Origin of the sequence: Streptomyces lomondensis, assembly GCF_014651035.1 — a bacterium.
Classification (GTDB): domain Bacteria; phylum Actinomycetota; class Actinomycetes; order Streptomycetales; family Streptomycetaceae; genus Streptomyces; species Streptomyces lomondensis.
Genome location: NZ_BMWC01000017.1, coordinates 55,291 through 110,777, shown reverse-complemented (window position 1 = coordinate 110,777; position 55,487 = coordinate 55,291). Strand labels below are relative to the sequence as shown.

The following is a 55,487-nucleotide window of genomic DNA, read 5'->3' as shown; positions in this document are numbered from 1 at the left end:
GCCACCTCGTCCTGGGCAGCCTCCAGGAGCCGGGCGTGGCGGTCTGCGAGCCACCGGCCCCCGAGTGACCCGGGCCCGCCCCGGGGGTTAACCTGAAGCCCGGCCGCGATACCGCTCGCGGCGCGGCGGTGGGGCCCGCCGTACCCGAACCGCGGCAACGACGCCGCCAACGGTCCCTACTTGCGACGGCACGCGCCCGCACGATCCCGGGCGCCGGCGAGTAGGAGACGTACCACCATGACCACCCCTGACAGCCTCCGCGTGCAGGACTCCCCTCCGCGTCCGGCCTTCTGGCACGGCCAGGGGCCCGTCGTCACGGCCGTGGCGCTCGGCGGGGGAGTGGGGGCCACGGCCCGCTACGCGGCGTCCCTGTGGTGGCCCGCGCACCCGGGCGGCTTCCCCTGGACGACCTTCTGGGTCAACGTCGCCGGCTGTGCCGTGATCGGCGTCCTCATGGTGGTCATCACCGAGGTCAGGGCCGCCCACCGCCTGGTACGCCCCTTCTTCGGCACCGGCGTCCTCGGAGGGTTCACGACCTTCTCGACCTACGCCGTCGACATCCAGAAGCTGGCCGACGGCGGCCATCTCCGCACCGGCCTGGCCTACCTCGCCGCGACCCCGCTCGCGGCGCTCACAGCGGTGTGGCTCGCGGCCTGGTCGACCCGCCGCGCCCTGAAGTGGAGGCAGCCATGACGCGGCTGACCGGCAGTGCCCTGCGCCTGACCGTCTTCGTCGGCGAGAGCGACACCTGGCACCACAAGCCCCTCTCCTCGGAGATCGTCCACCGCGCCCACGCGGCCGGCCTCGCGGGTGCCAGCGTCTTCCGGGGCGTCGAGGGCTTCGGCGCCTCCTCGCTGATCCACACCTCGCGGCTGCTGTCCCTGAGCGAGGACCTGCCGGTCGCCGTCGTGATCGTGGACACCGAGCCGCGCGTCCGGGCGTTCCTGCCGCAGCTCGACGAGCTGGTCGGGGAGGGGCTGGTGACCCTCGACGCGTGCGAGGTCATCCGGTACACCGGCTGGGAGGACGATCCCGGCAGAACGGGCAGGAAGGGTAAGAAGTCGTTGTGAACTGGCTGCTGGTCATCGGCGGCGCGATGGTCGGCGCCCCGCTCCGCTACCTCACCGACCGGGCGGTCCAGTCCCGGCACGACTCGGTCTTCCCCTGGGGCACCTTCACGGTGAACATCACCGGCTGCCTGGTCCTCGGCCTGCTCACCGGCGCCGCCACCCAGGTCCAGCTGCTGCTCGGCACCGGCCTGTGCGGGGCCCTGACGACGTACTCGACGTTCTCCTACGAGACGCTGCGGCTGGCGGAGACGGGGGCCCGCCTCCATGCCGCCGTCAACGTGGCGGCGAGTGTGGCGGCCGGACTCGCGGCGGCCTGCGCGGGGGTCGCGCTCGCGCGTCTGTGAGAGGCCGGCGCGGGGTGTGAACGTGAGAGCCGTCCTCGCCCTCGTGTAGTAAGACTGTCCCCTCCGCGCCCGCCCCCCGTGAGCAGAACTGGATCCCATGAGTGTCATCAGCGTCGCTCAGGCCGTCGTCCTCGGAGCCGTCGAGGGGGTGACCGAGTTCCTGCCCGTCTCCTCCACCGGCCATCTGAAGATCGTCGAAGGGCTCATGGGCATCCCCGTCGACGACAACGCCGTCGTCGGGTTCTCGGCCGTCATCCAGGTCGGCGCGATCGCCGCGGTGCTCGTGTACTTCTTCAAGGACATCGTGCGGATCGTCTCGGCCTGGGGGCGCGGCCTGCGCCACCGCGAGGAGCGGTACCACCACGACTACAAGTTCGCCTGGTGGGTCATCTGCGCCACCATCCCGATCGTCGCGGTCGGACTCGCCGCCAAACCGCTCATCGAGGGCCCGCTCGCCTCGCTGTGGGTGGTGGCCGGCTCGCTGATCGCCGGCAGCGGCGTGATGTGGGCGGCGGACCAGATGGGACGGCACAAGCGCGGCGAGGACGACACCTCGTTCAAGGACGCGATGCTCGTCGGCAGCTCCCAGATCCTCGCCCTGCTCTTCCCCGGCTTCTCCCGCTCCGGCGCCACCATGTCCACGGCGCTCATGCTCGACCTGGACCGGGTCGCCGCCACCCGGCTCTCCTTCTTCCTCGGCATCCCCGCGCTCACCGGTGCCGGCCTCTACGAGCTCAAGGACGCCCTGGGCACCGGGGTGGGCGCGGCGCCCCTCGCCGTCGGCACGGTCGTCTCGTTCGTCGTGGCGTACGCCTCCATCGCCTGGCTGCTGAAGTTCGTTGCCAAGCACTCCTTCAACGCCTTCGTGATCTACCGCGTCGTCGTGGGTGTGCTGCTGTTCGGGCTGCTTGGAGCGGGGGTGCTCCACAGCTGAGGGCTCGGCCGGGAGGCGCCGTCGTCCGTCCGCGGCGCCTTTGTGGCCGGTCGCGCAGTTCCCCGCGCCCCTCGGGGCGCTTCCGCCCTTGACAGCGCGAGGCCGTCGCCCGGAGGATCTCTCCCGTGAACCTGTCAGACAGCCGGACAGCCGGACAGCCCGTGCGCCGCGTCAGTGCCATGGAAGCGGTGCTGGCGTATCTCCGCGGGGCCATCGAGCGCGGCGAGTACGCCATCGGCGACAAGCTCCCCTCCGAGGCGGAGCTGTGCCGCACCCTGGAGGTGTCCCGGCCCGTGCTGCGCGAGGCGCTGCGGGCGCTGCAGACCATGGGCCTGACCGTGTCCCGGACCGGCAAGGGCACCTTCGTCGTCGCCAGCACCGTCGAGGACCCCACCTTCGGCGACTACGCGGCCAGCGACCTGCTGGAGGTCCGCCGCCACGTCGAGATCCCGGTCGCCGGGTACGCGGCCCGGCGCCGCACCCCGGAGAACCTCGACCACCTGGCCCACCTCCTGGACCGGATGGAACGGGAGACGGACACCACCGCCTGGGTCGCCATGGACACGCTGTTCCACCTGGCCGTGGCCGAAGCCGCCCAGAACCCGGTCTTCCGCCGGGTCATCGAGGAGATCCGGGACGCGCTGGCCCGCCAGTCCGCCTTCCTCAACGAACTGGGCGGCCGCCGCGAGCAGTCCAACCGCGAGCACCGGGCGATCGTCGAGGCCCTGATCGACGGGTCCGAGAACGACGCGGTGGAGGCCATGGCCCACCACCTCGACCGCGTCGAGACGACCCTCACCGACATCGTGCGTTCCCCGCGCACGGACACCCCCACGGAAGGCGGAACCGAGGCGTGAGCGAGCAGTCCCTGCACGAAGGCGTGCAGAAACGTTCCACCCATGTCGACGCCGGAGACGCGGGCTACAGCAAGTCCCTGAAGTCCCGGCACGTCAACATGATCGCCATCGGCGGCGCCATCGGTACCGGCCTCTTCCTCGGCGCCGGCGGCCGCCTCGCCGACGCCGGCCCCTCCCTCTTCCTCGCCTACGCGGTCTGCGGCCTCTTCGCCTTCCTCGTCGTCCGCGCCCTCGGCGAACTCGTGCTGTACCGGCCCTCCTCCGGCGCCTTCGTGTCGTACGCCCGTGAGTTCATGGGGGAGAAGGGCGCCTACACCGCCGGCTGGATGTACTTCCTCAACTGGGCGACCACCGGCATCGCCGACATCACCGCCGTCGCCACGTACACCCACTACTGGGGCATGTTCTCCGACATCCCGCAGTGGGTCATCGCGCTGATCGCGCTGGCCGTGGTGCTCACCGTGAACCTCATCTCGGTGAAGATCTTCGGCGAGCTGGAGTTCTGGTTCGCGATCATCAAGGTCGGCGCGCTGGTGCTCTTCATGTGCATCGGCATCTTCCTGCTGGTCACCCAGCACCCGGTCGACGGCCACAGCCCGGGCCCGTCCCTGATCAGCGACAACGGCGGCGTCTTCCCGCACGGCCTGCTGCCCATGCTGCTGATCATCCAGGGCGTCGTCTTCGCCTACGCCTCCGTCGAACTGGTCGGCGTCGCGGCCGGCGAGACCGAGAACCCCGAGAAGATCATGCCCAAGGCGATCAACTCGATCATGTGGCGCGTGGCCCTGTTCTACGTCGGCTCGGTCGTCCTGCTGTCGATGCTGCTGCCCTGGAACAAGTACACCTCCGGCGAGAGCCCCTTCGTGACGGTGCTGTCCAACATCGGCGTCCCGGCGGCCGGCGGCGTGATGAACCTCGTCGTCCTCACCGCCGCGATGTCCTCCCTCAACTCCGGCCTGTACTCCACCGGCCGCATCCTGCGCTCCATGGCCATGGCCGGATCCGCGCCCAGATTCACCTCCGTGATGAGCCGCAGCCAGGTCCCCTACGGCGGCATCCTGCTCACCAGCGGCATCTGCGTCCTGGGTGTCGGCCTCAACTTCGTCGTGCCCGCCGAGGCGTTCGAGATCGTGCTGAACTTCGCCGCGATCGGCATCCTCGCCACCTGGGGCATGATCATGATCTGTCACCTCCTCTTCTGGCAGAAGACCCAGAGGGGCGAGCTGACCCGCCCGGGTTACCGACTGCCGGGCTCCCCCTGGACCGAGATCGTGACGCTGGCGTTCCTCGCCTCCGTCCTGGTCCTCATGTACGCCGACGGCGGCGCGGGACGCACCACCGTGCTGTGCCTGCCGCTGATCGTCGGGGCCCTGGTCGCCGGCTGGTTCGCCATCCGCGGCCGAATCGCACGCAAGTCCACCACCGGAACCGACGCGTGACCCACGCGCGCTCCACGAGAAGCAGGCAGTGATGTACAGCAGTTCCCTCGCGGACGCACCCCATGTCCGTGAACCCGTCCACGCCCCCGTCGCCCACCTCGTACGCGGCGGAATCGTCGAAGGCATCCACTACGGCTCCGTCGTCGTCCTCGACGCCGGCGGAGAGGTCCGGCTCCAGATCGGGGACATCGAGGCCGCCTTCTACCCGCGTTCCGCGCTCAAGCCCGTCCAGGCCGTCGCCATGGCCCGGGCCGGACTCCCGCTCGACGGGGAGCTGCTGTCGCTGACCGCGGCCAGCCACTCCGGCGAGGAACGCCACCTCGCCGGCGCCCGGCGCATCCTCGACCTCGCCGGGCTCACCGAGGACCATCTGCGCAATGTCCCGGACATGCCGTTCGACCCGGTCGTCCGGGACGCCTGGGTGCGCGAGGGCCGGCTGCCCTCACGGCTCGCCCAGAACTGCTCCGGCAAGCACGCGGCCATGCTCTACACCTGCATGCTCAACGGCTGGCCCCTGGAGAACTACCTCGACCCCGGCCACCCGCTCCAGCAGGCCATCGCCGAGATCGTCGAGGACCTCACCGGGCAGCGGATCGCCCGGGTCACCGTGGACGGCTGCGGGGCGCCCCTGTTCTCCGTGTCCCTGCACGGCCTCGCCCGGGCCGCCGCCCGGATCACCACCGCCGCGCCGGGCACGCCCGAGGCCCGGGTCGCCGACGCGATGCGCGAGCACGCCGAGATGGCCTCCGGCTCCGGCCGGGACGTCGCCGCGCTGATGCGGGCGGTGCCCGGGCTGCTCACCAAGGACGGGTTCGAGGGCGTGCAGGTCGCTGCGCTGCCGGACGGTCGGGCCGTGGCGGTGAAGATCGCCGACGGGGCGAATCGGGCGCGGGTGCCGGTCGCTGCGGCGGCGCTTGCGTGGGCGGGTGTCGACCCGGAGCTGCTCACCGAGTTCGCGGGCGAGGCGCTGCTCGGGGGTGGCCGGGAGGTCGGGCGGGTGCGGCCCGTTCGCTCGCTGGAGCCCCTTGCCGGTGTCGCCTGCGCCTGAGCATGTGCCGGATTCTCCCGTCCGGCGGCTGCGGGTTTTCCGTGGCTGATCGCGCAGTTCCCCGCGCCCCTGACGGGGCGCTCATCCACCCTCGCTCCTCAGAAAAGGGATCCCTCACCCTCATGACCGTCGCCACCCGCTCCGAACACGATCTGCTCGGTGACCGTGATGTTCCCGCCGATGCCTACTGGGGTGTGCACACCCTGCGGGCCACGGAGAACTTCCCGATCACGGGCATGCCCATCTCCGCCTACCCGCATCTGATCGACGCCCTGGCCGCCGTCAAGGAGGCCGCCGCCCTCGCCAACGAGGAACTCGGGCTGCTGGAGCCGAAGAAGGCCGCCGCCATCGTCGCGGCCTGCCGGGAGATCCGCGACGGCAAGCTGCACGACCAGTTCGTCGTCGACGTCGTCCAGGGCGGGGCGGGTACCTCCACCAACATGAACGCCAACGAGGTCGTGGCGAACCGGGCGCTGGAGCTGCTGGGCCACGCCAAGGGCGAGTACCGGTACCTGCACCCGAACGAGGACGTCAACCTCGGCCAGTCCACCAACGACGTCTACCCGACCGCCGTCAAGATCGCGACGGTGTTCGCGGTCCGCGGGCTGCTCACCGCGATGTCCGTACTCCAGGACGCGTTCGCCCGGAAGGCCGTCGAGTTCCGCGACGTGCTCAAGATGGGCCGTACACAGTTGCAGGACGCGGTGCCGATGACACTCGGTCAGGAGTTCTCGGCGTACGCCGTCATGATTGACGAGGACCGGTCCCGTCTTGCCGAGGCCGTCGAGTTGATCCATGAGATCAACCTGGGCGCCACGGCCATCGGCACCGGCCTCAACGCCCCCGCCGGATACGCCGAGTCGGCCCGCCGCCACCTCGCGGCCATCACCGGCCTGCCCCTGGTGACGGCGGCCAACCTGGTCGAGGCGACCCAGGACTGCGGCGCCTTCGTCCAGATGTCCGGCGTGCTCAAGCGCATCGCGGTCAAGCTGTCCAAGAGCTGCAACGACCTGCGCCTGCTGTCCTCCGGTCCGCGCGCGGGCCTGGGCGAGATCAACCTGCCGCCCGTACAGGCGGGTTCGTCCATCATGCCCGGCAAGGTCAACCCGGTCATTCCCGAGGTCGTCAACCAGGTCGCCTTCGAGGTCATCGGCAACGACGTCACCATCACCATGGCCGCCGAGGCCGGACAGCTCCAGCTCAACGCCTTCGAGCCGATCATCCTGCACTCCCTGTCGGAGTCGATCACGCACCTGCGCGCCGCCTGCCTCACGCTCGCCGAGCGCTGCGTGTCCGGCATCACCGCCAACACCGAGGCGCTGCGCGCGACGGTCGAGAACTCCATCGGCCTGGTCACCGCTCTCAACCCGCACATCGGCTACACGGCCGCCACCGACATCGCCAAGGAGGCCCTCGCCACCGGCCGGGGCGTTGCCGAACTGGTCCTGGAGAAGGGCCTGCTCCCCGCCGAGACCCTGGCCGGCCTGCTGCGCCCCGAGGTCCTGGCGGGCAGCGGCCCGGCCCCGGCCTGACGTACGCGAGCGCACCGGGACCGGCACGGAGGGACAATAGTGATCATGACCTCGTCGACGACCTTCCAGCCGGTCCTGGAGCGCATCGCGGAGGAGATCGGGCGGACACCCGGCCGCGGCCGGCCCGCCGACTACATCCCGGCGCTCGCCGCCTGCGACCCGCGCAGCTTCGGCATGGCCGTCGCCGAACTCGACGGCACCGTGTACGGGGTGGGGGACTGGCGGCAGCCGTTCTCCGCCCAGTCCATCACCAAGGTCTTCACCCTCGCCCTGGACCTCGCCCGCGAGGGCGACGCCCTGTGGGAGCACGTGGGCCGCGAGCCCTCCGGCAACCCCTTCAACTCCCTGGTCCAGCTGGAGTACGAGAACGGCATCCCGCGCAACCCGTTCATCAACGCCGGCGCCCTCGTCGTCACCGACCGCCTGCACACCCGTACCGGCGACGCATCCGGGGAACTGCTGGACTTCCTGCGCGCGGAGAGCGGCAATCCGGAGCTGACCTTCGACAAGGAGGTCGCCGCCTCGGAGACCGCCCACGGCGACAGGAACGCCGCGCTCGGCCACTTCATGGCGTCGTACGACAACATCGACAACCCGGTGCCGGTCCTGCTCGACCAGTACTTCCGTCAGTGCTCCGTCGCCGCGTCCTGCGCAGACCTCGCCCTCGCCGCGGCCTTCCTCGCCCGGCACGGCATCCGCGCCGACGGCACCCGGCTCCTCACCCGCAGCCAGGCCAAACAGATCAACGCGATCATGCTGACCTGCGGCACCTACGACGCGGCGGGCGACTTCGCGTACCGCGTGGGCCTGCCCGGCAAGAGCGGCGTGGGCGGCGGCATCATCGCGGTCGTCCCGGGCCGCTGCACCCTGTGCGTGTGGAGCCCGGGCCTGGACGAACGGGGCAATTCGGTGGCGGGTGTGGCGGCGCTCGATAGATTCACGACGCTGACGGGCCTGTCGGTGTTCTGACAGAACTCATCGGCGGAGGGGGCGGGCATGCCTTTCTTGGGGGCGCGGGGAACTGCGCGACAAGCCCCCACCGGCCCGCACTCCGCGAACCACCGCACCCGGCAGACGCTCCCCGGCCCGGACCAGACACCCCGCACCTGATCACCGGCCGGTCACACCCCGGTCTCCCCCCGGAGGGCACCGCGTCAACTTCCCGCCACCCCACGTTGACACGCTGCCCGAGTGTTGGCCATGGCTTTCCCCGTCGATCTCCGCCGCTGCCAGATACTCGGTCTGGCCGGCACCGCCTGCCTGGCCCTGGGCGGTGAGACAGCCGGAGCCCTGCCCGTACGGGACCTCCTCCACCCGGCCTCCGCCCGCGCCGCCCTCGGCCTGGTCGGCGTGTACTTCGGCGTCGTCCTGCTGATCGCCGCCTGGGCGCTGCTGGGCCGGCTGGTGCGCGGCCCGAGGCCGCCCGCTCCCCGCGCCCTGCTGCTCGTCCTCGCCGTCTGGGCGGCGCCCCTGCTGCTCGCCCCGCCGCTGTTCAGCCGGGACGTCTACAGCTACCTCGCCCAGGGGGCGATGGTCGAGGCGCACATGGACGTGTACGCGCACGGGCCGTCCCGGCTCGGCGGCCCGCTCGCCGACGAGGTCGCCCCGCTCTGGCGGCACACCGGAGCCCCGTACGGCCCGGTGTTCCTCGCCGTCGCGGCGGCCCTGTCCGCACTGACGCGCGGTGAACTGCCCGCGGGACTCCTCGGGATGCGGCTCGTCGCGCTCGCCGGCGTCGGCCTGATGGCGGCGGCGCTGCCCCGCCTCGCCCGGCACAGCGGCGCCGACCCGTCCGCCGCGCTGTGGCTGGGCGCCCTCAACCCGCTCGTCCTGCTGCACCTGGTCGCGGGCGCCCACAACGACGCCGTCATGCTCGGCCTGCTCGGCGTCGGCCTGGTGGCGGCACTCGGCCGGTGGCCGGTCCTCGGCGCCGTCCTCGTCACGCTGGCCGCCCTGGTCAAGGCGCCCGCCGTACTCGGGCTGGCCGCCGTCGTCGTCCTCCAGGTCCGCGCGGGCCGCAGCCCGGCGAAGGCCCTCGCGACCACCACCGTCGCGGCCGCCGGGACGACCGTCGCCGCCACGGCCGCGGCCGGCACCGGATACGGCTGGATCGGCGCCCTCAACACCCCCGTGTCACCCCAGAACTGGGCCCTGACCACCCTGCTCGGCCGCGCCACCCGCGCCCTGCTGGAACACCTCGGCAGCGACCTCGCACCGCTGGCGGTCCCCGCCTGGCACGCGCTGGGCATCGTGGCCGCCGTGGTCGCGATCGCGCTGATCTGGCTGCGGCTGCGTCCGCGGCCGGTGTACGCGCTGGGCCTGAGCCTCGCGGCGGTGGCCGCCCTCGGCCCGGCGATTCGCCCCTGGTACGCCCTGTGGGGCCTGTTCCTCATCGCCGCCGCCGCGCCCAGCACCTCGGTACGCCACCGCATGGCGGCCGTGACCGGCGTGCTCGCGCTGTCCGTCCTGCCCAGCGGCGGCCCGGCGGACACCGGCCAACTCGTGCTGGCCGTCTCCGGCGGCGCACTCGCGGTCGTCGTGCTGTGGCAGGCCCACCAGGCCGAGCTGGCCCCGGCGCTGGGACGCGCCGCATGAGCCGGGGCCTGCCGCGCACCGACCGGGGTCGGCTGCTGCTGGTGTTCGCCCTCGCCGCGGTGGTGACCGTCTTCACCGCGACCGTGCCCCTGCTGCGCGACTGGTTCGACCTGCGCGTCTACTACGGCAGCATCGACACCTGGGTCCACCACGGCGGCCGGATCTACGACTACCGGGTGCCCGGCACCACGTACGGCTTCACCTACCCGCCGTTCGCCGCGGTCGCCATGCTGCCGATGGCCCTGCTGGACCTGCGCACCGCGATCGCCGCCGCCCTGCTGCTCAACCTGGCGGCCCTGGCCGTGATCCTGCGCCTGCTCGCCGGACCGGCCCGGCGGCGCCCCGGCTGGTACGGCTGGGCCCTGATCGCCTGCCTGCTGGCCCTGTTCGAGCCGCTCCGCGACACCTTCAGCTTCGGCCAGGTGAACCTGCTCCTGCTGGCCCTCGTCCTCACCGACGCCACGCTGCTCGCCACCGGACGCGGCCGCCTGGCCGGGGTCGGCATCGGGCTCGCGGCCGCCATCAAGCTCACTCCGGCGCTGTTCATCGGACTGCTGCTGGTGGCGGGACGCCGCCGCGCGGCGGCGGTCGCCACGGCCGTCGCCCTCGGGGCCACGGCCCTCGCCGCCTGGGTGGACCCGGACGCCTCGCGCTTCTACTGGACCGAGGCGCTGTGGGACACCGACCGCGTGGGACGCCTCGGCTATGTCTCGAACCAGTCGGTGCAGGGCATCCTGGCCCGGCTGGGCGAACCGGACCGGGCCGTGTGGGCCGCGGCGGTCCTGCTGATCCTCGGCGTGTGGGCGGTGCGGACGCGCCGGGCGGTCGTGGCCGGGGACTGGACGGCCGCGTTCGCCCTGACCGGCCTCGCCGCCTGCCTCGTCAGCCCGATCACCTGGGTGCACCATCTGGTGTGGCTGCTGCCGTCCTTCGCCGTGCTGGTCCGCACGGGGCACCTCCGGATCGCGGGGGCCCTGTACGCCGTGCTGTGCACCAGCGTGGTGTGGCTGTGGTTCGACGACGCGTCCGGCGTCGACGGGTTCCTGGGCAGCAACACCTACGCGTGGATCACCCTGGGCCTGCTGCTGTGGCTGCCGGCCGGTCAGCTCCGCCCGGGCCTGCGGACCGGAAGCCGCAGCACCAGCACCACGACCACCGCGCCGAGGCCGGCGGCGCCCGCGATCAGCCCCGCCTCGGTCCAGGCGGAACCGGGCTCCTCCGGCACGGCCGCCGCGACCGCGGGCGGCGTCGTCGTGTCCGGCCGCGCGGCGGGCCGTGACGCGGCGAGCGAGCCCACCGCTTCGACCCGCCCGGCCGACCTGAACCCCCAGTCGAGCAGCGAACGGGCCTCCTCGTACACGGCCGAGCCGCCGCCCTCCTGAGGGTTCATCACCGTCACGACGAGGGTGCGCCCGTCCCGGCGCGCCGCCGCGACGAGCGTGCTGCCCGCCTCGCTGGTGTAGCCGTTCTTGATGCCGATCAGCCCCGGATACGGCTTCACGCCCCGGGTGCCGCTCAGCAGCCGGTTGGTGTTGCGGATCGGGTACGACCAGCCGCCCCCGCCGGGGAACCTCGCCTCGACCGTGGCGCAGTACCGGGCGAAGTCGGGGTTGCGCAGCCCCACGGCGCCGAAGAGGGCCAGGTCGAACGCCGAGGACACCTGGCCCGGGGCGTCGTAGCCGTCCGGTGACACCACCCGCGTGTCGAGGGCGCCCAGTGAGCGGGCCTTGGCCTGCATGCGTTCGGCCGTGGCCCGCCAGCCGCCGTTGAGCTCGGCCAGGACGCGCACGGCGTCGTTGCCCGAGTTGAGGAAGACCCCGCGCCACAGGTCGGCGACCCGGTACGTACGGCCCTCGGTGACCCCGACCAGGCTGCTGCCCGCACCGATGCCGCGGAGTTCCTCCGCGCGGACCGTGTGCCGGATGCCCCCGGGCAGTGTGGGCAGCACCGTGAGGGCGAACAGGGTCTTCAGGGTGCTGGCCGGAGGCAGTCTGCGGTGCGCGTTGCGGGCGGCGAGCACCTCGCCGGTGCGGGCGTCGGCGACCAGCCAGGACAGGGCGGAGACCTCCGGGATGCGGGGCGCTCCGGCACGCGGACGGACCTGGGTACCGGGGCGGTGCAGCAGCGAGGGGTGCGGGGCCGCCGCCCGCGGCCCGGCCGGTGCACTGGGTTCCGGTCCGCCGGGGTCGGCCGCCGCGGCGGGCATCAGGACCAGGAGGCCCGCCGCACAGAGCGCACCGGCGGACACGACAGCCGGGGAAGAGAATCCGATGATCATATGATCAACGTAGAAACGGACGTGCTCCGTACGGCGATGACCGGGCCGGAGACGAGGCGCGAGCACCCGGATGCCGCACGGGTGACGCGTCAGCCGGCCGTCTGTGCGAGCAGCTCTTCCGCCGCCTTGCGGGTCTCCTCGTCGCCGTCGTGCTCCGCACGGTCCGTCAGGGCGGCGATCGTCTCCGCGCGGGACGGCCAGGCCAGGGCGAGCATGTGGAGGATCTTCCGGCGGACGACCGCGTCGGGGTCCGCGATCGCCCGGGCGGCCGCCACCGGACACGCCTCGTCACCGGCGGCGGGCGCCCATCGGCGCAGTGCGTGGAGTCTGACGTCGGCGTCCGGGTCGTCCGCGGTCAGCCGCAGGAACAGGGCCTGGACGTCCGGGTGGTGGGCCCAGCGCAGACCGAGCGTCCTGACCGCGTTGACCCGGACGTCGGGGTGCCCGTGCCGCCGGGCGGCCCCGACGAGGAGTTCCCTCACGTCGTCGCGGTGCGCCCAGTGCCTGCGCAGCTCGCCGATCACGGACTGGGAGATGTGCGGGTCGGAGGGGTCCGTGGCGGCGCGGACCACGACGTCATGGACGTCGCTCCGGTCGAACCACCGCTTGGCCAGCGTCCTGAGGGCGTAGACGCGTCCCGAGTCGCGGTCCTCGAGGTGCGTCGCACGACGTACGAGGGCGGCACGCATGTCGTCCCAGTCCGGCCAGTGATCCATGAGGAGGTTCAGCAGCAGCCCCCGTTTCAGCCCTTCGGTGAGATCGGGGGCACGCACCAGGAGGCTGTGGACGTCGTCCCGGTCGGACCAGTGCTCGATGAGCCCCCGAAGGACAACGGACAGGGTGAGTCCCGACACGTCACCGACGGCGGTTCCCAGCAGCAGGTCCCGGACCTCGGGGTGGTCGGGCCACTCCTGTGCCAGTTGGTGGATCGCCTCGTCCCGGATCTGCCGGTCGGAGTCCCGGGACGCGGTCATCAGCACCTCGCGGCCGCCGTCGTGGTCGAAACGGTCCCGGCCGATCAATTTGATGGCAGCCCAGCGGACCCTGTTCTCGGAGTCCTCGGCAGCGAGACGCAGCACGATCTCCTGGACGTTCTCCTGCCAGGGCCGGTGCCCGCCGAACACGTCGAGACAGGCGATCCGGATGTCCGCGTCGGGGTCCGCGGCGGCTCGGACCACCGCTCGACGCACGTGCTCGTCACCGGGCCACCGGTCGCCGAGCACCCGCAGGGCGTCGACGCGGTCTCCCGGCCGGCGGGTGTCGGCGGACCGCTCCAGGAGAAGGTCGCGGACGCGCTCGTCGTCGGCGCGGTGCGCGCCGAGCACCCACATGGCCGTCTCGCGCTCCTCGCCGTCGGTGGCGTCGACCGCACGGGCGCTGAGCAGGGCGAGGACGTCCTCGTGACGGGAGCCGTACTCGCCCAGGGTGTGCAGCGCGTCGCGGCGGACGTGCGCGTCGGGGTCCTCGACCGCCCGTGCCATGACGAAACGACGGATGCCGTCGTGCTCGTCCGACCATCTCCCCAGGGCGCGCAGCAGGCGGGAACGAGACGATTCGTCCGGGTTGCCGGCCGCCTCCCTCTCGGCGGACGCGAGCGTGGTGTCGTCGGGGCTCGACGCCATCAGGACGGCGAGCGCTTCGACGCGCGTGCGGCCGTCGGGGTCGTCGACGGCACGGGCCGCCACGAAGGAGCGAACCTCCTCGCTGTCGGACCACACGTCCGCCAGCACCGCCAGCGCGGTGGAGCGCAGGTAATTCCGGGCCGCGTGCTCCGCAGTGTGCCGCAGGAGGTCGCGCGCGGTGGTGTCGTCCGGGCTCCGCTCGGCCCAGGCGTAGAGGAAGCGGAGCCGGTCGGAGCCGTAGTAGCTGCGGCGGGCCAGCGCGGCGAGTTCGTCGTCGTCGAGCCGGAGCGAGCGGACGATGTGGGTGGGTTCCGCGCTGGGCGAGAACTGGCCGCTGATCCGGAACCAGTTCAGGAAGCGCCGGTGCCCGGTCCAGTGCGGACTGAACGCTCCCAGTGCGGGCATCGCCTCCTCCAGCAGCGACGGCCCCTTCCGCCCGCGCATGTCCAGTGCCCGGGTCGCGGCGTCGACGACCGCCGTGCTCTGCGCGGACAGCTCGCGCAGTTTCCCGGTCTCGGCCAGCATCCGCAGGGCGAGCGCCACGTGCGACGCGTCGTCGTCCGCGGCGGCGGCGTGCAGTGTGAGCAGCCGGTCGACGGCCGCGCCCACCGTCGCCGTGCCCATCTGGCCGGCGAGCAGGAGCAGCACCTCGTGCCACGCGGGGTCCTGCGCGCGCCGCGCGACGACCTGCTCGACCAGTTCCTCGGGCGTCCACTCCCGGTCCTCCTTGTAGCGGTGCGCGATGTCGGCCGCCGCCAGGTACTCCAGGAAGGCGCGGTGCACGAATCCGTACACCTCGCCGCCGTAGCGGGACAGGATGAAGTTGCGTTCGTGCAGTTGCTCGACCATGGCACGGGCCGCCGCGGCGGCGTGCACCGGAGGCAGCTCGTACTGCTGGAGGTAGACGCGGAAGACGCGCTCGAGGTCCGGGCGGTGGATGTGGTTGCCCGCGATGCCGCTGTGGCCTTCCTGCATGGCGCGGGCCAGCAGGCGCAGCAGTTCCAGGCGTTCGTCGGGCCCGAGGACGTCGAGAGCCTCGGCGACCGGCGGGTCCAGCGGGGCCTTGAGCAGTTTCGCCGCCTGGTCCCAGTGCGACACCAGCACCGTGACCGCGTGCTCGTAGACACTGCGCCGGTTGTGCGGCAGTGTCTGGCGGCGGCCGATGAGGGCCAGGACCGTCAGCAGGAGCGGATTGCCCGCCATCTCCCGCAGGGGGCGCGAGTCCTGCACGGCCGAGGTGAGCCGCTCGACGAGCCGGCCGGCCTGGGCCGGGTCGTTCGGGCAGGAGACGCGGTACCAGCTGCGGACGAACGTCCCGATCCGCTCCTCGTCGAGGTCCTGGAGCATGTAGTGGGCGAAGCCCGCCCCGTCGAGGACGGTGCGCTGGTAGCCGATGATCCGTGAGGTCACCACGATCCGCGCGGACGGCCGGCGGACGGCGAACGCGGCGATGCGCTGGGCGGTCCGGGCGCGCACCTTCCGGTCGAAGAGTTCGTCGAGCCCGTCGAAGACCACCAGGGCCCGGCCGTTCGCGAGCAGCTCCTCCAGGACCGGCGGCGGCACGGACTGGGCGAAGTCGTCGTACAGGTGGGTCAGGAAGTCCTCGAAGCTGCTGTGCCGCCACTGCTCCTCGGCGTAGTGGCGCAGCTCCACCACCAGCGGCACCCGGCCCGCGAGCGCGGCCGGCGGCCCCTGCGCGGTGCCGAGGGCCAGCGCCAGGCTCAGGTAGCGGACCAGGGTGGACTTGCCCGCCCCGGGGTCTCCGAGGATCACCAGCAGCCGGTTCGACGGCGCGGCCAGTACGTCCAGGACGTCCTGCGCGGGGCGGCGCAGGTAGGACTCCCGCAGTGCCTCGAAGGACGTGCCGTCCACGCCCGGCGGCAGCGCGCCCTGGTCCGGCAGCTCCCCGGACTCCACAAGTCGTCTGAGCAGCTCCCGGGGCAGTTCGACGGGCGGCGGGTCGGCGCGCACGGTCGGCGTGACGAAGACCTCGCGCAGTTCCACGGCCGGGTGCTCCTCCGGCAGCGGCGTGAGGACTTCCAGGTCCAGCCGCCCGTAGACCTGGGCGATCCGCTGTGCGTACCGGGCCACCGCCGCGGCGACCTCCTCCTCGGAGGGCGCGGCGGTGAGGGGCGGGCCCGGCTGGACGTACTGCTGCTCGACGATGGTGTTGCCGTCCCCGGAGACGACGGTCCGCGCGTTCCCGCCGACCGCGACCGCCCGTTCCGCGCCGGCCCGCACGGATGCCGCCGGGGATGTCCGGCCGTCTTCCCGGCCGCCGTCCCGTGCCGTTCCCCTGCCGACCACTGCGCCCCCCCGAGTGCCAAGCCTCCAGGGCCACAACCTAGCGGCCGTCCGCCGACTGCGCGCCGTACTCGGACCGTTCGGGTACGTCCGTCAGGCCGAGGGCAGCGTCGGCTGGATGCGCCGCAGGAACGTCGCGTTGTCCGGTGTCTCGCGCATCCGTTCCAGAAGAGTCTCCAGACCGCCCTGGCCGTCCCGGCTCCGCAGCACCCGCCGCAGACCGTGTACGGCGGCCAACTCGGGGGGCGACAGCAGGAGTTCCTCGCGACGGGTGCCGGACGGGTCGATGTCGACGGCCGGGAACAGGCGGCGGGAGGCCGGTTCGCGGCTCAGCCGGAGCTCCATGTTGCCGGTGCTCTTCAGTTCCTCGAAGTAGAAGTCGTCGGCCCGGGAGCCGGTCTCGACCAGGGCGGTCGCGAGGATCGTGAGGGAACCGCCCTCCTCGGCCGACCGGGCGGCGCCGAAGAACCGCTTGGGGCCGGTCAGCGCGGACGCGTCGACGCCGCCGGTGAGGATGCGGCCACCGGAAGCGGCCGCGTTGTTGTGCGCCCGGCACAGCCGGGTCAGCGAGTCGAGGAGCAGGACGACGTCCTCGCCGGCCTCGACGCGCCGCTTGGCCCGCTCGATCACGAGGTCGGCGAGCGCGATGTGCTGCCTGGCGCTGCGGTCGAAGGTCGAGGCGTACACCTCGCCCCGCACGCAGCGCAGCATGTCGGTGACCTCCTCGGGCCGCTCGTCGAGCAGCAGCATCATCAGCCGGCAGTCGGGATGGTTGCCGGCGACGGCCGCCGCGAGCTGCTGGAGGAGGACGGTCTTGCCGGTCTTGGGCGGGGCCACGAGGAGTCCGCGCTGGCCCTTGCCGACCGGCGCGAGCAGGTCGACGACCCGTCCGGCCAGTCCGGCGGCCGGGTGCTCCAGGCGCAGCCGCTGGTGCGGATGCAGCGGCGTCAGGTCCCGGAAGTGCCGCCGGCCGCGCAGTTCCGCGGGGGTGCGGCCGTCGACCCGTGCGACGTCGGTGAGGCCGCGCCGGTCGCCCAGTGCGCCCTCGACGAGATCGCCCTTGCGCAGGCCGTGGCGGCGGATCAGGGCGGGGGAGACCGCGGGGTCGTCGGGCGTGGGCAGCCCGTTTGCGGCGCGCAGGTGCCCCTTTCCGCTCGCGTCGACGTCGAGGACGCCGAGGGCGGTCCGGGGCTCGGACCGCTGCTGGACGGGTGGGGTGTCGAGTGTGGTGGTCATGGTGGTGTGTCCTTTCACGGACGGCAGGCATGGGACATGCGAAGGGAAGGGGAGAGAGCCGCGAGGGGAGGGGCCTGGGGCACGCCTCCGGGCGGTGGGGAACAGCACCACGGGTACGACAGAGCACATCAGGGTGCTGGAAATGAGAGAGAGAAGGAGAATCGCACCGGCGCCCGCAGAGAGGGGCGTGCACGAGTGCTGCTTGCAGGCTACCACCCGACGGGGCGCCGGGGGAGGGGGAGGTGGGTCAGCGGGCGGCCAGCAGTCCGTACAGCAGGGGGATCCGCGGCTCGGGCAGCCGCCACCAGCCGGACTCCGTACGGACCATCCGGGGCCAGCGCGGCCAGGGAAGTTCGTCGGTCTCGCGCAGTCGCCGCACGGCCAGTCCCACCCACGTCAACGCGTTGACGACCTCGCCTATTCCGTGCATCCACTCGTAACTGTCGGTGGCGCCCTCGACGGCCGGGCCGTCGGTGTACGTGTGGGTCGCGTCCCGGTGCACGGGACCGCCGCCGCCCAGGTAGTCGTGGCGCAGGAGCAGCTCGGGGCCCTCGCCCGGCGCGGGCTTCGGGCCGAGCGAGTTGAGCAGGGGATGGAACTCGACGACGTACAACCGGCCGCCCGGCCGCAGGAGCCGCCCGACGGTCTCCGCCCACCGGTCCAGGTCCGGCAGGTAGCACAGCGCGCCCTTGCCGGTGTACACGACGTCGAACATCCGCCCGTCCAGGGCCTCGACGGCGTCGTACACGTTCGCCCGGACGTACGTCACGTCCGCGCCGGCCCGTGCCGCGATGCCGCTCGCGGCCGCCACGGACGCCTCGGAGAAGTCGAGGCCGACGGCCCGGGCACCGCGGCGGGCGAAGGCGATCGTCTCCGTGCCGAGGTGGCACTGGAGGTGCAGCACGTCACGGCCGGCCAGCTCGCCGAGGTCCTCCCACTCGAAGGGGGCGAACCAGCGCTCGGGATCGGGGTCCTGGTCGAGCCCGTAGAACCGGCTGGCGAGGTGAACAGGCGTGCGGGCGTCCCAGTTGGCCTGGTTGGCGCGCATCAGCCGGTCGTGCTCGGCGGACGTCATGGGGACATCCAAACACAGCGGGCTGGCCTAGGCTGAGCCGATGTTCAGCCCCGAAGGCCCCAGTCTGCGTGAGCTCGCCGTCCAGGCGCTGTCGTCCGTCGAACGCGGCTACGACCTCCTCGCGCCGAAGTTCGACCACACTCCCTTCCGGACACCCGACGCGGTGCTCGACGCCGTCGGGTCGGCGCTGCGGCGGATGGGGCCCTTCGACGCCGGGCTCGACCTGTGCTGCGGCACCGGTGCGGGCGTCGGCGTGCTGGCCGGGGTGTGCCGGGAGCGGGTCACCGGCGTCGACTTCAGCGCGGGCATGCTCGACGTCGCCCGGCAGCGGGTCCGGCCGGCGGGGCCGCCGGTCTCCTGGGTCCGTGCCGACGCCCGCGCCCTGCCCTTCGCGCCCGCCTTCGACCTGGTGGTGAGCTTCGGCGCCTTCGGGCACTTCCTGCCCCGTGAGGTGCCCGGGCTGTTCGCGCAGGTCCGCTCCGTGCTGCGGCCGGGCGGCTGCTTCGCGTTCCCGCTGGTCGCCCCGCCCCGCCCTGGCTCGCTCGTCTCCTGGATGCTGCTCGGCTTCGACACGGTGATGCGGGTGCGCAACGCCCTGTGGCGGCCGCCGTTCGTCATGTACTACCGCGCGGTCCGCTTCGGGGACGTGCTGGGCGCGCTCGCCGAGGCCGGCTTCCGGGTGGAGCTGTACGCGCTGCCGGAGTTCGGGCGGCGACGGGACGGCAGCCCGCGGGTGCGTCTCGTCGCCGCCCGGCTCCCGGGGTAGTCAGCCGCGCAGGAAGTTCAGCAGATCGTCGTTGAACGCCTTCTCGAAGTCGCCCACCAGACCGTGCGGGGCGCCCGGGTACACCTTCAGCGTCGCGTCCTTGACGAGCTGGGCGGTCCGCTGGGCCGAGGCGGCGATCGGCACGATCTGGTCGTCGTCGCCGTGCGCGACGAGCGTCGGCACGTCGATCCGCCCCAGGTCCTCGGTGAAGTCGGTCTCCGAGAACTGGGCGACGCAGTCGTAGGCGCCCTTCAGCCCGGCCTGCATGCTCCACCTCCAGAACGCCCGCCGCACGCCCTCCGAGACGGCGGCCCCGGGCCGGTTGAAGCCGTAGAAGCTCTCGCTCAGTTCCCAGTAGAACTGCGAGCGGTCCGCCGCCACGGCCGCGCGGATCCCGTCGAAGGCCTCCTTCGGCGTGCCCTCCGGGTTGGCCTCCGTCCGCAGCATCAGCGGCGGCACCGCGCCCAGCAGCACGGCCTTGGCGACCCGCGCGGTCCCGTGCCGCCCGATGTAGCGGGCCACCTCGCCGCCGCCGGTCGAATGGCCCACCAGGACCGCGTCGTCGAGGTTCAGCGACTCGATCAGCTCGGCCAGGTCGTCGGCGTATCGGTCCATGTGGTTGCCCTGCCACGGCTGGCCCGAGCGGCCGTGCCCGCGGCGGTCGTGCGCGATCGCGCGGAAGCCGTGCTCGGCGACCAGACGGGCCTGCCCGTCCCACGCGTCCGCGTTGAGCGGCCAGCCGTGGCTGAACACCACGGGCTGCCCCTCGCCCCAGTCCTTGTAGTAGATCTCGGTCCCGTCGGACGTGGTGAACGTACTCATGAGCATCCTCTCGGTGGGGGTGTCGGCACGCGATCAGACGAATCGGCGGACGAATGTCAGCGCGGTGTCCGCGACCTCCTGCCAGCCCTGGTCGATGGTCAGGGCGTGGCCCCTGTCCTTCATCTCGATGATCTCCGTGATTCCGGGATTGCGCCGCTGGCGCTTGTACGAGGCGTTCGACAGCGCCCACGGCACGGTGTGGTCCTTCTCGCCCGAGATGATCAGCAGCGGACCGCGCTCGGGGTTCTCGGTGTCGACCTTCGCCTCGGTCCACGGGTTGAGGTTCGCCGTGGCCGCCTGGAACAGCGGCGCGCCCGGCGCGGGCACGGCGAACGTCTCGTACAGCTGCCGGGCCTCCTCGTCGCTCACGGCGTTGGCGAAGGAGTACCGGAACTGGTCGAACGTCAGCGGCACCGCACGGTTGCGGTTCGCCGGGTTCGTGAGCACCGGCGCCGCCGCGCGCAGCGACGACACGGGCAGCGGCAGCACGCCCCGGAACGGCGCCGGGTCGATCGCGACCGACGCGGCGGACAGTCCCCGCCCGGCGAGAATCTGCGTCAGCAGTCCGCCGAACGAGTGACCGATGATCGCCGGCCGGCGCTTCAGACCGCCGATCAGCGCCGCCAGATGGTCGGCGACCTGCCCGACCGTCTTGCCGGCGAGGACCTCGGGGTGCCGGTTGGCCTCCTCGACGGTGTCCGGGTCGTCGGGCCAGGACAGCGAGACCGGGGCGTACCCGGCCTGCTCGAAGTGGTCCGCCCAGCGGTCCCAGCTGCTCGGCAGCAGCCACAGGCCGTGGACGAAGACGACGGGCGTGCGGTCGGCGGCGTTGGCCCGCTCGATCAGCTCCTCGTCATGCGTGGTCATACGGACGATCCCCCCTGGATGTCGGTGTCGGTCACGCAGGCCCCTGTAAACGTGCACAGGGCGTTCACCTCTGGCCGATACTGACAGCGGACGCGGTCGGCGGATCGGCTCTCGGTGCCCGGTCCTGGACTCACCGTGCCGAGGGCGGAGAGGGCTGGGGATGATCCTTCTGGACACGAGCGAGTTACCGGTGGACGAGCGGGTGGAGGCCTTCCGGGCCGCTCTGCTGACCGCGTCCGTGCCGTCGCTGGTCAGGATGGAGGAGGCCGGGGAGCGGGCGTTCGCGCGCATGGAGCGGTGGCACTTCGGCGAGCTGACGCTCTTCACCAGCAGCTCCTCCGGCTGGGCCGTCACCCGAAGCCCCCGCTACCTGCGCCTCGAAGGCGTGCCGATGGTCTCCCTGTCCCTCCAGGTCCGCGGCACGGGCCGGTTCGGCCAGTCGGGCCGGCAGGAACGGGTCGGCCCCGGCGAACTCATGCTCAACGACCTGACGATCCCCTACGACTTCGCCTGGTCGGGCAGCGGCGGCGCACAGGCCCTCCAGGTGCCGTACGACGCCCTCGCCCTGCCGCCGCACATCGTCCGCCGGGGCGCCGAACGACTGCGGGCCAGTCCGCTGTACGACCTGGTCCGCACGCACATCAACCGCCTCCAGGCCGACGCCGACACCCTCGACGGCGACCCGGGCGCCGCCGCCCTCGGCTCGGCCACCGTGGAACTGGTGCGCGCGCTGCTCACCTCGGCCGCCGGAGTGGACGCCTACGCCCGTCCCGCCCTGGCCGAGTCGCTGCTCCCGCGGGTCCTCGCCTACGCCCGCACCCATCTGACGGAACCGGACCTCACGCCCGCCCGTATCGCGCACGCCCACAACCTCTCCGTGCGCGCCCTGTACCGCCTGTGCGCGCGGGCCGGGCTGAGCCTGGAGCAGTGGATCATCGAGCAGCGGCTGGAGGGGGCCCGCTCCGCCCTGGTCTCCCCGGTGGGCCGCACCCGGACCGTCGCGTCGGTCGCCCGCTCCTGGGGGTTCACCGACCCGAGCCACTTCACGCGCCGCTTCAAGGCGGCGTACGGCGTGACGCCCCGGCGGTGGCGGGCCTCGGAGTCCGGCCCGGCAGAGTGAACTCGTAGACGAGCGCGTCCTGTCGGGCGTCCACGACGAGGTCGGTGATCTCCAGCGGACGCGCGTACTGGTCGTGCACCCGGCGGGTGACCCGCACCGACGGCGTGCTCGTGAGCCGGGTGATGGTGTCGCGGTGGTGCAGGGTCAGCCCGGCCCGGCGCATCCAGTCGTAGGCCCGCCGCAGGTGCGCGGCGGCCGTGCCGTCGGCGCGGTCGCGATAGCGGGCCAGCTCCTCCACCTCCGCGAGCGCCACGGCGGAGAAAGAGGTGACGGCCGTCCGCAGCCCGCGTCCGTCGGCGGTCGCGTACCGGTAGCGGTGGATCAGCGTCGGACGGCCCGGGGCCAGCCCCAGCGCCTCGGCGTGCTCCGGCGGGGGCGCCTCCCAGGCGACGGTGGCGCGGGCGACGGTGCCCGGTGTCGCGGCCCGGGCGCCGACCGGGAACGTGAGCGAGTCAGCGCTCTCGACGGGCGGGCCGGGCAGGGTGGCGTGGCTGCCGCGCCGGTCGGTGGCGACGAGGCCCTCACGGCGCAGCAACTCCAGGGCCTGCCGTACGGTCTCCCGGCTGACCCCGAAGTGCCCGGCCAACCGCCGTTCCCCCGGCAGGCGTTCACCCGGCGGGACAGTGCCGTCGCGCAGCTCGCCGAGCAGCTCCGACGCGATCCGTCGGTACAGGGGCTCCCCTCCGGTCGGCGGATGGTCGTGCGGGGTGGTGCGGGCCATGCCGCGCCTCCTGTTGGTGACGTGCGGTAGCCGTGCGGGCTCGGTGCGCCACCAGATCTAGCATTGGTCTAAACCAGCAGGGAAGGGCGGCCGGGCGGTTCGGCCGAAACCGCACCGCCGCGCCCGCCGTCACAGCGCGCTGTACAGCGCCTCGACCAGCGCCATCTTCCGCGGGTCGTCCGCGATATGCGGCCCCATACGGTTCATCACATACCCCAGGGACACCTCGGCCTCCGGGTCGGCGAGCCCGCAGGAGCCGCCGAAGCCGTCGTGACCGAAAGCGCGCGGGTTGGGCCCGTAGGAGCCGTGGGGCCCGCTGAGCCACAGTCCGAGCCCCGCCTCCGTGTCGACCGCGAGCCCGGCGCCGACCACCAGGTCCCGGCAGCTGCCCTGCCCCTCGCGCACCCGCTCGGCCGCCTCGGGGGAGAGGATGCGGTGGCCGCCGTACGTGCCGCGCCCCGCGAAGACGGCGTACAGCGCCGCGACCGCGCGCGCGGTGCCGTGCCCGTTCGCCGCCGGGATCTCCGCGGCCCGCCAGCCCGGTGTGAGGGCGCCGGCGGCGGACACCGGTGGATTGGTCACCGCGGCGATGGCCGCCGGCGTCAACTGGGCGAAGACGGCTGCCTGTTCACTGGTCGTCGCGACCGGCGGCTGGACCAGCTCGGCCACCCGGCCGTAGTCCTTCTCCGGCAGCCCGATGGAGAAGTCGATGCCGAGCGGCCCGGTCACCTCCCGCTGCAGGAAGGCCCCCGGCCGCAGTCCCGAAACCCGGCGTACGACCTCGCCGACCAGATGGCCGTAGGTCAGCGCGTGGTAGCCGGACCGGGTGCCCGGCTCCCACCAGGGCTCGGTCGCCGCGAGCCGCTGCGTGGTCAGCTCCCAGTCGCAGAGCTGCTCCAGCGAGTGCGGCTCCCGCAGCCCGGCCAGGCCCGCGCGGTGGGACAGCAGGTGCCGTACGAGGACCTTCTCCTTGCCCGCCGCGGCGAACTCGGGCCAGTACACGGCCACCGGCGCGTCGAGGTCGAGCAGCCCCAGGTCGGCGAGGATGTGCGCGCACAGCGCCACCGGCCCCTTGGTCGTCGACCACACGTTGACCAGCGTGTCCCGCTCCCACGGCCGGGTGCGCGCCGCGTCGGCCCAGCCGCCCCACAGGTCCACCACGGTCGTGCCGCCCACGGTGACGGTCACCGCCGCGCCCAGCTCCTGCCGCTCCCGGAAGTTCTCCTCGAACGCCCTGCGCACCGCCGTGAAGCGCGCGTCGCAGTGACCGTGCACCTGTGCCTCGATCTCGGGCATGGGCCCCACCCCTTTGCCGGCCGACTCCAGGCCCGGCCCGCCGTGTCGCGGTCCGGGCGCGAAGAACGTACCGACTGGTCGGACCAAGGGGGAAGCCCGTCGGCGGTGAACGGCCGGATCAGATGTACGAGCGCATCCAGCGCAGCTTGGCCGCCTCCTGGAAGGGGCCGCCGCCCTCGTGGTCGTTGAACTCGTACACCTCGATCGTCTTGTCCTCGTGGCTCCAGGCGTTGAAGGCCGCGAAGACGGTCGACGGCGGGCAGGTCTGGTCCTCCAGGGCGGCCGAGAAGAGCGCGGGGGCCCGGCCGCGGGCGGCGAAGTGCACGCTGTCGAAGTAGGACAGGGTGCGCAGGGCCTCGTCGGTGCGGCCGCGGTGCGTCTTGAGGTAGAGGCCGATCTCCCGGTACGGGTGGCGGTCGGTGAGCGTCGCCGCGCGCGGGAAGTCGCACAGGAACGGCACGTCCGGCGCGATGCCCGCCAGGTCCGGCACCAGCCCGCCGACCGCGATCGTGATGCCGCCGCCCTGGCTGGAACCGACGGCCACCGTGCGCGCCGGGTCGGTGAGCGGGTGCGCACGGGCCGCCTCCACGGCACGCACCGCGTCCGTGAACACCCGGCGGTAGTAGTAGTTCTCCGGCGCGTCCATGCCGCGCGTCATGAACCCGGGGTACGCGGGTGCGCCGCCCACCGGGTCCGCCGTGCCGCCGCCCGCGCCCCAGGCGCTGCCCTGCCCGCGGGTGTCCATCACGAAGTGCGCCCGGCCCGTCGACGCCCACAGCAGGTGCTCGTGCGGCAGCCCGCGCCCTCCGCCGTAGCCGATGAACTCCACGACCAGCGGCAGCGGGCCGTCCGCCCCGGCCGGCAGGACCAGCCAGCCCTTGACCGGGTGACCGCCGAACCCGGCGAACGTCACGTCGAACACCTGCACAGTGGACAGTCCCGTGTCGACCGGTTCGAAGCGGGCGTCCAGGTCGTGTGTGCGCGCCTCCTGGAGCGTCTTGGACCAGAACGCGTCGAAGTCCTCCGGCTCGGTGGACGCGCTGCGGTACTCGCGCAGTTCGTCGAGAGGAAGGTCGAACAGGGCCATGTAGGACCGCCTTGGGTGAGCAACGGCTGCGGGGACAGTGCGGATGATCACACTACGGGTACGGTCGGCGGACTGGCGAGGTCATTTCCGGCGGTCCGCGGCGCGCTACGGCGCCTGCTCGCGGGGCGCGCGGCACCGGCGGGAGGCGCGGGTCGCGTCACGCGCCCCGGTGCGTCCACTCCGGCTCCGTCCGGGCCCACTCCCGCTCCCATTCGGCGAGCCGGCGGCGCATCGCCACCCGCCGCACGACGGAGTGGCCGAGAAGCACCAGGAGCACCGCGCCGCCCGCGGCACATGTGCCCATCGTGAGGGTGTGCTGCCAGATCCCGGTACCGTCCACCGGCGGGGTCACGTTCCGCCCCCGGGAGTCGAACCAGACGTCCACCGTCTCACCCTGCCGGGTGTCCGCGGGGACCCTCGCCGTCGCGGTACGCGTCCCCTCGCCCGGCTCCGTCCAGCGCACGGTCGCCCGGTACGCGTGCTGCCCGCCCGCCTGCACGGAGGGCAGCGAGTCGCCCTTCCCGCCGACCACTTCGGCACGGACCCGATGGCGCTCGGCCCGCTGCTCCGCCGCGATCGACCGCACCTCGCCGTGCGCCCACACGGCGGCGGCCGCCCCCGCGACAGGCGCGCCGACCAGGATCAGGACGGCGACCACCAGCAGCGTCCACGCCTCGACGACATCCGACCGGCGCCGCAGGGGACTGCGCCGCCAACGCCAGCCGGGCACCCGGGTTCGCATGTCGACCTCCTCGCCGTCACCGCCGCCGGGGGGCCGGACCGGCCGTGCGGTGGCGGCCCCGCCGCTCCCTCCGCGTCACGCCACACATGCGAGTGCCCCCACGGATCTGGTACCCCCTCCGACGCGCATCGATCGCTCACCACGGCCTCGGTGCCGCCCGCCCGCCGGGTACGGCCCGGCCGCGCCGTACGGACGAGCCGCGCCGTACGGGACAGCCGGGCCGCCGGTCCGCTCCCCGGGCCGCTGGTCCGCTCCCCGGGCCGCTGGTGCGTGCGCGCGGGACGAGCGGCGGCGCGCCGCGTGCCGAAGCCCTGGGGCCGGGGTGCCCGGACCGGCCGCGGCGAAACACCGGGCCCCCGCCCCTGTGGCCGGCGACACGCCCTGGGCTGTGGCAACACCGGCGGGACAGACCGCCGTCGAGGTCCGCCGAGGTCCATCGAGATCAGTCGAGGTCAGCCGAAACGCTCGATCCGGATGCGGTCCACGGGCTGACCTGCCGTCACGAGCAACCGGGAGGCGTGCTCGGCGAAGGAGTTGGAGCCGCACACATAGGCCTCCCACCCACCCGGAGGCTGCTCGGCCAGGAGCGGCGCCACATGTGCGGCCGCCATACGTCCCACCGGCACACCCTCCGGCGCGCTCCGGGTGAAGACGGGCGTCGTCTCCGCGCCCAACTCCCGGGCGTAGAAGAGCTCTTCGGGACTCCGCGCGGACACCAGCAGCCGCAGCGGCACGGCCAGATTCCGCGCCCGGTGGTGCCGCACCATCGACATCAGCGGTACGACGCCGGAGCCGGCGCCGATCAGCAGTGCGGGCCGGTCGCCCGGCCAGGCGAAGAAGCCGCTCACCGGGCCCCGCACCTCGACCCGGTCGCCGGGCCGGGCGACGGTGTGGAACCAGCCCGAGACCTCGCCGCCCTCGACATGATCCAGGGTCAGCTCGACGTGCCCGGCGTCGTCCGGCGCCGAGGCGATCGAGTAGTGGCGCTGGGCCGTGTAGCCGTCCTCGGCGGTCAGCCGCACCATCAGGTGCTGACCGGGCAGGTGACCCGGCCAGCCGGGCACGGCGAACCGGAAGGTGGAGGCCCGCGGGGTCTCGCGGCGGATCTCGGTCAGCGTCGCGGTCTGCCACACGGAGGCGGCCTGCTCGCTCACGGCGATGCGCCCGGGCACGGCGAACCGCGTGGGCGGCACGAAGGTCTCAGTCACCGGCGTACCTCTGCTCCTCCCAGGGGTTGCCCCGCTCGTGGTAGCCGTTCCGCTCCCAGAACCCCGGCTCGTCGTGGTCGAGGATCCGCAGGCCCGCGATCCACTTGGCGCTCTTCCAGAAGTACAGGTGCGGCACCAGCAGCCGCGCCGGGCCGCCGTGCTCCGGGGCGAGCTGCCGGCCGTCGTACTCCCACGCGATCCAGGCGCGCCCGCCGGTCAGATCGGCGAGGGGGAGGTTCGTGGTGTAGCCGGTGTGGGAGTAGGCGACGGCATGGGTGGCCGACCCATGGGGCCGGACCACATCCAGGAACGCGTCCAGGGACACGCCCCCGAAGCGCACCCCGAACTTCGACCAGCTCGTCACGCAGTGGATGGCGCCCTCGTACGCCGACGCCGGCAGCCGGTGGGCCTCCTCCCAGTCCCAGGTGCGGGGCTCCGCCACCAGCCCGTCGACGCGGAAGGTCCAGTCGGCGGGAGCCAGGTCGGGCGTGACCTCGGCGGACAGGACGGGCCAGTCCTCACCGGCGTCGTACTGGCCGGGCGGCAGACCGGGGTCGGCGACGCGTGGCCGCCCGGTGAAGCCTCGGGTGATGTGCATGGGGTGGTGCCTCCGGGCCGGGCCGACGGCGCCCCGCCGGCCGGCATGCTCAGTGATTGCCTATTCAACCGTACGTGCAGGTCGGGCTAGTCCCGCCGAGCGGGGCCGGGCCAGGCGTTGTACCGCACGAGGTAGTCCGCGAATCGGTTCAGATCCGCCGCCGGCCAGTGCGCCAGCCGCTCCCGGAAGGCCGCCCGGCGGCTCTCGGTGACCCGGGCCAGGACGCGCCGCCCGGCCTGCGTCAGGTGCAGCACCTGCGCACGCTGATCCGCCGCGTCGGGGCGGCGCTCGACGAGGCCGGAGCGCTCCAGCGCGGCCACCTGGCGGCTGACCGTGGACTTGTCCAGGGCGTAGTGGGCGGCCAGGTCGGTGGCGCGGCACCCACCGCTCTCCTCCAGATGCCCGAGCAGCGTGTACGACACCAGCGACAGCTCGGGGTGCATCCGCCCGGCCGCGGCACGGGCGCGGCGGGCGAAGACCGTCATCTCCCGCTGGATGGTCTCCACGGCGTTGGCTCCGTGCACGGGACCTCCCTCACGGCGTCTCTGCGTCCCCCTCCCATGGTTGCATAGGCCAACCATTGCTTGCCGCCGTCAGAGACGGCGGCCGGCTGGGACTCGCCCCCGCTGCGTCGACCCTCCACGACGAATGAGAAAACACGTTGGCGGGCCGTCGCCGAGCTGCGACGATGCAGCTGTTTCCCGTACGGAGGGGGCTCTTGTTCGTTTTCGTTTGTGCGCGGTGCGATGCCGAGCTGACCGTCCCCTTGTCCCAGGTCTCCCTTCCGGCCCACGCCCGTCAGAAGTACGGGAATGGGGTCCAACTTCCGGTGCTCATGGAGTCAGGGACGTTTGCCGTGGACCCGGACCCCTGGGGAGGGCCGTGGCGGATGTGGGACGAGATCGATCCGGGCGAGGCGGAAGCGCGCGGCATCTATGCGCCGGTCCACGCCGTGTCCGACAGTACGCCCGGCGCGATTGTCATCGCGCCCGGCGATATCCGCGGAACCCGGCTGATCCCCGAGAAGCGCGGCGGTGCCTGCTGTGGTCTCGACGGGGCCGACGGGCCCAACATGGCCTGCGAAGCGTGCGACCTGCCCGTGGCGACCAGGGTGGACGACTGCTCGCTCTGGCAGGCAGCGCGGCTCAGTTCGGACGCCGTGCGTCGGGTCCTCGTCAACGGTGTCCACGCTGCGTCGTTCTCCTGGGCGGAACTGGCAGAGAAGGGGGAGAGCACGCCCCCGTTCGAGCCGATTGCCACATGGGGAGGACGGTTGGGGTCGGGCCACTACTGGTCGTGGAGTCCGCAGTGGGAGGCGGCAGCCGGCCAGGCGCTCGCCCACCTGCTTGTAGCCTCCGAAGGGCAGCCGGTAAAGGTCCCCAACGGTCTGACCGCGGACGTGTTCCAACGCGCGCTCGACGCCCTGCTGCCCGCGGGCCCGCCAACGCGGCGCGCCGTCCTGGCTGGACCAGGAGAACCCTCCCCCGGCGCGGGCGTCGACATCCTCCTCGTACCGGTCCATCCCCAGACGGGTCAGACCTGGGCCCCCGCCGGCCCAGCGGCATCGGCGTACCCGGTGCCCCTGCCGCTGGGAGTGTGGCTGTGGCTGGTCTCTCCCCAGCCGTACGTGCCGGTTCCCGCTTCGGGCGGCGTACCCCGAGACGTCCTCCGCGACTACCCGCTCCCGCCGCGCCCCAACTACCTGTTCCGGGCCGACCGGGGAACGTTCCAGCACACCTTGGTCCGGCTACCGGACGTTCGCAGCCCGTGGATGCGCACGATCCTCGAGAACCTCACGCAGGACAGATCGGCCGACATCTTCTAGTCGCGTCGGCGGCGAGCGTGCCAGAGGCGTCTGAGGGCTTCGAGCTCGATTCGAGGGAAGTGCTCGCCCCATTTACTGCGGTAGCTGCTCTCACCATAGGACCGAGCCACCTCGTCGAAGCAGCGGATCACGGCTCGGACGAGTGCGTCGACGGGGAGCTGTGCCGACCAGATCTCGGTGCCCTTGTTGTCGTGGTCGCTGCCCTGTCGCAGCTCCAGCACGCGAACCCGGCTGTCGTCGCCCTCGCGACAGAAGATCCAGCGGTAGGCCGTTGGCTCGGCTTCGAACTGTGCGCGGGCCTCCGTCTCGCCGGCGATGAGCCGGGCCAGGGCAGTCAGCAAGTCCTCCGGAGCACTGGTGAGGTAGGACGCGGTGAGTTCCGCTTTCGCTCGGTCACTCTCTACGGTGCAGTCGGCCCAGCCGTGTCCGCCCAACGTCCAGGTCATGCGCATGTCTGCTGTCATGGCTGCTCTCCGGAGAGAAACTCCTCGACGTCGGACGCCAGGGACGACATCTGCTCTCCGGCCTCCAGCCAGGTGGTCACCGAGGCAGTCCATCCTCCCGCGACATTCGGCCAGGGGCGCAACGTCCAGGTCAACCCGACATGGCCGCCGGACCGAAAGACGGCGGACACGGCCAGGTCCCCGTCGTAGGTCTGCCAGACCCGCTCGCCTTCCCAGCCCTGGTAATCCGCAGCCAGCCCGGCGACGAAGGCCGCAAGATCGGCGTCCCAGATCCAGGCCACGACCTCGTCGACGCGCGCGGTCAGGCCGGGAGCCCAGGCCTCGACCACGTATTGCACGCAGCCTTCGTCGAACGGCTCCTGTCCGCTGAGCCGCACTCCGACGGCCGCGTTGTCCAGGGAGCGGATGGTCACGCCGGGCTCGTCGTCCATGCCGTCGTCCGGGGAGGTCATGGGCGAACGCTAGGCCAGCACCACGCGGGACGTCATGCGGATTCTTCGGTGGTGGCGTCCGAACTCGTACGAGAGTGACTGGCCGGCACCGGACGGCAAGCACTCCGGCCGTGCGCACCTCGCCGCGGCGGAGTATGTCGCGGTGCTGTCCGTCAACGACCGGCGCGCGGGTCGCCCGGGCAGGGCTGTGGGGGCGAGCCGCATGAGCACCGCCGCGGGCCGGCGGGGCGGTCGGTTCCAGTCGCGCCGATGACCAGAATGGTGTTGCTGTCAGTCAAGTCGAACTCCTTGTGAGGGGTGTTCTCTCCCGGTGAGGGACCGCACCGGGAGTCAAGCGAGCAGGCACTGCGTGGCAAGTCTGGAACCCCAAGCGCAATTGAGGTCAACGCGGATTCCGAGTGACGCGGACAACCGCCGCGGTGAGCGCCACCAGCCTGGGCACGATCTCGTCGGGGCCGGGCTGCGCGACCAGTTCGGCCACCGCCGCCGGTGCCGAGGCGCGCAGCCGCTCAACCACCCGGCCCCGGCATCATCTCCGCGCCCGCCGGCCTACGTTCGCGGTGTCGACGGCGCGCAACTAATACCAGCGAGCATGTCCATCAGAGGGCAAGAAACGCAGCAGTCACCAACATGCGCCCTGCGCACAGCATGTTGTCGTCAACTCGCTTCGACGCACTCTTCAACGAAGGCGCAAAGCCGGCGGACGAGGCTCAGGTAGGAAGCGGGGTCTGTAGTGGCCTGCATGTGAGACGCACCCTGGAGCCACTGTTGCCACAGGGCGCCGGGGGCCAGGAAACGGGCGGCTTGGTCGCCTTTGAGATTCAGGTCGATGAACAAGAGAGCGCCCATGGCCACAGTCTGGTCGTATGCAAGGTCGGGTCGGCGAAGGTAGCGATCAAGGTAGGCGACCAGCAGGTCGGCGTCGCGCGGCGTTCCGAAGCTGGCCAGGGCCACGCAGTAGGCCAGGCCGGCACAGCAGACCTCGCTGGCCAGCAGGAGTTCCCCGAGACGCTCACGGAACTCGGTCCGGCGGGAGACAGCCACGAGCCACGCCGCAGTTCTCCGCTCGCGCCACCCGCCCTCAAGGAGGGTGACGATCTCATTCGCGGTGATGACCCCTGCGTCCTCGCTCAGCTGTCGCAGGAATCGATCGTACTCCGGACTCTGCATGCGCAGCAAGCTGCCGCCGAGCTTCATATAGCGCCGCTCGGGCGTGACATAGCGGCGAACCAGAGTCAACAGTTCGGGATCCTCGTGGGCATGGCGCATCACAGGGCCGATCCTGCCTCTCTGGTGCGCGACGAGGCCACCCCCTTTTGACGTTGCCGGGCCGGTCTGCCAGCGCTGTTACCGGGTTTCTCGCGTGGGCGAGTCCCGGCATCATGGTCGTGGGTGAGTTCATTCGCGAGAGGACGAGTGCGGCGGGTGCCTGACAGCGGACAGGCAGATTTGACGGAGCTGTGGCAGCAGCGTTGGCCCGGTTGCCCTCCGGTCGGGTACAAGCTCCGTGACCCGTATCGGGATGTCTGGGTTCGTTTCCACAGCCTGCCGGAGTCGAAGCGGTACGCGGAGGACGAGAGCGAGTACGCCGTTGTCCTGGAGCGTTACAACACCGTCCTCGATGAGTTGTTCACTGGTGCGGACGTGTATGTGATCACTCCGCTCTGGACGACCGAAGCCGAGGTTCCGTCCTTCCAATCCGTCGCAGGGTATTGGCAGAGTCTGCTGGTGCAGGACGATCCTGATCCTGAGTTCCGCACGTACTGCCACCTCTTCGCCGTTCGCCGGCCCTGGCGGCGTGGCTGCATCGACGAGTTGCTCCGGGACACCGCCGACGAGAAGGTGGGGGGAGTCCTCATCACCGACACCCGGATGCAGCGCATCCACCACCCCTACGACGGTGGCGCCGACGTCTTCCTCCCCACGTCCGAGGAGCGGGACCGGCTGCGTGATCGGCATGCCGACTGGCTTTCCAGTCATCCGTCGGGTCTCTGACCGGTTCGGGTCACCGCCCCACGCAGGATGGTCTTTTCACGGCAAGTACCGGGTTGAGAGGCTCCACGAGCGGGGCCTACGCGGGAGAGGGCCGGCGCACGCTAAAGGTCAGAACGCGATCGAGCGCCGCCCGGCCTGCTGGTCCCCATGTCGGCTTGCCGCCGGGAAGGCCCCGTTCCCCGTTCTGGCCCATGAGGATGAGGAAGAGGCTCTTCAGGGCAGCCAACCCGCGGGCGCGCCGGATCGTCGCCTCGTCCGCATGCGCGTAAACCTCGAAGAACCGTGAGCACGCGTCCGCGGGAAGGAGCAGCCACGCCGCCGCGAGGTCCCACGCCGGATCGCCGGCGAACAGGGCATCGAAATCGACCACGCCCGAGAGCGTCCCGTCCGAGACGACGACGTTCGCGGGATGGAGGTCACCGTGCAGCCATACCGGCGGGCCCTCCCACTCGGGGGCCGCGACGGCATCGTCCCAGACATCCCGGACGGCCCGGACGTCGGCGGCAATGCCGCCGGGGGCAATGGCGTGCAAGAAGTTCTCGAAGCCGTCCGTGCACTTCTTGGGGTGAGCGCCGCGGTCCGAACTGGCCGGCGCCTCGGCGGGCGCCTCGACGTGGAGCGCCCCGAGGAAGCCCGCCAGAGCGTCGGCCGCGTGGTCGTCACGGCTGATCGAGGTGCAGTCGAGCGGCTCCCCGGGAACCCACGTCATGACGGCCCACGGCCTCGGGAAGCGCGCGGACGGTTCGCCGATTCGCACAGGAGTCGGAACCGGAAGCGGAAGGCGCGGGGCCAGGACGGGCAGCCACCGGCACTCCTTGCGCAGGAGATCCGGGGCTTGTTCCATGCGCGGCATGCGCACGGCCAACTCATCCCCGAGGCGCCACATCTGGTTGCCCCAGCCGCCCGCTACTTCGCGGATGGCCAGCCCCGCAAGGTCCGGATGCTGGTCCTGGAGAAGACCGTGGACCAGCTCTGCGGTGATCTCGATCTCGGAGTCGGTCATGAGAAGCCACCGTACGTGAGACAGGTCGGGTAATGTTGCCGTCCGGCTGCGGACGGACCCAGCCGTATCGGAAGCCGGGGAGGTGAGACCCATTACCGCTGTGTCAGCTCGGGTGCTCTCCTCTCGACACCGCGCGGATCGCCGGCCGTAGGCGCCCGCAGGAGCGCCCTTCGGTTCTCGAAAGGCTCTGGGCTTCCATGCCGTCTGTGTCCCCCCTCCCACCGTCCACGCCGTCGTCCCGCGACTCCGTCGTCGACGCCCTGCGCTCCGCGGGCTGCGTCTTCGCCGAGGACGAGGCCGAGTTGATCCTCACCAGCGCGCGCACTCCCGCCGAGGCCGCCGCCATGGTCGGGCGCCGCGTCGCGGGCGAGCCCCTCGAACTCGTCGTCGGCTGGGCCGAGTTCGGGGGCCTGCGCATCGCGGTCGCCCCCGGTGTCTTCGTGCCGCGCCGCCGCACCGAGTTCCTGGTGGAGCAGGCCCTCGACCGGGCACCCGGAGCGGCCGTCGTCGTGGACCTGTGCTGCGGCTCGGGTGCCGTCGGCGCGGCGCTGGCCGCCGGACTCGGACGCATCGAACTCCACGCCGCCGACATAGACCCGGCCGCCGTGCGCTGCGCCCGGGGCAATGTCGCCGCCGCCGGTGGCCAGGTCCATCAGGGCGACCTGTTCGAGGCCCTGCCCGGCGCGCTGCGCGGCCGCGTCGACATCCTCGCGGCGAACGTGCCGTACGTCCCCAGCGACGAGATCGGCCTGCTGCCGCTGGAGGCCCGGGACCACGAGCCGCTGGTCGCCCTCGACGGCGGCACGGACGGCCTCGACGTCCTGCGCCGGGTCGCGGCCGAGGCCCCGCACTGGCTCGCGCCCGGCGGCTGCGTCCTGGTCGAGACGAGCCGGCACCAGGCCCCGGCCGCCGTCACCGCCTTCGAGCGCCACGGCCTGACGACCTCTCTGGCCGTCTCGGAGGAACGGCCCGCCCAGGTGGTGATCGGCGTCAGACCGTAGCGTTCCTCAGTTCGGAGCCGTCGCCCGGGCGATCAGCAGCGCCACGTCATCGAAGTTGTCCGGCTCGTGCAGCGTGCGCAGCAGCAGGTCGCAGACCTCCTCCAGCGGCCGGTCGGGCCCGTCGAGCAGGGACAGCAGCGTGCCGAGCCGTTCGTCGAGCGGGTCGCGGCGGGTCTCGACGAGACCGTCGGTGTAGAACACCAGCCGGTCGCCGGGCTGGAGGTCGACGGTGGTCGTGGAGAAGGCGACCCCGCCCACCCCGAGCGGCACCCCGGTCGGCAGGTCGAGCAGCTCCGGCGGCCGGCCGGCCCGGACGCGCACCGGCGGCAGATGCCCGGCGTTGGCGATCCGGCACTGGCGCAGATGCGGGTCGTGGACGGCGTACACGCAGGTGGCGATGGACTGCTCAAGACCCCCGGTGATCTTGTCGAGGTGCTCCAGGAGCACGGCCGGATCGAGGTCGAGGGCGGCGAGGGTGTTGGTCGCCGTGCGCAGCCGCCCCATGGCCGCCGCCGCGGGGATGCCGCTGCCCATCACGTCGCCCACGACCAGCGCCGTGTTGCCGCCGTCGAGCGGGATCACGTCGAACCAGTCGCCGCCGACCTCGCTCGTGGCCCCGGCCGGCTGGTAGCGGGAGGCGACCTCCAGCCCGCCCGTCACCGGCGGGTGGCTGGGCAGCAGGCTGCGCTGGAGGGTGAGCGCGGTGTCGCGGGCGCTCTGGTACCAGCGGGCGTTGTCGATCTGCACGGCGGCCCGGGCGGCCAGCTCGCGCGCCAGCAGCAGGTCGTCCTCGCTGAACGGCAGCGGATTGCGGGTCCGCTTGAGGTCCAGGGCCCCCAGCACCTCGCCGCGCGCGATCAGCGGCACCGCCAGATAGGAGTGCACCCCGGCCCGCCCCAGCAGCTCGGCCGCCTCCGGGGAACGAGCGATGCGCGGCAGATCCTCGTCCTTGACCTCCGGCAGCATCACCGGGCTGCCGGTGCGCACGCACTCGGTGACGAACCGGTCCGGAGCGTACCGCGCCACCTGCCCGGGAGGGTCGGCCGCCTCCAGCGCCTCGGCGGAGTCGTACCCCTCGACCGCCAGCGCCCGGATCACGGCCGCCTCCGCGGGGGCGAGGCTGGAGCGCCGGCCCTGCACCACCGCGTCCAGCAGATCGACGGCCGCGACGTCGGCGAGCTCCGGCACGGCCACCTCGGCGAGTTCACGGGCCGTGCGGTCCAGGTCCAGGGAGGTGCCGATCCGCCCCGAGGCGTCGGCGATCATGGCCAGGCGGCGCCGCGCGGCCTCGGCCTCGATGCCCGCCCGGTACTGCTCGGTGACGTCGACGATCGAGACGGCCACGCCCAGCACGGTCCCGAAGGCGTTCTCCAGCCGGTACAGCGAGATCGACCAGGCGTGGTCCTGGTGGGGGTCGGCCGGGGTGCGGCCGATCGTGGACTGGTCGACGACGGGCCGGCCGGTCTCCAGGACCCGGCGCGCCGCGCTCTCCAGGGCGTCGACGTCCATCCGCGGCACCACCTCGCGGGCCGTGCGGCCCAGGTGCTCCTCGGCCGGCACGCCGTTGATCTCCTCCAGCGCCGGGTTGACCGAGACATACCGCAGGTCGGTGTCCAGCACGGCCAGCCCGATCGGCGACTGCGCGATCATCCGTGTCGACAGCGCCACCTCCCGCTCCAGCCGGTGCACGGTCGACTGGTCGGCGCACAGGCCCAGCGCGTAGACATCGCCCTGGTCGTCCAGCAGCCGCATGTTGCGGAACTCCACGAGCCGCGTACTGCCGTCCTTGCGCCGGATGGGGAAGGCACCCGCCCAGCTCTGCCCGGTGCCCATGACATCGGCGAACAGCTTGACAACGAGGTCGAGGTGCTGCTCGTGGACCATGATCCGGGCGGCGTACTGCCCCAGCGCCTCCCGCGCCTCGTACCCGAACAGCTCCTCGGCCTGCGGGCTCCACAGCACGATCCGGCCCTCGGCGTCCAGGACCACCGACGCCACGCGCAGGACGTCGAGCAGCCCGCTCGGCCGCGCGGGCCCGCGCACCGGCTGGTCGCCCTCGGCCCCGGGAGCCCCGGCTGCACTCATCCCACGCCCCGCCTTCGCCGATCCTCGCGGCACGCCGTCACAGTGCCGACACCCCATGTTGTACCGCGCGGAGCCGTTTCTCCGAGGCCCCTTCCGTCACCTACCACCATCTCCCAACCCGGCGCGGGCCGCCCCGCAAAACCGTCACCACGGCAGGGCCACTGCCGGTAGTGCTCGCCGGAAGGTGGTGCTTTGCTGGGGTAGGGGCGGATACGGCATGTGGTGGCCACGAGAGGAGCGATCACGATGGCGATCAACCACGAGCGACCGCACCCCCACTCCGTCTCGGTGGAGATCAGCGGGTGCAGCAAGGACGACGCCCGGATCGTGTTCGACACACTGTGCGCCTGCTTCGAGTCCGACCGGTGTGCCGACGACGTGCCCGAGGAACTGCACGAGACCCGACCGACCGTGTGGCTCGGCACCTTCGACGTCGCCGACGAGCACGAGGGCGCGCGGCCGGCCCGGCTGTCCTCCTCCGTCGAGGCCGACCTGCACGGCGGGTACTGGGCGATCGAGCGGTTCCGCACGACCCTGGACGCGCTGTTCGACGTCCACGACCTGAGCACGGTCTCCGGCGACCAGGAGAAGGAACTGCACGTGCGCCTCCAGAGCCGGTGAGCGCCTTTCAGACATGAAGGGACCTTGGGCCGACGGCCCAAGGTCCCTGTTCATGGCTCTGCTGTGCCCTCCATCACCACCTTGTGCAACTAGTTGCATAAACGGTCGGTAGTCCTCTACAACTACAGGCACGACACCGCGCACGGAGGGCCCGATGAGCCGTTACCCGCACCTGCTGACCCCCCTCGACCTGGGCTTCACGACGCTGCCCAACCGCGTCCTGATGGGTTCCATGCACGTCGGCCTGGAGGAGGCCGAGGGCGGCTTCGCGCGCATGGCCGCCTTCTACGCCGCCCGCGCCCGCGGCGGAGTGGGCCTGATCGTCACCGGCGGCATCGCCCCCAACGAGGAGGGCCGGCCCTACGAGGGCGGCGCCAAGCTCACCACCGACGCGGAGGCCGAGCAGCACCGGGTCATCACCGACGCCGTGCACCGCGAGGGCGGGCGGATCGCGATGCAGATCCTGCACTTCGGCCGCTACGCCTACCACCGGGACCTGGTCGCGCCCAGCCCGCTCCAGGCGCCCATCAGCCCCTTCCCGCCCCGCGAGCTCACCGACGCCGACATCGAGCGGACGATCGACGACTACGCCCGCACCGCCCGCCTCGCCCGCCGGGCCGGCTACGACGGTGTCGAGATCATGGGCTCCGAGGGCTACCTCATCAACGAGTTCATCGCCCTCCAGACCAACCAGCGCACCGACCGCTGGGGCGGCTCGTACGAGAACCGCATGCGCTTCCCGCTGGAGATCGTGCGCCGGGTGCGCGAGGCGGTCGGCGAGGACTTCATCGTCGTCTACCGGCTGTCCATGCTCGACCTCGTCCCCGGCGGCTCGACCCTGGACGAGGTGATCACGCTCGCCAAGGCCGTCGAGGCCGCCGGGGCGACGATCATCAACACCGGCATCGGCTGGCACGAGGCCCGCATCCCCACCATCGCGACCTCCGTCCCGCGCGGCGCCTACACCTGGGTGACCAAGCGGCTGATGGGCGAGGTGTCCGTCCCGCTCGTCACCACCAACCGCATCAACACCCCCGAACTCGCCGAGGAGTTGCTCGCCGAGGGCGCGGCCGACATGGTCTCGATGGCCCGCCCGATGCTCGCCGACCCCGACTTCGTCATCAAGGCCGCCGCCGGCCGGCCCGAGGCGATCAACACCTGCATCGGCTGCAACCAGGCCTGCCTCGACCACACCTTCAGCGGCCAGATCACCTCCTGCCTGGTCAACCCGCGCGCCTGCCACGAGACCGAGCTCGTGCTCTCCCCGACCCGGCTGCGCAAGCGCGTCGCGGTCGTCGGCGCCGGCCCGGCCGGGCTCGCCTGCGCGGTCTCCGCCGCCGAGCGCGGGCACGAGGTGACACTGTTCGACGCGGCGAGCGAGATCGGCGGCCAGCTCAACGTCGCCCGCAAGGTCCCCGGCAAGCAGGAGTTCGACGAGACGCTCCGCTACTTCCGCACCCAGCTCGACTGGCACGGCGTCGACGTACGGCTGAACACCGCCGTCACGGCCACGGACCTCGACGGCTACGACGAGGTCGTCGTCGCCACCGGCGTCACCCCGCGCACCCCCGACATCCCCGGCGTGGACCACCCGAGCGTCCTCGGCTACCTCGACGTCCTGCGCGACGGCGCCCCCGTCGGCGACCGGGTGGCGATCCTCGGCGCGGGCGGCATCGGCTTCGACGTCGCCGAGTACCTCACGGACAGCGGGGACAAGGCGCACGAGAACCCGCAGACGTACTTCCGCCAGTGGGGCGTCGACCTCGACTACCGCGCCCCCGGCGGCCTCGCCGCACCCGAGCGGCCCGCCCCACCGCGCACCGTCCACCTGCTCCAGCGCAAGACGTCCAAGGTCGGCGCCGGCCTCGGCAAGACCACCGGCTGGATCCACCGCACCGAACTCAAGCACCGCGGCGTCACCATGGTCCCCGGCGTGCGCTACGACCGGATCGACGACGCCGGACTGCACATCACCGTCGGCGACGAGAGCACGGTGCTGGAGGTCGACTCGATCGTGCTGTGCACGGGCCAGGAGCCGCGCCGCGGCCTGTACGAGGAGCTGATCGCGGCCGGACGCAGCGCGCACCTCATCGGCGGCGCCGACGTGGCCGCGGAACTGGACGCCAAGCGCGCCATCAAGCAGGGCACCGAGCTCGCTGCCGCCCTGTAGGGCGCGAACACGTCCCTAGGATGAGGCCATGTCACTCCCGCACGCGATCCTCACCGCCCTGCTAGAGAAGCCGTCGTCCGGGCTGGAGCTGACCCGCCGGTTCGACCGGTCGATCGGCTACTTCTGGTCGGCGACGCACCAGCAGATCTATCGCGAGCTGGGAAAACTGGAGGCCGACGGCCTCATCAGGGCCCTGCCGTCCGAGCAGCCGGCCCGCGGGCAGAAGAAGAGCTACGAGGTTCTGCCGGCGGGCCGCGCCGAACTGGCCCGCTGGACCGCCGCCTCCCAGGACCCGAAGCCGCACCGCGACCCCTTGCTGCTGCGGCTCCGGGCGGCGGCCGTGGTCGGGACCGCGGGCCTGGAGGCCGATCTGCGACGCCATCTGGAGCTGCACGAACGGCAGCTGGCGGAGTACCAGGAGATCGAGCAGCGCGACTTCCCGCCCGGCCGGGACGGCACCGAGGACCGGCTGCGGCATCTGGTGCTGCGGGCCGGCATCGACCTGGAGACGTTCTGGACGCAGTGGCTCAGGCGCGCCCTGGCGGACTTCGCCGAACTCCCGGCCGGCGAGCCGACCCGTCCGGCCTGACCGCGATCGGACACCGTCCGTCCGGCCTGACGGCTGCTGACACCGTCCGTCCGGCCTGACCGCGGCGTGACAGCGGCCCGCCCGGCCGGAGCGCTTCGACCGGGCGGGCCGCCATGCGTACCGGGTCAGAGCCGGTACGGCTTGTTGCGCCGGCGCAGGTACCAGGCCGTCCCGAGGAGCCCGGCCCCGACCAGCGTGCCGCCCGCCACCAGCGTGACGGTTCCGTAGTCCGTCGAGGACCCGCCGACCCCGCCCATGACACCGCGCGTCGGCGAGGGCGAGGGGGACGGGGACCGCGTGGGGGAGGGGGCGGGCGAGACGACCACGGACTGGGTGCCCGCGGTGGTGCCGTCCGAGCAGATGACGATGACGGTGTACGTGCCCGGGGTGACGTTCGACCAGGCGGCGGACTGGCTGGTGGCCGTGCCCGACAACGTCACCTGGCGGCCCTGGGCGAAGCTGCCCTGGCTGCTGGTGAGGAGCGAGGCGGTGCCCCAGCTGCCGTTGATCTGGGTACAGGTGCTGGTCGTGACCGACACCGTGGAGCCCGTGGTGCTCACGGAGATGCCCGGGCCAGCGGCAGCGGGCGTCGCGGCCGGGAAGAGGGGCAGCGCGGCGGCGGCTGCCACGGTCAGGCCGGAGCGGAGAAGTGGCGATGAGTTGCGCATGTGGACTGCCCTCCGGCGGCACGGTTGGCGGTACATCCCTTGCGCCGCCGAGGGTCGGGGAACGCCCGTGCTGCCTCAGGGTCAGCCAAGGCGCCCCGGGCCTCGCCCGCACGCCGGTTGCCGCCGTGCAGGTGACGGCGTCCACCGGCCGGCCGATGCCGGACGGGTGTGTCACCGCCGTGCGCGCGTCGTCACCGCCCGCTCCTCGGAGAGGCCGCCCCAGGTGCCGTCCGGCAGCATCGCCCGGATCCGCACCCGGTGGGTGACACCGGCGTCCCGCCCCACGAAGAAGCTGTAGGTCGCCCGGTCACGCGGGGCGCTCGCGCCGTACACGAGGGACGTGGCGGGGCGGCCGTCCAGCTGGATCTGGTACTCGGCGATCTCGCCGTCCACGCGCGGCGGCACCCAGCTCAGGTCGATGTAGTACGCCCCGTCCTCGTGACGGCTCGTCGCCCGGAAGCCGGTGGGGGCCGTGGCGCGGCCGTCGTCGCTGCCCGGGGTGGTGAGGCGGACGGCGGGGCCGGCGGGGGAGACGTTGCCGGCCGCGTCCCGGGCCCGGACGGTGAACGAGTACGACGTGCCGGGCCGCAGCCCCGTGACGACGGTGGCCGTCTGGCCGCCGCCCACACTGTGGATCTTCGTGTCCCCCTGGTGGATGTCGTACGACACCACGTCCCGGTCGTCCGTCGAGGCGGACCAGGACAGCTGGACCGCGCGGCTGCCGGCCGCCCGCCCGCCGGCTGCCGACGGGCGCGTCGGGGCGGAGCGGTCGTCCGCGGCGGCGGCCGGCGTCCTCGCCCGGGCCTCCCGGCTGCGCGGCCCGAGCCGCCCGTCGGCGTCCCGCGCCCGCACGGTGAAGGCATACACCGTGGAGGGCCGGAGCCTGGTGACATCCACCATGTGCTCCGAACCCGGCACTTCCTCGACCTTCGTGGTGCCGCGATACACCTCGTAGACGTCTGCCTCGGGGATCGCGTTCCACATGACGTGCACGCTGGTCGCGCTGCCCGCGGCGGCGGTCACGCCCGGCGGCGCCCCGGGCGGAGCGCCGCCGTCCCCGTCGTCCGCTCCGGCCCAGCCGCACGAGGCGACCAGCGCGAGAGCCCCGCAGAGCGCGATGCGACGGACATGGGCCAGGGGAGCGGAAAGGGCTCGCACGACACTGCCTCCCGGGGCGGCACTCGGGAATGGTCCGGACCAATATGGCGCGACTGACGCGACCACATCAAGAGGGCGACAGGGGAGGGCGCGGAGAGAGCGGCGACGGGTGCGTCACCCCCACCGTGCGCGACCACCCGGGAGAGTTACGTATGTTGAAGTTCCTCACGGCCGAACTCCTGGCGGACACCAGGGAGTTCGGGCCTGTCGCGCGGACCGCTGTCGTCGCAGGATGCCGCGCCGGCGCGGGCGGCCGGGCGGCCGGAGTCTCACACGGACTCAGGCCCCCGGCTCCTGTCGGAGGTTGGGGCCGTGCACCGTCCGGCCCCCCAGCGGTGGCCCGGCGACCTGCCCGGGGCCAGATTGGGCTGAGTGCCCGTCAGGTTCCCGAGGGAGAGGCTTCCCTATCGTGCGTGCCCAGTCGCTCACCCTGGCCGCGGCCAGTGCCGCCCTGCTCGCCCCGACGACACCGCCCGCCACCCCGTCCCAGCCGGTGGCGTGGCGCGAGAACCCCGTCAGTGCCGCCGACCTGCTCGCCAAGGTGCGGGACTGCGCTCCCGTCTCCCGCGGCCGGTACCGCAGCGACGGCGGCGCGCCCGCGGACATCCCGGTCTGCGGCACACGTGACGCCGTGTTCTGGAAGGCCGACATGGACATCGACTGCGACGGCCGCCCCGGCCCCCGCTGCAACCGCCGCACCGACCCGTACTTCGCCGCGAGCACGGCCTACGCGCAGTCCGACGGGCGCCCGTTGAGCGCCGAGACCCTGCCCTTCGTCGTCGTACCGGCACCGAGCGGCATCTGGGACTACCGGGAGCACGGCGTGGGCGGCGGTTCGGCCGTGGCCGTCGTGTACGGCGACCGGGTGCAGTACGCGGTCGTCGGCGACACGGGCCCCCAGGGCATCATCGGGGAGGCGTCCTACGCGACCGCCAAGGCACTCGGCATCCGCCCCGACCCGCACGGCGGGGGTGTCCCTTCCGGCGTCACCTACATCGTCTTCAAGAACACCCGGGTCTCCCCCATCGAGGACCACGCGGCTGCCGTGGCGACGGGGGAGCGGGTGGCGCGGCGGTTCGTCGACGGAAGCTGATCGGCTGACGATGCGTCAGGGGCACGCCTGTGGCCGGCACACACGCCTGCGGCCGGGTGCACCGCCGCTCCGGCGGGCCCGGCCGCATCCGTGGCTCACACCTTCCGGTACGAGTACGCCTCCGCGGCGGCCGACTCCACCGCCGCCAGATCCGCGCCGGTGGCCGCCGTGACGACCGCGGCCACGGCTCCCTCCACGAACGGGGCGTCCACCAGCCGCGTCCCCTCCGGGAGTTCGTCACCTTCGGCGAGCAGCGCCTTCACGGTGAGCACCGCGCTGCCCAGGTCGGTCAGGACGGCGACTCCGGCACCGCGATCGACGGACGCGGCCGCCGCGGCGATCAGTTCCGCGCTCGTACCGAGCCCGCCGCCCTCGGTGCCGCCCGCCGGGGCGACGGGCACCGCCGGGCCACCGCCCGCGAGCCCCTTTGCCAGCGCGGCGACCGACGCGGCCACCTCCGCGCTGTGCGACACCAGCACGATCCCCACGAGCCGCTCGTCACCCACGTCACCCACCTCACTGACGTCACTCACCGGCGGCCTCCGCGAGTCCCGCGATCAGCAGCGCCGACGACGTGGCACCCGGGTCCTGGTGCCCGATGCTGCGCTCGCCCAGATAGCTCGCCCGGCCCTTGCGCGCCTGCAAGGGCGTCGTCGCCACGGCGCCCTCCTCCGCGGCGGCCCGCGCCGCCGCGAACGAGTCACCGAGCGCGTCCACCGCGGGCACCAGTGCGTCGATCATGGTCTTGTCGCCCGGCGCGGCACCGCCGAGCGTCATGACCGCGTCCACCCCGGCCCGCAGCGCCTCGGCCAGCTGCTCCTCGCTGACCTCGGCGGCATCGCCGAGCGCCTTGCCGGTGCGGCGCAGCAGCGTCCCGTACAGCGGCCCCGAGGCGCCGCCGACCGTGGAGATCAACTGGCGTCCGGCCAGGGTCAGGACCCCGCCGGGAGTGCCGGGGGCCTCCTTCTCGAGGGCGGCCGTCACGGCCGTGAACCCGCGCTGGAGGTTGCTGCCGTGGTCGGCGTCCCCGATGGGGGAGTCGAGGGCGGTGAGCCGTTCCGCCTCGCGGTCGACGGACGCGGCGGTCGCCGTCATCCAACGGCGGAAGAAATCGGCGTCGAGCACTGGATCTCCTTGCCTGGTAGGTATGTGGTGATCCTCTACCCCCTGTCTCTCACACGCCCCAGCGCAGCCCTGGCGTCTTCACCGGGGCGTCCCACAGCCGCAGCAGTTCCTCGTCGACCTGGCAGAGGGTGAGCGAGGCACCGGCCATGTCCAGGGAGGTGACGTAGTTGCCCACCAGGACGCGGGCCACGGCGACGCCGCGCTGGGCGAGCACCCGGTGCACCTCGGCGTTGAAGCCGTACAGCTCCAGCAGGGGTGTCGCGCCCATGCCGTTGACCAGGACCAGCACGGGGTTGCGCGGCCGGAGGTCATCGACCACCGCCTCGACGGCGGCCTCGGCGATCTCGCCGGAGGTCATCATCGGCCGCCGCTCCCGGCCGGGCTCGCCGTGGATGCCGATGCCCAACTCCAGCTCGCCGGGCGGCAGATCGAAGGTGGGACTGCCCTTGGCCGGCGTGCTGCACGCGCTCAGCGCGATACCGAAGCTGCGGGAGTTCTCGTTGACCTGCCGGGCGATGGCCTCCACCCGCTCCAGCGGCATGCCCTCGTCGGCGGCGGCGCCCGCGATCTTCTCCACGAACAGGGTGGCGCCCGTACCGCGCCGACCCGCCGTGTAGAGACTGTCGGTCACCGCCACGTCGTCGTTGACCAGCACCTTTGCGATCTGGATGCCCTCGTCCTCGGCCAGCTCGGCGGCCATGTCGAAGTTGAGCACGTCACCGGTGTAGTTCTTCACGATGAACAGCACACCGGCGCCGCTGTCCACGGCGGCGGCCGCGCGCAGCATCTGGTCGGGCACCGGGGAGGTGAACACCTCACCAGGGCAGGCCGCCGACAGCATGCCGGGACCTACGAAACCGCCGTGCAGCGGTTCGTGTCCCGAGCCCCCGCCCGAGACCAGCCCGACCTTTCCGGCCACGGGGGCGTCCCGCCGCACGATCACCCGGTTCTCCACGTCCACGGTCAGCTCCGGGTGGGCAGCCGCCAGGCCACGCAGCGCGTCCGCGACCACGGTCTCCGGGACGTTGATCAGCATCTTCACGGGTACCTCCTGATGAGACTAGCAGATGTACCTCTGACCTTCATTTTTGCAGGTCAGGATGTGTCAGGCCAGTTGTCGATCTTGGCGGTTCCTGGCGGTCGGGGGCGGTCTGTGGCGGTACTGATGCTGACTTAATGCTGACTTAATGCTGACTTTGATGACGGGGCGTCAGGTCCTGCTGTGGTCGGTGACGGGCGGTCGGAGCGCTGCTGCCGGAAAGTATCAACCTTGCGGCAGCGAACGTCACGGGCGCGGTGTACCTAGGCGTGCCGAAACGTCGGGGTCGTCTGCGTCGGCGAGGTCATGACGTGCGCAGCTCGGTGACCCGTGTGCTCATGCGCAGGAACAACAGGCCGACCAGGGTCACGACGACGGTCGCGGTGACCGCTCCCCCCGCCAACAGGGCGAGCTGCCCCCACGGCATGTGCACGGTGACCGGGACCTTCTCCGCCGTGAGCAGCGTTCCGTGCGCCTGCTGGTAGGCGGCATCCGCGCACGCGTCATGCGGATCACCCGGCAGCGGTGTGCAGCGCCACACTTCCATGTCCGCGGTGTCGTTCGTACTGGGGACGGTCAGCCGCGGCAGCAGCATGCCGGCCAGTGTCGCCAGGGCTACCGCCGGTACTACGGGGGAGATCACCTGCCAGCTGAGCGCGCGGGCCAGCAGGCCATGTGAGGCGCCGGTGGCGACGAGCGACGCGAGGGCCCGCCTCCGGGCCAGAATGCCGTCGGCGAGTGCCACGAGCAGCCCGGCAGCGGCGATCACCATGGCCACGAGTACGGCGTAACCCACCAGTTGGTAGGCACGTTCGTAGAAGCCGGTACCTTCCGGCACGAAGGGCTGCCCCGACAGTTCCGCGTACCGTCGCGTGTTCTCTCCCTGGGCTTTGACTTCTGCCAGGGTGAGAGCCGAGAGGCCCGCGGCGGCGGAGCCGATGACCAGCGCCACCAGCATCGCGGCGAAGGTACGGCTACCGGCGAAGGGGTCGGCCATCATGCGCCGGCCCGCCAGCAGCCCGGCGGGCCGGCGGGCGAAACGCTGCAGCAGCCGTCCGATGGCATAGGTGAGCCAGCCCGTGCCCGTCACGATGCCGACGCTGACGGCGAGGACGCCGGACACCACCAGGACGCCCACGATGATCAGCGGCAGGTCGTCGCCGCGCGGGTGGGTGAGGAAATGGCGATGGACCGGCTCGACGAGCGCGCAGGCCCCGCCGCCCGCCAGGATGAGCACGCCCGGCGCGGTACTCGGCCGGCGCCGGCGGGCCCCGCGGACCAGACCAAGTGGGGTGATCACGACCCTGCGCAGGGTGAGGAGGGCGAGAAGCAGAACGAGGATCGGCACGGCGACGGCAACGCCGGCCATCGAAACCACGGAGGGCAGAACGTCGGTGGGCAAGGGGCGTCGGCCCTCGGCGTCGGGTGCGTCGAGCAGGGCCCGGCCCACGAAGTAGACGGCGAAACCGCCTACGACGCCGAGGACCGAGGCCAGGAAGGTTTCGACCGCCGCGATCCTGACGACCTGACGAGGGGTCGCCCCGGCCATCCGGAGGGAAGCCAGTCGCCGTTCTCGGGCCGGTGCGCCGAGCCTTCCGCACTGTGCGACGAAGGTGAGGACGGGGATGGTCAGCAGTGTCATGGCGAACGCGACGCCCGGCCGCAGTCCGCTTTCGTTCAGCAGCGGGTTGCTGTACCGGGTCGCATGCCGTTCGGTGACGGCGAAGACCGTGGCCGCGGCGAGCAGCGTCACCGTGCCGAGCGCGGCGCTGAGGGCGGTCAGTGCGATTCGCGCCCTGTCGGACCGGTTGCCGGCCATGGCGAGCCACAGGGTGGTGGCGGGGCTCATCGGGTGGCTCCGGCAGTGCCGTCGCGGTGGGACGCGGGCGGGTCGAGAAGGCCGATGCCGTCGGTGTCGAGGGCGCCGTCGCGAAGCCGGATCTCCCGGTCGGCGTACGCGGCGATGGTGGCGTCGTGTGTCACCAGCACGACGGTCGTGCGCTGGGTCCTGGCCACCCGGAGCATGTGACCGAGCACCAGGTCGCCGGCGCGGGAGTCCAGCGCCCCCGTGGGCTCGTCGGCGAACAGCACTTTCGGTTCGGTGACCAGGGCGCGGGCGAGGGCCACCCGCTGCTGCTGGCCGCCCGACATCTCGCCGGGCAACTGGTCGGCCAGCTCCGCCACACCGAGCCGTTCCAGCCAGTCGGTCGCCGCGGTCATCGCTGCCCGGCGGGAGGCTCCACCCAGCATCAGCGGTAACGCCGCGTTCTCCACCGCGGTTATCTCCGCGACGAGTTGACCGAACTGGAACAGGACCCCGAAGTCCGTGCGGCGCATCGTGGAGCGACGCGACTCGTCCCAGTCGTCGAAGCGCCGGCCCCGGTAGCGTACTTCGCCGTCGTCCGGGCCGAGGATTCCCGCCATGACATGTAACAGCGTCGATTTCCCGCATCCGCTCGGGCCGGTGACCGCGACGACCTCACCTTCCTCGATCGCAACCGAGACGCCACGCAGAGCGGGGGTCGATCCGTAGGACTTCGCTACCTCGCGTGTTTCAAGAATCATGCTGCACCTCCAGGCGCAGGTCGTGGACGTACTCGAGTGCTTTCTGCATCCAGCGCGCGTCGGCGTCGAGATGGGCGATCGCGAGATCCGCGGCGAGTATCTCGCCGACCGACGCGCCCGGGTTGGTTTTGACCGCGGTCAGCTCGCGCATGCGCGCGAGGTGCGCGGCGCGCTGTGCGGCCAGGTGGTGGCGGGCGGTTGCCTCGTCGGCCACGTGAAGGGTGATCACGACTTTGGCCAGCAGCGTGCTGGACAGGTGAGGCGCCGGCGGTTCGACCTTGGACAGCCACTCGGTCAGGGCCTGACGGCCGCGGTCGGTGACCACGTACTGCGTGCGGTCTGGCCCGCCGGCCCGCTCCTGGCCCGCCTCAACGGCCAAGCCGTCCCGGACGAGACGGTTCAGCGTCGCGTACACCTGTCCGTAGGCAAGCGGTTTGGCGCCGGGCAGGTCTTCGTCGTGGGCCCGTTTCAGTTCGTACCCGTGCAGAGAACGCGATGTGAGTAATCCGAGGAGCACATGGGCTAGGGACACACCGGACTCTATTCACTGAGAGAATAGCGCGTCAAGGTCTTTGCACGTCCTTCTCATGGCGACTCCCCAGGCGCCTCAGTACGGCGAGGGCGGCGCCCATCTGCACGGCCACCAGGTCGCGCAGGGGATGCACCTCGGCCGTCAGTTCGCGCTCGGCGTCGGCGCACCAGTCCTCGAAGAGGCGACGGGTCCGTGCGAGGGCGCTGCGCACGGCCGGCGGCTGGTTGCCGGCTGCGCACTCGAGGCCGAGCCGGCGGTTCAGCAGCCCGGCGCCGCGCAACCGCAGCATGTGCACGATGCACCGGGCGGCGAACGCGTCGGCCACGGTGGCGTCCCGTTCCTGGCCGGCCCCGGCCATCGCGCCGTAGGCGAGGGCCAGGTCGGCGCTCTGCTGGAGGTGGCCGGCCAGTGCCGCGCGCATCGGCGTGGGCACCACGAGGTACGGCTTGGCCTGCTCGAGCAGCCCTCGCAGCTCCTGCCGGTCGGCTCCGAGCTGCCGGGCTGCCTCGCGCAGTACGTCGCCGTGGCGGCCGGCCGGAGTGAGGTCGTTGGCGCGTGCGTCCCGCCACAGCGGAACTTCGGTGATGAGGGTGGTCGTGCCGTGCGGCTGGGCGTAGTGCGAGCTGGAGAGCCCGGAGTCCGGGGGCGTGCCGTGGCGCGCGGCGGCGGCGGTGAGCTCTCCGGCGGAGGGCATCAGGTAGACGCCGGGACCGGATTCCGTCCAGCCCAGGGTGTCGACCGAGCCACGGGAGAGCAGCACGTCGTGTGCGGCGGCGATGGCCGCGAGATCGTCCGCCACCCCGGGCAGAGGCCGGCTGAGGATGAAGAAGACGCCGCCGAAGTCGGCGTTGTGCAGGGAGTACTGGAAGTCCGGCCGGAGTTCGTCGATGACGCGGGCCAGGGCCTGCGTCTCGGGCAGCATGCGGTCGAACCAGGCCGCGTCGTCCGTAACGGGGAAGGTCCATTCGGGCTGGTCGGCGAAGCCGGGCCGGTAGAACTCCGTGTGGTAGTGGCGCAGCGTGTACGGCCCGTCCAACCAGCCTTCGTTCAGGCGTGTGCCGTCCGGGTCGAGGCAGGGGATGAAGTGCCAGGTCAGGTCCGCTCCGTCGCGCAGGGCGGGCGTGTCCGCGACGAGCTGGGCGAGGTGCTGGACGGTCAGCAGCCCGACCGGTTCGTTGGGGTGCGGCCCCCCGACGACCAGCGCGTTCCTGCGCCCGTGCCCGACGGACAGCAGGCGCAGGGGCTCTCCGAGGCGGGAGGTGCCGATCCGCCTCAGACGGCACACGTCCGACCGGTCCGCGGCGAGACGGTCGATGAACGCGTGCAGCTCGTCGACGGTGCAGAACCTGTCGATCAGCGGCAGCGTGCCCAGCAGTTCCTGAATGGCCCCGGTCGTCAGTTCCTGGGTGGGCCCGGTCGTCACGCCCTCTCACCGCCCATGACCTTCCGCACCAGCCATCCCCAGCCCCAGGCGTTGACGACCGCGCCCAGCAAGACGGCCGCAACATAGCTGACCAGCGGCTCGCCCGGCAGCACGAGCCACACAAGGCTGCCGGGCGCGGTCAGCAGCAGCGGCCAGACGGCGGAGAAGCTGGCGTCCGCATGCTCGATCGCCACCTGGTCCGCCAGGGACCAGACGAGAACGGCGGCACAGACCGCCAGGTACAGCCGGCGCAGCAGGTTTCCGGCCGCGATGGGGCGTGCGCCGGCGGGCCGGTAAGGCGTGTTGTTCTTCATGATGTGCCCCCGAAGGATTCGGTCGATCTCGTGGTTTCTGTGGAGGGAGGCGGGCGCGGCCGGTTCACGTGGCGCACTACTCGGTGGCCTTCTCCGGCGCCGTACGGACCGCGAGCCTCCCACGGCTCTACGGCAGGGCGGCACGAGCGGTTCACCCCCGACCACATGAAGGGCAGATGCGTGCTCGGTGGTCGCACGGACTTGCCGTGCTGGGCGATGGCGCGCCACTCGCGGGGGGACAGGCCGTAGGCCGCTCGGAAGGCGCGGCCGAGTTCACGCCGGCAGGCTTCCAGCCGGCGGTGCTGGATCCAGCGGCTGACGGTGGTGTCCTGTTACTGGAAGAGCCGGTGGACGTGGCGTACGGAGACGTGGTGTGCGTTTCGTGGCCGCCGCTGGCCGGACCGTTCCGGGCCTGCGGGACCGCACTCTGGACGACGACAAACGCACGCTCGTGCACGAGAACGTCGCCCGGGTGCGGGCGACGTTGGACTGGATCGAGACGGCCGTCGACACCGGCAAGGTCGATGTCGATGACGAACTGGCCCGCCTGCTCAAGGGCGAATGAGGATGCCCCGCGCCTCACGGCGACGGGGCGATGCCGCCGGACGCCACGCGGACACCCTGCGGTTCGTGCTGTTCGAGGCCCGGCCCGTCGGCCTTGAGTTCCACCAGTTGGTACGCGCCAGCGACCTGTCGCCAGTCAGGTCCGCTCCGGACTCGCCGCGCTGAAGGACCAGGCCGCGGAGAAGGGCTGGCCCCCGCTGACCTGGACCCGGCAGGCGGGCTATCAGCTCGGAGCCGAGCGGGCGGTGCTGGAGGCATAAGAACGGGCGGTGGTCAGGGAGAAGCTGACCGAGTTCCGTCGGTTCAATCACCGGCACCGTCGCCCCGCACGCCGCAGCCCACCCGGGCGACAAGTGGGTCAAGCACATCGTCGCCCAGCTCAACTCCATCGAATCCACCCTCGACCTCATCAACAGCTCCTGACCTGCGGTGGTCCGCTCGGACGGCGGGCCAACCACCGCACAGCCCGAAGGCCCTCGCCATGGGCTCTCGCCGCCACCCCTCGGACACACCACGAACGCCGAATGAGCCCTGCTCGAAGGGCTGTTGCCCACCCCGGCCTGAGAGTAGATCCGGGCTGCAAGTGGCGGGCTCTGCCTGCGGATTTCCCGCCTGGCGCACGGTCTGGGGGCATGGCCTGCTGGGCAGCCGCCGGGAACGTCGGCCAGACCGTGACCACCTCGTTGGCCGGATCCGCCGGGACATGGGCAAAGGCCCCCGAGCGGTCGCCACCGTGATCGACCCGGGCCCGGCTGCTCGCCGAGGCGTGGATGGCGGGCTAGACGAATGTCCGGTCGCTGGCCGAGGCGGCGCGCTGCGTGCGCCAGACCGTCTGCCCCGACCTCAAGTCCGCAGGGATCGACCCCGACAACCGAACCAAGGAGACCAACGTGACCGCACCCATCACCGTCGAGGGCCTCAACGGCATCACCGACCTGGAAGACACCGACAGCCCCGTGGCCAGGGCGGTCCTCAGGGCCCGCGACGCCTGGCTTCCCCCGGGCTCAACGCCGAGGCCAAGCGGCTCATGACGCTGAGCCTCGCGGTGGGGCAGTACAACGACGTGCGCCGCGCTCGCTGCGGAGGAAGAGGCCCGCGCCGAGCGGAACCGGGCCCGGCACCTGGTCGACGTCCGGTGGGAGGCGCTGGCCGAGCCGACCAGCAAGGGCAGCTGGCTGCACGGCCATCACGCGTACGTCGTCGCTGTGGACAACGCGCACCGTGGCATCGCGCGGCGAAGGCGACAACCTGATGGCACGGAAGCCGCCCGGCTGCACGAGGAACTGGACGCCGAGCAAACCCGCCGCATAACCCTCGGCCTGGCCACCGGCGCCACTGCCCAGAACTGACAAGGGGGAGATCCTCATACGGACCATGTTCGACGTGTTGTACGTGCTGATCGTCCTCGGTGCCGTCGTCACCGGACTCTCCGTCATGATCCATCTGCGCGGCGAGCACGAGCCCCCGACTGACTGCCGCCCCTGCCGCCGCATCAACAAGCTCACCCGCTGGATCCCAAAGGGCGCAGCAACACGCGAGTAACCACCCCGACCGACCAGAACCGAGGACTGCCCGCAGCCGTTGGGCCGGCTGCGGGCATTCCTCATGGTCACGCCGTCGGCCGTCCACGGCCCCCGGGACTGCTTGTGCAGGCGGAGTCCTCGGTATCACTTTCAAGGTGGTTCAGCGCTCACGCTGCCGAGCGCCGGCCTTATCCGGGGTCGCGACGATCGGTGAGGCATGTGAGGCATGTGAGGCAGTAGGGGAAGTCCGCACTTTGTCTTCTTGGACGTCAGCCACGATGAGACGTGAGGTGCGCCGGTTATGCCGGGCGCCGTCGGTGTCAGAAGACGGGGCGGACCGACCAGAGCTGCGTCTTGGTAGCTCTGCAGGGCTCTAGCCAGACGTCCCGACCGCCATCATCGCGAACCCTGTCCCCCGATGTCAGACAGTAGTTGTCCCATGTCTTGATCACTACGCCGCCTGGGTGTGAGTAATGGAACCATTGCTGCCTCCAGTGCGTGCCGTCACCGCAGCCGAAGGTATGGACGTTCTTGTTCCACTCATCCCCATGGTCGGACCCGTTCCACAGGCAGTATCCGGTTGACGCGTTGGAGCGTCGGTATCCGGCGCGCTCGTGCCAGAGTTGGTCGCTGCGGTTGGTCCCGGGCGCCGCGTAGACGTCGCCCTGGCCGGTGCCGAAGCCGTCGTCCGTGAGGAACAGGCCGTTGTAGTTGTTCCAGATCTCCCATACGGTGCCCTGCGCTGCCGCGCCGGCCTGGGGTGCGGCCTGTGCGCCGGGGGCGGTCGTGAGGGCCAGAGCGGTGAGGGCCAGGGGGCCGACCAGGCTGGCCAGGATCTTCTTCCAGGGTGTGTTCACGGTCTTCTTTCCTGCTGCTTGATGGAGCGGGCCGGAGCAGAGCCCCGTCGATCGCGCGGCGACGGCGGCGTTCTGCGCCCGCTGGACACCCGTTGCTACGAGGAAGATCTGTTCGGGGTTCGGTCGTCTCGCGTATTGATCACAGTGAATTTCCCGCGAGATGCGCCGAGTCTCAGTGCGGCGGGTGGGGCACCTTGGACGCTCTGACTGCGGGAAATGGTCGGGATCTGCCCGGCCCTGGAGCGGGCCTTCGAGTACCGCAAGCGGCCCGGCCTCGTCCTGCTGACTGGATACCAGAGGCCGACCACGGGGCTGTGCCCGCAGCGCGGCCGTCTTCCCCGAGCGAGCCATGGAGGCTGCGGCCTCGTAGCAGACGTCGCTGCCGGGCGAAGACCTGGCGGCCCGGCTGGTGAAGGAGCTGGCGCACCGCATCCTCGAACTGGACGAGCGGATCAAGGAGAACGAGGCGGAGATCACCGCCTTGTTCCGCACCGACGACCGAGCCGGGATCATCGAGTCCCTGCCGGGCATTTGCCCGGTCCTCGGCGCCGAGTTCCTGGCGATCGTCGGCGACCTGTCCGCCCACAAGGACGCCGTCCACCTCGCCGCCCACGCCGGCCTCGCGCCGGTCCCACGGGACTCTGGCCGCAAGACCGGCAACCTGCACCGGCCCGGCACAGGCCTCACGGCCTGGGTACAGGTCGGGGCGGAAGAAGTACTCATCGGAGCAGACGATGCCCGCGTCGTGCGCGAGGCGCAGCGACTGCTCGGTCGTGGTGGCGCCCGGCGCGCGGAACGAGTAGTCGTACAGCGTGAACAGGGGAACCACCGCCACCGGCCCCTCGGCGCCCTGCCACAGCGGGTAGGGGTCCTCCGGCGGACGACGCCCAGTTCGTGTGGCCGCCTATGCCGGGCGCAGCGCCTGCGCGCGGTGATCGTCGACCGGCCGCTGACGGAGCACGTGGTGACGGAAGCACGGTCGAAGTGACCGACATGGTGAACCGGGCAGCCGTACGGCTCGTCGAGCTACACGAAACAGCCGTGGGGAGCGGTACTGGCATCTTCCAGCCGGAGCTCCGTGCACAGGCGCTCGTGGAGCTGAGAAAGGACACGCACCACCGATGGGGAACCGACGCCGCCTGCCGATGCCCCCGATGAAGGGCGACGAGCCGTGTACGACGAACTACGGGTTCTTCCCCGAGACCTATGCCCCGCACAACCCGGAAGTCGTCGCGGCCGAAGCGATGTGCCGTAGCTGCCCGCTGGTGCGCGCGTGCTTCATCTGGGCACTGGCCAATCCGTCCCTGACAGCCGACGGGATCTGGGGTGCCACCACGCCCTGGCAGCGCAAGGAGCTGCGCAAGCGTCTGCTGCACCGGCTGGGGGCCAGGGCGCTGGTGCACACGCTCCGGGCCGAGTACGCCAAAGCCGTCGCACGCCCGGATTCTCCTGGCATCCGTCGGCAGGCGTGAACCGGCGACGGCGAACGAGTGCGCCCGCGGTCGTACGGAGTGTCCGGACGGCCGCGGGCGCACGCCATGGGCCTGGTGTCCGACAGAGAAACGACAAGAATCGTCCAAGTCCACCCGATCAGTGTGGTGCCGTCCCCCGCGTTCTGCCCGGGGGCCTGCCGGAACCAACCTGATCGACGGATGAGGGCGCCACAGAATGAGGTGGACCACGGACGCCGGGCCCCGCACGGGCACCGACGGCACGACGAGACGCTCGGACGAGATCCTGAGCGGCCACCGCGAGGACTTCGTCCGGCAGTTGTACGCCGAGCACGGGACACTGCTGCTGAGCTTCGCCGCCCGCCTGCTCGACGGCGACTGGCACCGGGCCGAGGACGTCCTCCAGGAGGCCATGGTCCGGGCGTGGAAGCATGCCTCCACCCTGGGCATGAAGGTCGAGGAAGCCCGGCCGTGGCTGTTCACGGTCGTGAAGAACCTGGTCATCGACCATCACCGTGCGCGGCGGATCCGCCCGCCGGAGAACGGGTCGGTCGAGCTGCTGGACGTCCCGGTGCAGGACGCCGTCGACCGGCTCCTGACCTCCCACGTGGTGCGGGAAGCCTTCGACGAGCTGAGGGAACAGCACCGCGAGATCGTGCGGCTCATGTACGTCGAGGAGCGCAGCGTCGCCCAGGTCGCCGCACAGCTCGGCATACCCCAGGGGACGGTCAAGTCCCGTTCCTACTACGCGTTGCGTGCCCTGAGGAAGGCTCTGGCAGGCCGGAACGTCATCAGCTGAGTCCCGAGTCCGCACGAAGGCGTGCGAGGGCCCGTTCGGGATCGGGTTCGGGGACGCCGTCCCACTCGTGCGGCGGCACACCGGACAGCAGCCGGACGACCTCGTGCAGTTGCGCGCGTTCCCGCCGGCAGCGCTCGCACGTTTCGACGTGCGAGGCCGGTACCGGGCTGTCCGGTCCGTTCCGTCCAGCCAGTGTTTCGGCCGCAAGGTCAAACTTCAGCTGTTCGCAATCCATGGACCACTCCTGCGTCGCCTGCCGACCCCCCGGTATGCATCATGCAACGACGGCCGGGCCCCGGCGGTTCACCGGTAGCGGCGGCTTCGCGAACGCTCTCGGGTCAGTCGCCGTGCTGCTCGCCGGTGTCCGCCAGCCGCTGCCGTATCTCCGGGAGCGGATGCACCTCCGGACGCTCCTCGGCGAGTTCCAGCGCGAGCGTCCATGTCTGCCTGGCCGCGGCCAGGTCACCCGCGCTCAGGTGGGTGTCGCCGAGCCGCACCAGTGTTCCCACGGGCGTGAACCGGTCTCCCGCCCGCTCCATCAGGTCGAGAGCGGTCCGGTAGCACACGATGGCCTGCCGGTGATCTCCGAGGTGGTGGTGGACGTGACCGA

Annotated in this window: 55 protein-coding genes and 6 pseudogenes (2 of these 61 only partly in view); 29 read left to right on the top strand and 32 right to left on the bottom strand. The window is 72.0% G+C overall.

Features of this window, described 5'->3' with window-relative positions; translation table 11 throughout:
* The 12 genes from IE255_RS36070 to IE255_RS39710 form a co-directional block, all read left to right on the top strand.
* Positions 1-68 carry the final stretch of an SMP-30/gluconolactonase/LRE family protein gene (locus IE255_RS36070; RefSeq protein WP_190054632.1) on the top strand. Its footprint begins 892 nt before the window's first position, so the window shows 68 of its 960 coding nt (coding positions 893-960); its start codon lies off the left edge, out of view; it ends in the stop codon at positions 66-68.
* A gap of 169 nt (positions 69-237) precedes the next feature.
* Positions 238-693, top strand: a complete 456-nt coding sequence (gene crcB, locus IE255_RS36065; RefSeq protein WP_190054631.1) for a fluoride efflux transporter CrcB — start codon at positions 238-240, stop codon at positions 691-693.
* Positions 690-1,070, top strand: a complete 381-nt coding sequence (locus tag IE255_RS36060) for a DUF190 domain-containing protein (protein ID WP_190054630.1) — start codon at positions 690-692, stop codon at positions 1,068-1,070. Before crcB (IE255_RS36065) ends, IE255_RS36060 begins: the two co-directional genes overlap by 4 nt.
* Positions 1,067-1,414, top strand: a complete 348-nt coding sequence (gene crcB / locus IE255_RS36055) for a fluoride efflux transporter CrcB (RefSeq protein ID WP_190054629.1) — start codon at positions 1,067-1,069, stop codon at positions 1,412-1,414. The genes IE255_RS36060 and crcB (IE255_RS36055) overlap by 4 nt, the downstream gene beginning before the upstream one ends.
* 97 nt (positions 1,415-1,511) lie before the next feature.
* Complete coding sequence (locus tag IE255_RS36050) at positions 1,512-2,348, top strand: undecaprenyl-diphosphate phosphatase (protein WP_190054628.1); 837 nt, start codon at positions 1,512-1,514, stop codon at positions 2,346-2,348.
* Positions 2,349-2,527: 179 nt separating this feature from the next.
* A complete protein-coding gene (locus tag IE255_RS36045; protein ID WP_190054664.1) occupies positions 2,528-3,205 on the top strand; it encodes a FadR/GntR family transcriptional regulator in 678 nt (225 codons plus the stop codon).
* Positions 3,202-4,644 carry an amino acid permease gene (locus IE255_RS36040; protein ID WP_190054627.1) on the top strand — a complete coding sequence of 481 codons (1,443 nt, stop codon included), beginning with the start codon at positions 3,202-3,204 and terminating at the stop codon, positions 4,642-4,644. Before IE255_RS36045 ends, IE255_RS36040 begins: the two co-directional genes overlap by 4 nt.
* 31 nt (positions 4,645-4,675) lie before the next feature.
* Positions 4,676-5,692 carry an asparaginase gene (locus IE255_RS36035; protein ID WP_190054626.1) on the top strand — a complete coding sequence of 339 codons (1,017 nt, stop codon included), beginning with the start codon at positions 4,676-4,678 and terminating at the stop codon, positions 5,690-5,692.
* A gap of 122 nt (positions 5,693-5,814) precedes the next feature.
* The gene (gene aspA, locus IE255_RS36030; RefSeq protein ID WP_190054625.1) at positions 5,815-7,224 is read left to right on the top strand and encodes an aspartate ammonia-lyase; all 1,410 of its coding nucleotides are present in this window, start codon (positions 5,815-5,817) and stop codon (positions 7,222-7,224) included.
* 45 nt (positions 7,225-7,269) lie between these two features.
* Positions 7,270-8,193: a glutaminase gene (locus tag IE255_RS36025; protein ID WP_267975518.1), complete on the top strand. Its 924-nt coding sequence runs from the start codon at positions 7,270-7,272 to the stop codon at positions 8,191-8,193.
* 231 nt (positions 8,194-8,424) lie between these two features.
* A complete protein-coding gene (gene mptB / locus IE255_RS36020) occupies positions 8,425-9,819 on the top strand; it encodes a polyprenol phosphomannose-dependent alpha 1,6 mannosyltransferase MptB (protein ID WP_190054624.1) in 1,395 nt (464 codons plus the stop codon).
* Entirely contained in the window at positions 9,816-11,201 is a 1,386-nt protein-coding gene (locus tag IE255_RS39710; protein ID WP_229906760.1) for a glycosyltransferase 87 family protein, read from the top strand. The genes mptB and IE255_RS39710 overlap by 4 nt, the downstream gene beginning before the upstream one ends.
* Positions 11,202-11,260: 59 nt before the next feature.
* On the opposite strand, the pseudogene IE255_RS36015 reads toward IE255_RS39710, so the two are convergent.
* The 4 genes and pseudogenes from IE255_RS36015 to IE255_RS36000 all read right to left on the bottom strand — a co-directional run.
* Positions 11,261-12,025, bottom strand: a pseudogene (locus tag IE255_RS36015) (D-alanyl-D-alanine carboxypeptidase family protein); the annotation flags it as partial.
* A gap of 161 nt (positions 12,026-12,186) precedes the next feature.
* A complete protein-coding gene (locus IE255_RS36010; protein WP_190054622.1) occupies positions 12,187-15,960 on the bottom strand; it encodes a HEAT repeat domain-containing protein in 3,774 nt (1,257 codons plus the stop codon).
* Between the two features lie 156 nt (positions 15,961-16,116).
* Positions 16,117-17,259, bottom strand: a complete 1,143-nt coding sequence (gene rho, locus IE255_RS36005) for a transcription termination factor Rho (protein WP_190054621.1) — start codon at positions 17,257-17,259, stop codon at positions 16,117-16,119.
* A 247-nt stretch (positions 17,260-17,506) separates the two neighbouring features.
* Positions 17,507-18,334, bottom strand: a complete 828-nt coding sequence (locus IE255_RS36000) for a class I SAM-dependent methyltransferase (protein ID WP_190054620.1) — start codon at positions 18,332-18,334, stop codon at positions 17,507-17,509.
* 40 nt (positions 18,335-18,374) lie between these two features.
* On the opposite strand from IE255_RS36000, the gene IE255_RS35995 reads away from it, so the two are divergent.
* Complete coding sequence (locus IE255_RS35995; protein WP_190054619.1) at positions 18,375-19,100, top strand: class I SAM-dependent methyltransferase; 726 nt, start codon at positions 18,375-18,377, stop codon at positions 19,098-19,100.
* Here IE255_RS35995 and IE255_RS35990 read toward each other — a convergent pair whose 3' ends face one another.
* Positions 19,101-19,922: an alpha/beta fold hydrolase gene (locus tag IE255_RS35990; protein ID WP_190054618.1), complete on the bottom strand. Its 822-nt coding sequence runs from the start codon at positions 19,920-19,922 to the stop codon at positions 19,101-19,103. It abuts the gene before it with no gap.
* Between the two features lie 33 nt (positions 19,923-19,955).
* Positions 19,956-20,789 (bottom strand): alpha/beta hydrolase, encoded by an 834-nt coding sequence (locus tag IE255_RS35985; RefSeq protein WP_190054617.1) that lies wholly within the window; start codon positions 20,787-20,789, stop codon positions 19,956-19,958.
* Between the two features lie 160 nt (positions 20,790-20,949).
* Here IE255_RS35985 and IE255_RS35980 point away from each other — a divergent pair, with 160 nt between their 5' ends.
* Positions 20,950-21,909: a helix-turn-helix domain-containing protein gene (locus tag IE255_RS35980; RefSeq protein WP_190054616.1), complete on the top strand. Its 960-nt coding sequence runs from the start codon at positions 20,950-20,952 to the stop codon at positions 21,907-21,909.
* Here the strand turns inward: IE255_RS35980 and IE255_RS35975 are convergent.
* The 7 genes from IE255_RS35975 to IE255_RS35945 form a co-directional block, all read right to left on the bottom strand.
* Positions 21,845-22,630 carry a GntR family transcriptional regulator gene (locus IE255_RS35975; protein WP_190054615.1) on the bottom strand — a complete coding sequence of 262 codons (786 nt, stop codon included), beginning with the start codon at positions 22,628-22,630 and terminating at the stop codon, positions 21,845-21,847. The genes IE255_RS35980 and IE255_RS35975 overlap by 65 nt on opposite strands.
* A 129-nt stretch (positions 22,631-22,759) precedes the next feature.
* The gene (locus IE255_RS35970) at positions 22,760-23,926 is read right to left on the bottom strand and encodes a serine hydrolase domain-containing protein (RefSeq protein ID WP_190054614.1); all 1,167 of its coding nucleotides are present in this window, start codon (positions 23,924-23,926) and stop codon (positions 22,760-22,762) included.
* Positions 23,927-24,044: 118 nt separating this feature from the next.
* A complete protein-coding gene (locus IE255_RS35965) occupies positions 24,045-25,013 on the bottom strand; it encodes an acetylxylan esterase (RefSeq protein ID WP_190054613.1) in 969 nt (322 codons plus the stop codon).
* Positions 25,014-25,170: 157 nt separating this feature from the next.
* On the bottom strand, positions 25,171-25,755 hold the full coding sequence (locus IE255_RS35960) for an Rv1733c family protein (RefSeq protein ID WP_190054612.1): 585 nt from the start codon (positions 25,753-25,755) through the stop codon (positions 25,171-25,173).
* A 452-nt stretch (positions 25,756-26,207) separates the two neighbouring features.
* Entirely contained in the window at positions 26,208-26,963 is a 756-nt protein-coding gene (locus IE255_RS35955) for a ferredoxin reductase (RefSeq protein WP_190054611.1), read from the bottom strand.
* On the bottom strand, positions 26,956-27,561 hold the full coding sequence (locus tag IE255_RS35950) for a sulfite oxidase-like oxidoreductase (protein WP_190054610.1): 606 nt from the start codon (positions 27,559-27,561) through the stop codon (positions 26,956-26,958). Before IE255_RS35950 ends, IE255_RS35955 begins: the two co-directional genes overlap by 8 nt.
* Positions 27,562-27,647: 86 nt before the next feature.
* Positions 27,648-28,046: a MarR family winged helix-turn-helix transcriptional regulator gene (locus IE255_RS35945; RefSeq protein ID WP_267975525.1), complete on the bottom strand. Its 399-nt coding sequence runs from the start codon at positions 28,044-28,046 to the stop codon at positions 27,648-27,650.
* A gap of 233 nt (positions 28,047-28,279) precedes the next feature.
* Here IE255_RS35945 and IE255_RS35940 point away from each other — a divergent pair, with 233 nt between their 5' ends.
* Entirely contained in the window at positions 28,280-29,386 is a 1,107-nt protein-coding gene (locus IE255_RS35940; RefSeq protein ID WP_190054608.1) for a hypothetical protein, read from the top strand.
* Here IE255_RS35940 and IE255_RS35935 read toward each other — a convergent pair.
* From IE255_RS35935 to IE255_RS35925, 4 genes are all read right to left on the bottom strand, one after another.
* Complete coding sequence (locus tag IE255_RS35935) at positions 29,383-29,850, bottom strand: hypothetical protein (RefSeq protein WP_190054607.1); 468 nt, start codon at positions 29,848-29,850, stop codon at positions 29,383-29,385. The two genes, IE255_RS35940 and IE255_RS35935, sit on opposite strands and share 4 nt — an antisense overlap.
* Positions 29,847-30,302 carry a DUF6228 family protein gene (locus IE255_RS35930; protein ID WP_190054606.1) on the bottom strand — a complete coding sequence of 152 codons (456 nt, stop codon included), beginning with the start codon at positions 30,300-30,302 and terminating at the stop codon, positions 29,847-29,849. The genes IE255_RS35935 and IE255_RS35930 overlap by 4 nt, the downstream gene beginning before the upstream one ends.
* A 382-nt stretch (positions 30,303-30,684) precedes the next feature.
* Entirely contained in the window at positions 30,685-30,819 is a 135-nt protein-coding gene (locus tag IE255_RS40065) for a hypothetical protein (protein ID WP_267975520.1), read from the bottom strand.
* 140 nt (positions 30,820-30,959) lie between these two features.
* A complete protein-coding gene (locus tag IE255_RS35925) occupies positions 30,960-31,571 on the bottom strand; it encodes a DUF6000 family protein (protein ID WP_190054662.1) in 612 nt (203 codons plus the stop codon).
* Between the two features lie 156 nt (positions 31,572-31,727).
* Here IE255_RS35925 and IE255_RS35920 point away from each other — a divergent pair, with 156 nt between their 5' ends.
* Positions 31,728-32,297 carry a DUF3885 domain-containing protein gene (locus IE255_RS35920; RefSeq protein ID WP_190054605.1) on the top strand — a complete coding sequence of 190 codons (570 nt, stop codon included), beginning with the start codon at positions 31,728-31,730 and terminating at the stop codon, positions 32,295-32,297.
* Positions 32,298-32,373: 76 nt separating this feature from the next.
* Here the strand turns inward: IE255_RS35920 and IE255_RS35915 are convergent, their stop codons facing one another.
* Positions 32,374-33,300, bottom strand: coding sequence for an aminoglycoside phosphotransferase family protein (locus IE255_RS35915; RefSeq protein ID WP_190054604.1), 927 nt, complete (start codon positions 33,298-33,300; stop codon positions 32,374-32,376).
* Between the two features lie 197 nt (positions 33,301-33,497).
* Here IE255_RS35915 and IE255_RS35910 point away from each other — a divergent pair, with 197 nt between their 5' ends.
* The gene (locus IE255_RS35910) at positions 33,498-34,301 is read left to right on the top strand and encodes a putative protein N(5)-glutamine methyltransferase (protein WP_190054603.1); all 804 of its coding nucleotides are present in this window, start codon (positions 33,498-33,500) and stop codon (positions 34,299-34,301) included.
* Positions 34,302-34,307: 6 nt separating this feature from the next.
* Here the strand turns inward: IE255_RS35910 and IE255_RS35905 are convergent, their stop codons facing one another.
* Positions 34,308-36,386, bottom strand: coding sequence for a SpoIIE family protein phosphatase (locus IE255_RS35905; protein WP_190054602.1), 2,079 nt, complete (start codon positions 36,384-36,386; stop codon positions 34,308-34,310).
* A gap of 252 nt (positions 36,387-36,638) precedes the next feature.
* On the opposite strand from IE255_RS35905, the gene IE255_RS35900 reads away from it, so the two are divergent.
* From IE255_RS35900 to IE255_RS35890, 3 genes are all read left to right on the top strand, one after another.
* A complete protein-coding gene (locus IE255_RS35900; protein ID WP_190054661.1) occupies positions 36,639-37,007 on the top strand; it encodes a hypothetical protein in 369 nt (122 codons plus the stop codon).
* A 154-nt stretch (positions 37,008-37,161) separates the two neighbouring features.
* The gene (locus tag IE255_RS35895) at positions 37,162-39,177 is read left to right on the top strand and encodes an NADPH-dependent 2,4-dienoyl-CoA reductase (RefSeq protein WP_190054601.1); all 2,016 of its coding nucleotides are present in this window, start codon (positions 37,162-37,164) and stop codon (positions 39,175-39,177) included.
* A 28-nt stretch (positions 39,178-39,205) separates the two neighbouring features.
* Entirely contained in the window at positions 39,206-39,766 is a 561-nt protein-coding gene (locus IE255_RS35890; protein WP_190054600.1) for a PadR family transcriptional regulator, read from the top strand.
* 125 nt (positions 39,767-39,891) lie between these two features.
* Here IE255_RS35890 and IE255_RS35885 read toward each other — a convergent pair whose 3' ends face one another.
* Both IE255_RS35885 and IE255_RS35880 read right to left on the bottom strand, forming a co-directional pair.
* Positions 39,892-40,434 carry a hypothetical protein gene (locus tag IE255_RS35885; protein WP_190054599.1) on the bottom strand — a complete coding sequence of 181 codons (543 nt, stop codon included), beginning with the start codon at positions 40,432-40,434 and terminating at the stop codon, positions 39,892-39,894.
* A 171-nt stretch (positions 40,435-40,605) separates the two neighbouring features.
* Positions 40,606-41,592 (bottom strand): fibronectin type III domain-containing protein, encoded by a 987-nt coding sequence (locus IE255_RS35880; protein ID WP_190054598.1) that lies wholly within the window; start codon positions 41,590-41,592, stop codon positions 40,606-40,608.
* A gap of 409 nt (positions 41,593-42,001) precedes the next feature.
* On the opposite strand from IE255_RS35880, the gene IE255_RS35875 reads away from it, so the two are divergent.
* Positions 42,002-42,685, top strand: a complete 684-nt coding sequence (locus tag IE255_RS35875) for a glycoside hydrolase family 75 protein (protein ID WP_190054597.1) — start codon at positions 42,002-42,004, stop codon at positions 42,683-42,685.
* Positions 42,686-42,780: 95 nt separating this feature from the next.
* Here IE255_RS35875 and IE255_RS35870 read toward each other — a convergent pair whose 3' ends face one another.
* From IE255_RS35870 to IE255_RS40630, 9 genes and pseudogenes are all read right to left on the bottom strand, one after another.
* Positions 42,781-43,191: a PTS sugar transporter subunit IIA domain-containing protein gene (locus tag IE255_RS35870; RefSeq protein WP_190054660.1), complete on the bottom strand. Its 411-nt coding sequence runs from the start codon at positions 43,189-43,191 to the stop codon at positions 42,781-42,783.
* Between the two features lie 19 nt (positions 43,192-43,210).
* Positions 43,211-43,810 carry a dihydroxyacetone kinase subunit DhaL gene (dhaL, locus tag IE255_RS35865; RefSeq protein WP_190054596.1) on the bottom strand — a complete coding sequence of 200 codons (600 nt, stop codon included), beginning with the start codon at positions 43,808-43,810 and terminating at the stop codon, positions 43,211-43,213.
* Between the two features lie 49 nt (positions 43,811-43,859).
* Positions 43,860-44,852, bottom strand: coding sequence for a dihydroxyacetone kinase subunit DhaK (gene dhaK, locus IE255_RS35860; RefSeq protein ID WP_190054595.1), 993 nt, complete (start codon positions 44,850-44,852; stop codon positions 43,860-43,862).
* A 301-nt stretch (positions 44,853-45,153) separates the two neighbouring features.
* Positions 45,154-46,668 (bottom strand): FtsX-like permease family protein, encoded by a 1,515-nt coding sequence (locus IE255_RS35855; protein WP_229906758.1) that lies wholly within the window; start codon positions 46,666-46,668, stop codon positions 45,154-45,156.
* A gap of 26 nt (positions 46,669-46,694) precedes the next feature.
* Entirely contained in the window at positions 46,695-47,414 is a 720-nt protein-coding gene (locus IE255_RS35850; protein ID WP_190054593.1) for an ABC transporter ATP-binding protein, read from the bottom strand.
* Entirely contained in the window at positions 47,404-47,946 is a 543-nt protein-coding gene (locus IE255_RS35845; protein ID WP_190054592.1) for a PadR family transcriptional regulator, read from the bottom strand. The genes IE255_RS35850 and IE255_RS35845 overlap by 11 nt, the downstream gene beginning before the upstream one ends.
* A gap of 31 nt (positions 47,947-47,977) precedes the next feature.
* Positions 47,978-49,369, bottom strand: coding sequence for a M14 family zinc carboxypeptidase (locus IE255_RS35840; RefSeq protein WP_190054591.1), 1,392 nt, complete (start codon positions 49,367-49,369; stop codon positions 47,978-47,980).
* The gene (locus IE255_RS35835) at positions 49,366-49,683 is read right to left on the bottom strand and encodes an SCO4225 family membrane protein (protein WP_229906757.1); all 318 of its coding nucleotides are present in this window, start codon (positions 49,681-49,683) and stop codon (positions 49,366-49,368) included. Before IE255_RS35835 ends, IE255_RS35840 begins: the two co-directional genes overlap by 4 nt.
* Positions 49,684-49,952: 269 nt before the next feature.
* Positions 49,953-50,060, bottom strand: a pseudogene (locus IE255_RS40630) (helix-turn-helix domain-containing protein); the annotation flags it as partial.
* 2 nt (positions 50,061-50,062) lie between these two features.
* Here IE255_RS40630 and IE255_RS35830 point away from each other — a divergent pair.
* From IE255_RS35830 to IE255_RS35820, 5 genes and pseudogenes are all read left to right on the top strand, one after another.
* Positions 50,063-50,248 (top strand): annotated as a pseudogene (locus IE255_RS35830) (DUF6192 family protein); the annotation flags it as partial.
* A 2-nt stretch (positions 50,249-50,250) separates the two neighbouring features.
* A pseudogene (locus IE255_RS39700) lies at positions 50,251-50,670 on the top strand (RacP protein).
* Positions 50,671-50,732: 62 nt separating this feature from the next.
* Positions 50,733-50,989 (top strand): annotated as a pseudogene (locus tag IE255_RS39695) (transposase); the annotation flags it as partial.
* A gap of 76 nt (positions 50,990-51,065) precedes the next feature.
* Positions 51,066-51,278 (top strand): hypothetical protein, encoded by a 213-nt coding sequence (locus IE255_RS35825; protein WP_190054590.1) that lies wholly within the window; start codon positions 51,066-51,068, stop codon positions 51,276-51,278.
* A 343-nt stretch (positions 51,279-51,621) separates the two neighbouring features.
* Positions 51,622-51,789 (top strand): hypothetical protein, encoded by a 168-nt coding sequence (locus IE255_RS35820; RefSeq protein WP_190054589.1) that lies wholly within the window; start codon positions 51,622-51,624, stop codon positions 51,787-51,789.
* Between the two features lie 301 nt (positions 51,790-52,090).
* Here IE255_RS35820 and IE255_RS35815 read toward each other — a convergent pair whose 3' ends face one another.
* Entirely contained in the window at positions 52,091-52,627 is a 537-nt protein-coding gene (locus tag IE255_RS35815; RefSeq protein ID WP_190054588.1) for a ricin-type beta-trefoil lectin domain protein, read from the bottom strand.
* 216 nt (positions 52,628-52,843) lie between these two features.
* Between IE255_RS35815 and IE255_RS39690 the strand changes: the two are divergent.
* The 3 genes and pseudogenes from IE255_RS39690 to IE255_RS35800 form a co-directional block, all read left to right on the top strand.
* Positions 52,844-53,300 (top strand): annotated as a pseudogene (locus tag IE255_RS39690) (transposase); the annotation flags it as partial.
* A 448-nt stretch (positions 53,301-53,748) separates the two neighbouring features.
* Positions 53,749-54,099, top strand: coding sequence for a WhiB family transcriptional regulator (locus IE255_RS35805; protein WP_190054586.1), 351 nt, complete (start codon positions 53,749-53,751; stop codon positions 54,097-54,099).
* A gap of 196 nt (positions 54,100-54,295) precedes the next feature.
* Complete coding sequence (locus tag IE255_RS35800; RefSeq protein ID WP_190054585.1) at positions 54,296-54,877, top strand: sigma-70 family RNA polymerase sigma factor; 582 nt, start codon at positions 54,296-54,298, stop codon at positions 54,875-54,877.
* 338 nt (positions 54,878-55,215) lie between these two features.
* On the opposite strand, the gene IE255_RS35795 is transcribed toward IE255_RS35800, so the two are convergent.
* Positions 55,216-55,487, bottom strand: partial view of an AfsR/SARP family transcriptional regulator gene (locus IE255_RS35795; RefSeq protein WP_190054584.1) — the 3' end only. It continues 2,776 nt past the right edge of the window; the window shows 272 of its 3,048 coding nt (coding positions 2,777-3,048); its start codon lies off the right edge, out of view — the gene reads right to left on this strand; the stop codon is at positions 55,216-55,218.

What these genes read in the sequence shown, in the direction of transcription:
- crcB (WP_190054631.1), top strand. Translation starts at nt 238, where the DNA reads ATGACCACCCCTGACAGCCTCCGCGTGCAGGACTCCCCTCCGCGTCCG.
- IE255_RS36060 (WP_190054630.1), top strand. Translation starts at nt 690, where the DNA reads ATGACGCGGCTGACCGGCAGTGCCCTGCGCCTGACCGTCTTCGTCGGC.
- IE255_RS36050 (WP_190054628.1), top strand. Translation starts at nt 1,512, where the DNA reads ATGAGTGTCATCAGCGTCGCTCAGGCCGTCGTCCTCGGAGCCGTCGAG.
- IE255_RS36045 (WP_190054664.1), top strand. Translation starts at nt 2,528, where the DNA reads ATGGAAGCGGTGCTGGCGTATCTCCGCGGGGCCATCGAGCGCGGCGAG.
- IE255_RS36035 (WP_190054626.1), top strand. Translation starts at nt 4,676, where the DNA reads ATGTACAGCAGTTCCCTCGCGGACGCACCCCATGTCCGTGAACCCGTC.
- aspA (WP_190054625.1), top strand. Translation starts at nt 5,815, where the DNA reads ATGACCGTCGCCACCCGCTCCGAACACGATCTGCTCGGTGACCGTGAT.
- IE255_RS36025 (WP_267975518.1), top strand. Translation starts at nt 7,270, where the DNA reads ATGACCTCGTCGACGACCTTCCAGCCGGTCCTGGAGCGCATCGCGGAG.
- mptB (WP_190054624.1), top strand. Translation starts at nt 8,425, where the DNA reads ATGGCTTTCCCCGTCGATCTCCGCCGCTGCCAGATACTCGGTCTGGCC.
- IE255_RS39710 (WP_229906760.1), top strand. Translation starts at nt 9,816, where the DNA reads ATGAGCCGGGGCCTGCCGCGCACCGACCGGGGTCGGCTGCTGCTGGTG.
- rho (WP_190054621.1), bottom strand. Translation starts at nt 17,259, where the DNA reads ATGACCACCACACTCGACACCCCACCCGTCCAGCAGCGGTCCGAGCCC.
- IE255_RS36000 (WP_190054620.1), bottom strand. Translation starts at nt 18,334, where the DNA reads ATGACGTCCGCCGAGCACGACCGGCTGATGCGCGCCAACCAGGCCAAC.
- IE255_RS35995 (WP_190054619.1), top strand. Translation starts at nt 18,375, where the DNA reads ATGTTCAGCCCCGAAGGCCCCAGTCTGCGTGAGCTCGCCGTCCAGGCG.
- IE255_RS35990 (WP_190054618.1), bottom strand. Translation starts at nt 19,922, where the DNA reads ATGAGTACGTTCACCACGTCCGACGGGACCGAGATCTACTACAAGGAC.
- IE255_RS35985 (WP_190054617.1), bottom strand. Translation starts at nt 20,789, where the DNA reads ATGACCACGCATGACGAGGAGCTGATCGAGCGGGCCAACGCCGCCGAC.
- IE255_RS35980 (WP_190054616.1), top strand. Translation starts at nt 20,950, where the DNA reads ATGATCCTTCTGGACACGAGCGAGTTACCGGTGGACGAGCGGGTGGAG.
- IE255_RS35975 (WP_190054615.1), bottom strand. Translation starts at nt 22,630, where the DNA reads ATGGCCCGCACCACCCCGCACGACCATCCGCCGACCGGAGGGGAGCCC.
- IE255_RS35970 (WP_190054614.1), bottom strand. Translation starts at nt 23,926, where the DNA reads ATGCCCGAGATCGAGGCACAGGTGCACGGTCACTGCGACGCGCGCTTC.
- IE255_RS35965 (WP_190054613.1), bottom strand. Translation starts at nt 25,013, where the DNA reads ATGGCCCTGTTCGACCTTCCTCTCGACGAACTGCGCGAGTACCGCAGC.
- IE255_RS35960 (WP_190054612.1), bottom strand. Translation starts at nt 25,755, where the DNA reads ATGCGAACCCGGGTGCCCGGCTGGCGTTGGCGGCGCAGTCCCCTGCGG.
- IE255_RS35950 (WP_190054610.1), bottom strand. Translation starts at nt 27,561, where the DNA reads ATGCACATCACCCGAGGCTTCACCGGGCGGCCACGCGTCGCCGACCCC.
- IE255_RS35945 (WP_267975525.1), bottom strand. Translation starts at nt 28,046, where the DNA reads ATGACGGTCTTCGCCCGCCGCGCCCGTGCCGCGGCCGGGCGGATGCAC.
- IE255_RS35935 (WP_190054607.1), bottom strand. Translation starts at nt 29,850, where the DNA reads ATGACAGCAGACATGCGCATGACCTGGACGTTGGGCGGACACGGCTGG.
- IE255_RS35930 (WP_190054606.1), bottom strand. Translation starts at nt 30,302, where the DNA reads ATGACCTCCCCGGACGACGGCATGGACGACGAGCCCGGCGTGACCATC.
- IE255_RS35925 (WP_190054662.1), bottom strand. Translation starts at nt 31,571, where the DNA reads ATGCGCCATGCCCACGAGGATCCCGAACTGTTGACTCTGGTTCGCCGC.
- IE255_RS35915 (WP_190054604.1), bottom strand. Translation starts at nt 33,300, where the DNA reads ATGACCGACTCCGAGATCGAGATCACCGCAGAGCTGGTCCACGGTCTT.
- IE255_RS35910 (WP_190054603.1), top strand. Translation starts at nt 33,498, where the DNA reads ATGCCGTCTGTGTCCCCCCTCCCACCGTCCACGCCGTCGTCCCGCGAC.
- IE255_RS35905 (WP_190054602.1), bottom strand. Translation starts at nt 36,386, where the DNA reads ATGAGTGCAGCCGGGGCTCCCGGGGCCGAGGGCGACCAGCCGGTGCGC.
- IE255_RS35895 (WP_190054601.1), top strand. Translation starts at nt 37,162, where the DNA reads ATGAGCCGTTACCCGCACCTGCTGACCCCCCTCGACCTGGGCTTCACG.
- IE255_RS35890 (WP_190054600.1), top strand. Translation starts at nt 39,206, where the DNA reads ATGTCACTCCCGCACGCGATCCTCACCGCCCTGCTAGAGAAGCCGTCG.
- IE255_RS35885 (WP_190054599.1), bottom strand. Translation starts at nt 40,434, where the DNA reads ATGCGCAACTCATCGCCACTTCTCCGCTCCGGCCTGACCGTGGCAGCC.
- IE255_RS35855 (WP_229906758.1), bottom strand. Translation starts at nt 46,668, where the DNA reads ATGGCCGGCAACCGGTCCGACAGGGCGCGAATCGCACTGACCGCCCTC.
- IE255_RS35850 (WP_190054593.1), bottom strand. Translation starts at nt 47,414, where the DNA reads ATGATTCTTGAAACACGCGAGGTAGCGAAGTCCTACGGATCGACCCCC.
- IE255_RS35835 (WP_229906757.1), bottom strand. Translation starts at nt 49,683, where the DNA reads ATGAAGAACAACACGCCTTACCGGCCCGCCGGCGCACGCCCCATCGCG.
- IE255_RS35820 (WP_190054589.1), top strand. Translation starts at nt 51,622, where the DNA reads ATGTTCGACGTGTTGTACGTGCTGATCGTCCTCGGTGCCGTCGTCACC.
- IE255_RS35805 (WP_190054586.1), top strand. Translation starts at nt 53,749, where the DNA reads ATGGGGAACCGACGCCGCCTGCCGATGCCCCCGATGAAGGGCGACGAG.
- IE255_RS35800 (WP_190054585.1), top strand. Translation starts at nt 54,296, where the DNA reads ATGAGGTGGACCACGGACGCCGGGCCCCGCACGGGCACCGACGGCACG.